The 56,123-nt window shown below is 63.4% G+C and carries 57 protein-coding genes (2 of these 57 running past the window's edge); 38 read left to right on the plus strand and 19 right to left on the minus strand.

Going from position 1 to position 56,123, the window contains the following annotated elements; genetic code table 11:
* From fliF to DEJ54_RS00855, 22 genes are all read left to right on the plus strand, one after another.
* On the plus strand, positions 1-1,338 hold the 3' portion of the coding sequence (fliF, locus tag DEJ54_RS00750) for a flagellar basal-body MS-ring/collar protein FliF (RefSeq protein WP_113152880.1). Its footprint begins 303 nt before the window's first position; only the last 1,338 of its 1,641 coding nucleotides appear in the window; its start codon lies off the left edge, out of view; it ends in the stop codon at positions 1,336-1,338.
* On the plus strand, positions 1,338-1,994 hold the full coding sequence (locus DEJ54_RS00755) for a hypothetical protein (protein ID WP_113152881.1): 657 nt from the start codon (positions 1,338-1,340) through the stop codon (positions 1,992-1,994). Before fliF ends, DEJ54_RS00755 begins: the two co-directional genes overlap by 1 nt.
* The gene (locus DEJ54_RS00760) at positions 1,991-3,325 is read left to right on the plus strand and encodes a MotB family protein (RefSeq protein ID WP_113152882.1); all 1,335 of its coding nucleotides are present in this window, start codon (positions 1,991-1,993) and stop codon (positions 3,323-3,325) included. Before DEJ54_RS00755 ends, DEJ54_RS00760 begins: the two co-directional genes overlap by 4 nt.
* Entirely contained in the window at positions 3,322-4,665 is a 1,344-nt protein-coding gene (locus DEJ54_RS00765) for a chemotaxis protein (protein ID WP_113152883.1), read from the plus strand. Before DEJ54_RS00760 ends, DEJ54_RS00765 begins: the two co-directional genes overlap by 4 nt.
* Entirely contained in the window at positions 4,662-5,957 is a 1,296-nt protein-coding gene (locus DEJ54_RS00770; protein ID WP_113152884.1) for a flagellar hook-length control protein FliK, read from the plus strand. The genes DEJ54_RS00765 and DEJ54_RS00770 overlap by 4 nt, the downstream gene beginning before the upstream one ends.
* Positions 5,929-6,483, plus strand: coding sequence for a transglycosylase SLT domain-containing protein (locus tag DEJ54_RS00775; protein ID WP_113152885.1), 555 nt, complete (start codon positions 5,929-5,931; stop codon positions 6,481-6,483). The genes DEJ54_RS00770 and DEJ54_RS00775 overlap by 29 nt, the downstream gene beginning before the upstream one ends.
* Before the next feature lie 139 nt (positions 6,484-6,622).
* Complete coding sequence (locus DEJ54_RS00780) at positions 6,623-7,297, plus strand: response regulator transcription factor (RefSeq protein WP_113152886.1); 675 nt, start codon at positions 6,623-6,625, stop codon at positions 7,295-7,297.
* A 99-nt stretch (positions 7,298-7,396) separates the two neighbouring features.
* A complete protein-coding gene (locus DEJ54_RS00785) occupies positions 7,397-8,653 on the plus strand; it encodes a flagellar hook protein FlgE (RefSeq protein ID WP_113152887.1) in 1,257 nt (418 codons plus the stop codon).
* Between the two features lie 37 nt (positions 8,654-8,690).
* The gene (flgK, locus tag DEJ54_RS00790; RefSeq protein WP_113152888.1) at positions 8,691-10,151 is read left to right on the plus strand and encodes a flagellar hook-associated protein FlgK; all 1,461 of its coding nucleotides are present in this window, start codon (positions 8,691-8,693) and stop codon (positions 10,149-10,151) included.
* Between the two features lie 11 nt (positions 10,152-10,162).
* On the plus strand, positions 10,163-11,212 hold the full coding sequence (locus DEJ54_RS00795) for a flagellar hook-associated family protein (protein ID WP_113152889.1): 1,050 nt from the start codon (positions 10,163-10,165) through the stop codon (positions 11,210-11,212).
* Between the two features lie 32 nt (positions 11,213-11,244).
* Positions 11,245-11,595 carry a flagellar biosynthesis regulator FlaF gene (gene flaF / locus DEJ54_RS00800; RefSeq protein WP_113152890.1) on the plus strand — a complete coding sequence of 117 codons (351 nt, stop codon included), beginning with the start codon at positions 11,245-11,247 and terminating at the stop codon, positions 11,593-11,595.
* On the plus strand, positions 11,592-12,029 hold the full coding sequence (gene flbT, locus DEJ54_RS00805; RefSeq protein WP_113152891.1) for a flagellar biosynthesis repressor FlbT: 438 nt from the start codon (positions 11,592-11,594) through the stop codon (positions 12,027-12,029). Before flaF ends, flbT begins: the two co-directional genes overlap by 4 nt.
* A gap of 3 nt (positions 12,030-12,032) precedes the next feature.
* Positions 12,033-12,437, plus strand: a complete 405-nt coding sequence (flgD, locus tag DEJ54_RS00810) for a flagellar hook assembly protein FlgD (protein ID WP_113152892.1) — start codon at positions 12,033-12,035, stop codon at positions 12,435-12,437.
* 3 nt (positions 12,438-12,440) lie between these two features.
* Positions 12,441-12,707 carry a flagellar biosynthesis protein FliQ gene (gene fliQ, locus DEJ54_RS00815; protein ID WP_007008607.1) on the plus strand — a complete coding sequence of 89 codons (267 nt, stop codon included), beginning with the start codon at positions 12,441-12,443 and terminating at the stop codon, positions 12,705-12,707.
* A 114-nt stretch (positions 12,708-12,821) separates the two neighbouring features.
* Positions 12,822-14,909, plus strand: coding sequence for a flagellar biosynthesis protein FlhA (gene flhA, locus DEJ54_RS00820; RefSeq protein WP_113152893.1), 2,088 nt, complete (start codon positions 12,822-12,824; stop codon positions 14,907-14,909).
* A gap of 72 nt (positions 14,910-14,981) precedes the next feature.
* Positions 14,982-15,728 (plus strand): flagellar biosynthetic protein FliR, encoded by a 747-nt coding sequence (fliR, locus tag DEJ54_RS00825; RefSeq protein ID WP_113152894.1) that lies wholly within the window; start codon positions 14,982-14,984, stop codon positions 15,726-15,728.
* A gap of 2 nt (positions 15,729-15,730) precedes the next feature.
* On the plus strand, positions 15,731-16,120 hold the full coding sequence (locus DEJ54_RS00830) for a hypothetical protein (protein WP_113152895.1): 390 nt from the start codon (positions 15,731-15,733) through the stop codon (positions 16,118-16,120).
* A gap of 60 nt (positions 16,121-16,180) precedes the next feature.
* Positions 16,181-16,726 carry a rod-binding protein gene (locus tag DEJ54_RS00835; RefSeq protein ID WP_222473995.1) on the plus strand — a complete coding sequence of 182 codons (546 nt, stop codon included), beginning with the start codon at positions 16,181-16,183 and terminating at the stop codon, positions 16,724-16,726.
* Between the two features lie 22 nt (positions 16,727-16,748).
* The gene (locus DEJ54_RS00840) at positions 16,749-17,162 is read left to right on the plus strand and encodes a hypothetical protein (protein WP_204360837.1); all 414 of its coding nucleotides are present in this window, start codon (positions 16,749-16,751) and stop codon (positions 17,160-17,162) included.
* Positions 17,159-17,677 (plus strand): hypothetical protein, encoded by a 519-nt coding sequence (locus tag DEJ54_RS00845; RefSeq protein WP_113152897.1) that lies wholly within the window; start codon positions 17,159-17,161, stop codon positions 17,675-17,677. Before DEJ54_RS00840 ends, DEJ54_RS00845 begins: the two co-directional genes overlap by 4 nt.
* A gap of 455 nt (positions 17,678-18,132) precedes the next feature.
* Entirely contained in the window at positions 18,133-18,666 is a 534-nt protein-coding gene (locus DEJ54_RS00850) for a MarR family winged helix-turn-helix transcriptional regulator (RefSeq protein ID WP_113152898.1), read from the plus strand.
* 125 nt (positions 18,667-18,791) lie between these two features.
* Positions 18,792-19,073 carry an SCP2 sterol-binding domain-containing protein gene (locus DEJ54_RS00855; protein WP_113152899.1) on the plus strand — a complete coding sequence of 94 codons (282 nt, stop codon included), beginning with the start codon at positions 18,792-18,794 and terminating at the stop codon, positions 19,071-19,073.
* Positions 19,074-19,189: 116 nt separating this feature from the next.
* Here DEJ54_RS00855 and DEJ54_RS00860 read toward each other — a convergent pair whose 3' ends face one another.
* Positions 19,190-19,771, minus strand: a complete 582-nt coding sequence (locus DEJ54_RS00860; RefSeq protein WP_113152900.1) for a GNAT family N-acetyltransferase — start codon at positions 19,769-19,771, stop codon at positions 19,190-19,192.
* Between the two features lie 128 nt (positions 19,772-19,899).
* A complete protein-coding gene (odc2, locus tag DEJ54_RS00865; RefSeq protein ID WP_113152901.1) occupies positions 19,900-21,033 on the minus strand; it encodes an ornithine/lysine decarboxylase in 1,134 nt (377 codons plus the stop codon).
* 543 nt (positions 21,034-21,576) lie between these two features.
* On the opposite strand from odc2, the gene DEJ54_RS00870 reads away from it, so the two are divergent.
* From DEJ54_RS00870 to DEJ54_RS00885, 4 genes are all read left to right on the plus strand, one after another.
* Entirely contained in the window at positions 21,577-22,764 is a 1,188-nt protein-coding gene (locus tag DEJ54_RS00870; RefSeq protein WP_113152902.1) for an amidase, read from the plus strand.
* Between the two features lie 11 nt (positions 22,765-22,775).
* Positions 22,776-23,678, plus strand: a complete 903-nt coding sequence (locus tag DEJ54_RS00875; protein ID WP_113152903.1) for a LysR family transcriptional regulator — start codon at positions 22,776-22,778, stop codon at positions 23,676-23,678.
* Between the two features lie 89 nt (positions 23,679-23,767).
* Complete coding sequence (locus DEJ54_RS00880) at positions 23,768-24,412, plus strand: DUF1007 family protein (protein ID WP_162742198.1); 645 nt, start codon at positions 23,768-23,770, stop codon at positions 24,410-24,412.
* A 3-nt stretch (positions 24,413-24,415) separates the two neighbouring features.
* Positions 24,416-25,570 (plus strand): nickel/cobalt transporter, encoded by a 1,155-nt coding sequence (locus tag DEJ54_RS00885; protein ID WP_113152905.1) that lies wholly within the window; start codon positions 24,416-24,418, stop codon positions 25,568-25,570.
* Positions 25,571-25,600: 30 nt separating this feature from the next.
* Here DEJ54_RS00885 and DEJ54_RS00890 read toward each other — a convergent pair whose 3' ends face one another.
* The 12 genes from DEJ54_RS00890 to DEJ54_RS00945 form a co-directional block, all read right to left on the minus strand.
* Positions 25,601-25,804 carry a hypothetical protein gene (locus DEJ54_RS00890; RefSeq protein ID WP_113155996.1) on the minus strand — a complete coding sequence of 68 codons (204 nt, stop codon included), beginning with the start codon at positions 25,802-25,804 and terminating at the stop codon, positions 25,601-25,603.
* A gap of 140 nt (positions 25,805-25,944) precedes the next feature.
* Positions 25,945-26,619, minus strand: a complete 675-nt coding sequence (locus DEJ54_RS00895) for a GNAT family N-acetyltransferase (protein ID WP_113155997.1) — start codon at positions 26,617-26,619, stop codon at positions 25,945-25,947.
* 260 nt (positions 26,620-26,879) lie between these two features.
* Complete coding sequence (locus DEJ54_RS00900) at positions 26,880-28,499, minus strand: TRAP transporter large permease (protein ID WP_113152906.1); 1,620 nt, start codon at positions 28,497-28,499, stop codon at positions 26,880-26,882.
* Positions 28,500-28,504: 5 nt separating this feature from the next.
* Positions 28,505-29,200, minus strand: a complete 696-nt coding sequence (locus tag DEJ54_RS00905) for a TRAP transporter small permease (protein ID WP_204360838.1) — start codon at positions 29,198-29,200, stop codon at positions 28,505-28,507.
* 101 nt (positions 29,201-29,301) lie between these two features.
* Positions 29,302-30,297: a DctP family TRAP transporter solute-binding subunit gene (locus DEJ54_RS00910; RefSeq protein WP_113152907.1), complete on the minus strand. Its 996-nt coding sequence runs from the start codon at positions 30,295-30,297 to the stop codon at positions 29,302-29,304.
* Positions 30,298-30,577: 280 nt separating this feature from the next.
* The gene (locus DEJ54_RS00915; protein ID WP_113152908.1) at positions 30,578-31,831 is read right to left on the minus strand and encodes a phenylacetate--CoA ligase family protein; all 1,254 of its coding nucleotides are present in this window, start codon (positions 31,829-31,831) and stop codon (positions 30,578-30,580) included.
* 28 nt (positions 31,832-31,859) lie between these two features.
* Positions 31,860-32,540 (minus strand): zinc metallopeptidase, encoded by a 681-nt coding sequence (locus DEJ54_RS00920; protein WP_113152909.1) that lies wholly within the window; start codon positions 32,538-32,540, stop codon positions 31,860-31,862.
* Positions 32,541-32,571: 31 nt separating this feature from the next.
* Positions 32,572-32,955, minus strand: a complete 384-nt coding sequence (locus DEJ54_RS00925) for a hypothetical protein (protein WP_113152910.1) — start codon at positions 32,953-32,955, stop codon at positions 32,572-32,574.
* A gap of 143 nt (positions 32,956-33,098) precedes the next feature.
* Positions 33,099-34,544: a homospermidine synthase gene (locus DEJ54_RS00930; protein WP_113152911.1), complete on the minus strand. Its 1,446-nt coding sequence runs from the start codon at positions 34,542-34,544 to the stop codon at positions 33,099-33,101.
* A 94-nt stretch (positions 34,545-34,638) separates the two neighbouring features.
* Positions 34,639-34,923, minus strand: coding sequence for a YciI family protein (locus tag DEJ54_RS00935; protein WP_113152912.1), 285 nt, complete (start codon positions 34,921-34,923; stop codon positions 34,639-34,641).
* 42 nt (positions 34,924-34,965) lie between these two features.
* Entirely contained in the window at positions 34,966-36,105 is a 1,140-nt protein-coding gene (locus DEJ54_RS00940) for an aminodeoxychorismate synthase component I (RefSeq protein ID WP_113152913.1), read from the minus strand.
* 19 nt (positions 36,106-36,124) lie between these two features.
* Positions 36,125-37,984 (minus strand): M3 family oligoendopeptidase, encoded by a 1,860-nt coding sequence (locus DEJ54_RS00945; protein ID WP_113152914.1) that lies wholly within the window; start codon positions 37,982-37,984, stop codon positions 36,125-36,127.
* A gap of 158 nt (positions 37,985-38,142) precedes the next feature.
* On the opposite strand from DEJ54_RS00945, the gene DEJ54_RS00950 reads away from it, so the two are divergent.
* Positions 38,143-39,657: a sigma-54 dependent transcriptional regulator gene (locus DEJ54_RS00950; RefSeq protein WP_113152915.1), complete on the plus strand. Its 1,515-nt coding sequence runs from the start codon at positions 38,143-38,145 to the stop codon at positions 39,655-39,657.
* 280 nt (positions 39,658-39,937) lie between these two features.
* The gene (locus DEJ54_RS00955; protein ID WP_113152916.1) at positions 39,938-41,659 is read left to right on the plus strand and encodes a DUF882 domain-containing protein; all 1,722 of its coding nucleotides are present in this window, start codon (positions 39,938-39,940) and stop codon (positions 41,657-41,659) included.
* Positions 41,660-41,734: 75 nt separating this feature from the next.
* Here the strand turns inward: DEJ54_RS00955 and DEJ54_RS00960 are convergent, their stop codons facing one another.
* Entirely contained in the window at positions 41,735-42,373 is a 639-nt protein-coding gene (locus DEJ54_RS00960) for a 2-dehydro-3-deoxy-phosphogluconate aldolase (protein WP_113155999.1), read from the minus strand.
* Positions 42,374-42,504: 131 nt separating this feature from the next.
* A complete protein-coding gene (locus tag DEJ54_RS00965; protein ID WP_113152917.1) occupies positions 42,505-43,392 on the minus strand; it encodes an N-acetylmuramidase domain-containing protein in 888 nt (295 codons plus the stop codon).
* A 163-nt stretch (positions 43,393-43,555) separates the two neighbouring features.
* Here DEJ54_RS00965 and DEJ54_RS00970 point away from each other — a divergent pair, with 163 nt between their 5' ends.
* Positions 43,556-44,506, plus strand: coding sequence for a rhodanese-related sulfurtransferase (locus DEJ54_RS00970; protein WP_113152918.1), 951 nt, complete (start codon positions 43,556-43,558; stop codon positions 44,504-44,506).
* A 97-nt stretch (positions 44,507-44,603) separates the two neighbouring features.
* Here DEJ54_RS00970 and DEJ54_RS00975 read toward each other — a convergent pair whose 3' ends face one another.
* Together DEJ54_RS00975 and DEJ54_RS00980 are read right to left on the minus strand one after the other, a co-directional pair.
* Complete coding sequence (locus tag DEJ54_RS00975; protein ID WP_245447654.1) at positions 44,604-44,777, minus strand: hypothetical protein; 174 nt, start codon at positions 44,775-44,777, stop codon at positions 44,604-44,606.
* A gap of 26 nt (positions 44,778-44,803) precedes the next feature.
* The gene (locus tag DEJ54_RS00980) at positions 44,804-45,388 is read right to left on the minus strand and encodes a TetR/AcrR family transcriptional regulator (RefSeq protein ID WP_113152919.1); all 585 of its coding nucleotides are present in this window, start codon (positions 45,386-45,388) and stop codon (positions 44,804-44,806) included.
* 107 nt (positions 45,389-45,495) lie between these two features.
* Here DEJ54_RS00980 and DEJ54_RS00985 point away from each other — a divergent pair, with 107 nt between their 5' ends.
* The 5 genes from DEJ54_RS00985 (at position 45,496) to modC (ending at position 50,645) form a co-directional block, all read left to right on the plus strand.
* Positions 45,496-46,233 carry an HD domain-containing protein gene (locus DEJ54_RS00985; RefSeq protein ID WP_113152920.1) on the plus strand — a complete coding sequence of 246 codons (738 nt, stop codon included), beginning with the start codon at positions 45,496-45,498 and terminating at the stop codon, positions 46,231-46,233.
* A 119-nt stretch (positions 46,234-46,352) separates the two neighbouring features.
* Positions 46,353-47,048, plus strand: coding sequence for a tellurite resistance TerB family protein (locus DEJ54_RS00990; RefSeq protein WP_113156000.1), 696 nt, complete (start codon positions 46,353-46,355; stop codon positions 47,046-47,048).
* A gap of 1,048 nt (positions 47,049-48,096) precedes the next feature.
* A complete protein-coding gene (gene modA, locus DEJ54_RS00995; protein ID WP_113156001.1) occupies positions 48,097-48,834 on the plus strand; it encodes a molybdate ABC transporter substrate-binding protein in 738 nt (245 codons plus the stop codon).
* Between the two features lie 9 nt (positions 48,835-48,843).
* Positions 48,844-49,527: a molybdate ABC transporter permease subunit gene (gene modB, locus DEJ54_RS01000; protein WP_113152921.1), complete on the plus strand. Its 684-nt coding sequence runs from the start codon at positions 48,844-48,846 to the stop codon at positions 49,525-49,527.
* Entirely contained in the window at positions 49,524-50,645 is a 1,122-nt protein-coding gene (gene modC, locus DEJ54_RS01005; RefSeq protein WP_113152922.1) for a molybdenum ABC transporter ATP-binding protein, read from the plus strand. Before modB ends, modC begins: the two co-directional genes overlap by 4 nt.
* Here modC and DEJ54_RS01010 read toward each other — a convergent pair.
* Positions 50,620-51,129 carry an OsmC family protein gene (locus DEJ54_RS01010; RefSeq protein WP_113156002.1) on the minus strand — a complete coding sequence of 170 codons (510 nt, stop codon included), beginning with the start codon at positions 51,127-51,129 and terminating at the stop codon, positions 50,620-50,622. The genes modC and DEJ54_RS01010 overlap by 26 nt on opposite strands.
* Before the next feature lie 205 nt (positions 51,130-51,334).
* On the opposite strand from DEJ54_RS01010, the gene DEJ54_RS01015 reads away from it, so the two are divergent.
* The 4 genes from DEJ54_RS01015 to DEJ54_RS01030 all read left to right on the plus strand — a co-directional run.
* Positions 51,335-53,596 carry a 5'-nucleotidase C-terminal domain-containing protein gene (locus DEJ54_RS01015; RefSeq protein WP_113152923.1) on the plus strand — a complete coding sequence of 754 codons (2,262 nt, stop codon included), beginning with the start codon at positions 51,335-51,337 and terminating at the stop codon, positions 53,594-53,596.
* Between the two features lie 127 nt (positions 53,597-53,723).
* The gene (hemH, locus tag DEJ54_RS01020; RefSeq protein WP_113152924.1) at positions 53,724-54,788 is read left to right on the plus strand and encodes a ferrochelatase; all 1,065 of its coding nucleotides are present in this window, start codon (positions 53,724-53,726) and stop codon (positions 54,786-54,788) included.
* A gap of 201 nt (positions 54,789-54,989) precedes the next feature.
* Positions 54,990-55,949: an SPFH domain-containing protein gene (locus DEJ54_RS01025; RefSeq protein WP_113152925.1), complete on the plus strand. Its 960-nt coding sequence runs from the start codon at positions 54,990-54,992 to the stop codon at positions 55,947-55,949.
* A gap of 4 nt (positions 55,950-55,953) precedes the next feature.
* Positions 55,954-56,123, plus strand: partial view of an NfeD family protein gene (locus DEJ54_RS01030; RefSeq protein WP_113152926.1) — the beginning only. 292 nt of this gene lie beyond the right edge of the window; 170 of the gene's 462 nt are visible here — the first part of the coding sequence; the start codon lies at positions 55,954-55,956; its stop codon lies off the right edge, out of view.

The following is a 56,123-nucleotide window of genomic DNA, read 5'->3' on the forward strand; positions in this document are numbered from 1 at the left end:
AGCAGCACCAATGCCGGTTACGAACTTTTTGACAATGTCGGCTCGCTTGGCCTGACCACCTTCATGCAGCAGGTCACGCGAGTGCGCGCGCTGGAGGGAGAAATCGCCCGCACCATCCAGTCACTGACCGGCATCAAGGCCGCCCGCGTCCACATCGTCATGCAGGAGCGCGGCACGTTCCGCACCGAAGAACGCCAGCCCTCCGCATCCGTCGTCATCCGCGCTTCCAGCCTCGACGCCACCAACGCGGCATCCTCGATCCGCTATCTGGTGGCCGCCGCCGTGCCGGGGCTCGACGCGGAAAAGGTAACCATTCTCGATTCCACCGGCACGCTGCTCGCTTCCGGCGACGATCTGTCAAACAGCACCGCACAGCGCTCCATCGGCGTTGAACGCACCGTGGAAAACCAGATCGAACAGAACATCCGCCGCGCGCTCTCCCCCTATCTCGGACCGGACAATTTCCGCGCCAGCGTGAAGGCCGACGTCAACACGGACGCGCGCCAGATCGAAGAAGTCATCTTCGATCCCGATTCCCGCGTCGAGCGCTCGGTTCAGGTGGTGCGCTCCAGCGACAGCGCCAACCGCGAAACAGCGATCCAGCCCACCTCCGTCGCCCAGAACCTGCCCGAAGACGAGGCCGCCGCAAGTGCCGGACCGAAATCGTCCGAGGAGAGCGAGCGCCGCGAGGAAACCACCAATTACGAGCTGAACACCAAGCGCATCGCCACCACCAGCAACGGCTACAGCGTCGACAAGATGTCCATCGCCGTCGTGGTCAATCAGGCGCGCATCATGGACATTCTCGGGCCGAACGCGACCCCTGACCAGATCAATGCGCGCATCGCCGACATCCAGAAAGTCGTCGCTTCGGCGACCGGCTTCAATGAAACGCGCGGCGACGTGATCAACGTTTCCTCCGTCGAGTTCATCGATGGTCTGGATGGCGTACCGGTCGCCGAACCCGGCATCATCGACGCCGTCGGCCAGCACACCGGCACACTCATCAATGCAGCCGCCTTCATTCTGGTCGCCTTCCTCGTCACCTGGTTCGGCCTGAAGCCGCTCGGCGCAAACCTGATGCGCCCGGCAATCGCACAGGGGCCTGCCGATGAAGAGATGCAGCGTTCGCTGCCCAACCCGGAAGAAGAGCAGGCCCGCCTCACCGATGGCGGCTACTCGGAGACCGAGTTCGAGGAAGACGACACATATGGCACGCATCGCCTGAAAATCCGTCCCGCACCGCAGGAGCGTCTGGCCCGCATGGTCGACCTCAATGAGGAGCGCACCGCGCACATTCTGCGCAAGTGGGCACGCGTTGAGGCGGAGGCGAGCTGATGCCCCCCGCCCTCTCGCTGTTCGACGTTCTGCCGGATTTCGGCGCGCCAACGCCGCCGCCTCCTCCCGGCGACCATGCAGCGGATCACGGTTTCAACCCGCTCTCCCAACCGGACGAGCAGCCGGCCGCAGCGACAGATCCCGTCCGCCCGCTCCAGACCCAGACGGACGAACTCATTGCGGCCGCACAGATTGCACTGGCGGAGCGTCTTTCGCGTGAACATGCCGAGGCCATGGAGCAGGAGCGCCAGCGCCATGCCGACGAGCTGGACGCACTGCGCGCCCAGCTTGGCGAGGCTGCCGGCCAGACCATCACCCAGCACTTCACCGTTCTGGAAAATCAGGTGGTCGAGCTCGCCACGCAGGCAACCGCGCGCATGCTTGGTTCGGTTCTCACCGAGGATCTGCAAAAACGCTCCATCGCCGAGCTGGAGCGCGTCGTGCGCAGCGCCATCGATGATCGTGAAGCGCTGCGCATTCGCGTCAGCGGCTCGCCGGCGCTCTGGGAGGCGCTGAAAGCCGGGCTCGGCGAAAAGGCCAGCCACGTGGATTTCGCCGAAGCGCCGGGCTTCGACATAAGCGTCACAATCGATGAAGAGCTGTTTGAAACGCGGCTCACCGAGTGGTCGGAAACACTGGCAGGATTGATCTCATGAGTTTGGCCGAGAACGAGGATCGGGCATCCGAGATCATCATCGTTCGCCGTGGCGGCGGCGGCGAGGACGAGGGCCATCATGGCGGTGCATGGAAGATCGCTTTTGCGGATTTCATGACCGCCATGATGTGCTTCTTCCTGGTCATGTGGCTCATCAACGCTACGGATGACGACACCAAGACCGCGCTTGCCAGCTATTTCAATCCCGTCAAGCTGATCGACCAGAGCACCAACAGCAAGGGTCTGGAAAGTCTGGACGGCGATCCGGCTGATCCCGCACCGGAGGATGTCGAGGTCGATGCGCCCGGCGCACCCTCGCAGGATCACGACCAGACCTCCGGCCCGATGAGCTTTGAAAGCGCCGTCGGCACCTCCGACACGCGCGAACTCTCCGACGAAAACCTTTTCTCCGATCCCTATGCCGTTCTGGCCGAGATCGCGTCGAACACCGACACCATGCAGAACGTGTCGACCAAGGGCGAAGGCGGCGCGCAGAATGCAGGCCCGTCATCGGGCGCGTCGGGTGGTGAATCCTACCGCGACCCGTTTGCGCCCGATTTCTGGTCGCAGCAGGTTGCCCGTCCCGGCATCGGCGTTCAGGGCGATCCCGACGATGTGCGCGAGAATGCGGCCGGCAGCGATGTCGATCTGCCCACGAATGGCAAGAATGCGCCTCCAACCGTCGCCCGCGAAGCGCCGAAGGAGGGCGACGGCAACGCCATCGCCCTGACGCCCGTTCCAGACGTCCAGCCCCTCAAGCCGGAAGAAATGGCAGAGGCCGAACCGGTCGAGGCCGTGCCGCCCGTCGCACCACAGGCAGACGCGACCGCCGAGGCTGAAACCGCTGCACCCGGAGAAACGCCGGGCGAGCGCGGCCAGAAGCTCGCCGACCAGATCCGCGAGCAGCTTGCACAGCAGTTTGCCGGCAGCCCTCTGGAAGGCTCTATCTCGGTCGTCGCCACCGATGAAGGCGTGCTTGTCTCCATCACCGACGATCTGGAAAACGGCATGTTCCCGGTCGGCTCCGCCGTGCCGCAGCGCGATCTTGTGCTCGCCATGGACAAGATCGGCCAGACCCTCTCCGATCAGTCGGGCAATGTCAGCGTGCGCGGCCATACGGATGGGCGTCCCTTCCGCAGCGAAACCTATGACAACTGGCGTCTTTCCAGCGCCCGCGCGCAGGCAGCCTATTACATGCTGGTTCGCGGCGGTCTCGACGAGCAGCGCATCGAACAGGTCGCCGGCTTTGCCGACCGCAAGCTGAAAGTGCCCGAAGACCCCTATGCGGCCGCCAATCGCCGCATCGAAATCCTGCTGGAAGTGCCGCAATGAGAGTGATTGCGAAACTGGCCGCTGTCCTGGTGGCGGGCATGTTTCTCGACAACAGCGCCCAGGCAGCGTCCATGCAGCCCTATCAGATGGTGCGCTCGCTCCAGCGCGTGCAGGACCGCATCGCCGATGGCGATCACGCTGCACTTCCCATGCAGCAGAAGCTTCTGGGCATCATCGACGGCCGCATGAGAAATGCCACGCCGGAGGATTTCGAAGACGAGCGAAACCTCCAGGCGCTGCTCATCTACGGCCTGAGCGGCGGCAATCCGAAAACGCTCGAACTGCTTTTCTCCAGGCTCACGCTTGAGGGCAAGAAGGCCGAACTCGGTCAGGCCATCGTGCATTACGCCCTTGGCGACTACGCATCGGCCCGCGCCACATTGCAGACGCTCGATCCGAAAACGCTGCCGCCGGAAGTCGGCCCCTCGGTCGCGCTTGTCAGCGCAACGGTCACGGCGCGGGACAATACCCTGTTCGCCGTGAAGATGCTCGATCAGGCGAGGCTGTTAAGCCCCGGCACGCTCATCGAGGAGGCAGCCCTGCGCCGCAGCATTCCGCTGGCCGCAGCACTTAACGATACCGAACGCCTCTCGCGCGCATCCGAGCAATATGTCCGGCGCTATCTGCGCTCGCCCTATGCGACCCAGTTCGTCGACACGTTCGTGGCCGCCGTGGTGGAGCTGCACGACACGGTGGACCCGACCATGGTCGATGAAGTCACCGCACAGATGTCCGACGAGCAGGCGCGCATCGTCTATCTGCGCCTCGCCCGCAAGAGCGCCATCGAGGGCTACGACCGGCTTCTCTCCTTCGCCGCCATGAAGGCCATGTCCTATAGCCAGACGACTGAAGGTGAGAGCGATCCGCGCGCCGTTCTCTATGCCAACATGGCGTCGGTCACCTCCGACAATGTCGACGAGGTGCTCGACGCTCTGAACGGTCTGGACGCAGAACGCCTCTCGGCCCCCGACCGTGAATTGCTGGACGCAGCCAAAACCATCGCCAAGGCGGTTCTCGATGAGCCCCGCCACACCTCGGCCGTGTCCGAAGAGCCGGCACCCACGCCAGCACCTGCCGCCGTGCCCGTCGTCACACCTGCCGCGGCGCCCGTCGCCGTACAACCGGAGCCGCAGAACGACCCGCTTCTGCCGGACATCATTCCCGACGCCGATCTCATCCCGGACCTCGTGGAGACGCAGCCGGAGAGCGCGCCGCAGGAGCCTGTGGAGGCCGCATTCCCGGGCGACCCGATCAACGAAGCCGCCGACGCCTACATGCTGGAAATGCGCAGCAAGCTCGATGACATCGACGCGCTGCTTGAGAAGGAAACCGGTCAATGAACGCTGCCATCAGTCGCGGACTGCCCGCTGCCGCACAGGCACTCGATTCAGCACCGAACAAGCGCGCCAACGGCGCTGCTGACGAAGCCGGGTTCGAAGAAGCCCTGCAGGAAAGCGCGGCCAAGAAAACCAAATCCGCGCCCGGTGAGGAAACGCCGGGCGAAGACAGCGCATGGCGTCCCATCCGCTGGACCCTGCCCCACCAGATGGACACGCAGGAAACCGAGACTGCAGAGGGCGACGCCAGTGCGGCCGACCCTGCCCTTACTGACCCTGCCCTTCCGGCCAATCCGGCTCAGGCGACCGAAACGCCTGCCGCGCCGCCGACAGCCGCCACACCAGCCAAAGCAGACCATGCCGCCATCCCGGCGAATGCCGATGCAGAAACCACCGGGGAGCAGGCGAACACCGCCGGCAAAAGCGGAACGACCCCGGCACAGCCCGAACTGCCCGCAAATGCCGCAGCAGCAGCACAGACGGCAGGCGCTTCGCAGGCAGCCGCCGCACAGCCCGCGCCACAGGCAGGCGACCGTGCGCGCGAACGCTCCGCTCCTGCATCCGCGTTAAACCAGCCCGCGCGCGCCCTGCCGGAAGCGGCCAGCGCAACCGCAAAGGCCCATGCAGCACTTGGCGAAAAGGCCGTTTCCCGGACGCCGGAAGAACAGCCGGTCCAGACCGGCAGAGGCGAAAACCAGACGCGCGGCGGCGGCGAGACGCTGTTGCGCGATGGCCCGCAGCAACAGCAGCAGCCCCAGCCCGAAATCCGCGTTGTCTCGATCCAGCGCGCGCCTGCACCGGCAGCGAGCAGCGAACAGGCTGCAGCCACCCAGCGCGCCGCAGCCGGTGAAGCCGCACATCTGCAAACCACGCAGCAGGGTGAAGCCGGCCGCATGGTCCAGACCCTGAAGATCCAGCTTCAGCCGGCAGAGCTTGGCCTTGTCACGGCGCGCCTGCGCATTGTCGCCGATCAGCTGACCGTCGACCTGCAGGTGGAGAACGCGGAAGCCCGCCATCGCCTCAGCACCGACAGCGAGAGCATCGTCAAGGCGCTGCGCTCGCTCGGCTATGACATCGACCGCGTGACCGTGCAGCAATCCGCACCCGGAGGCCAGAGCAACACCGCCACCGGCGGCAACGCGCGCGATGGCAGTTTCCAGTCCATGAACGGTCAGAACGATGGCGACCTTTCGCGCGGAGGCAATGGCGAACGCTCCTCACGCGAGCAATCGGGCCGTGACGGACGACAGACGCAGGATGGCGGCGATGCGGCGAATAACGGCCTTTATATTTAGCCTCGCAGCTCTCACCGCAGGCGCTCAGGCCGCGACCAATGCCTGCGAAAGCGAAATCCTGCGCGCCGCCGAACGCTACCATGTTCCGCCTGGCATTCTTTACGCCGTCGGCCTCACCGAGACCGGCGTGAAGGGCAGCCTCCAGCCCCACGCACTCAACATCGAAGGCAAGGCCGTGTTCGCCCGTAGCACCAGTGAGGCGATCCGCACCTTCGAGAAGGCGCGCAGGGAAGGCAGAAAGCTGATCGATCTGGGCTGCATGCAGATCAACCACCACTACCATGGCGATCAATTCAGGAATCTGAACGCCATGCTCGACCCTCGCCAGAATGTCGATTACGCAGCCCGTTTCCTTGTCCAGCTGAAGAAGCGTCACGGTTCCTGGTCAATGGCGGTGGCCCGCTATCATGCCGGGCCGAATAACGATCCGGCACAGAAACGCTATGTCTGCCGCGTCATCACAAACATGGTCGCGACCGGCTTCGGAGCGTGGACGCCAGAGGCACGCAGTTTCTGCAACCCATAATTGAATCTACTGGACAGCAATTCCGGAAGCCGGACCGCTCTCCGGACTCCCCATTATTGACTCCTGAGAATTCATAGTTGTGCGCGATTCGCCCGACCAGTTACCACTTGACACATTAGTTGATTCGGAGGGCGGGCCGGTGATTGTGGTGATAGACGAGCGTGAGCTGGTGACGGAAGGTTACCACTCACTTTTCAATCGAGAAGGGGTGGCGAGCGCGGGTTTCGCGCCGCAGGAATTCGGCGAATGGGTCGAAACCGTTGCAGATGATGAGTTGAAGGCCGTCAGCGCTTTTCTTCTCGGTCAGTGCGACGAAGGCGACATCCGCGCCCAGCGCATCCGCGAACGTTCGGCAGCACCGCTGATCGCGCTCAGCGAGCGCAATTCGCTTGATGACACGCTGCGCATGTTTGAATGGGGCGTCGATGATGTCGTGCGCAAGCCCGTTCACATCCGCGAAATCCTGGCGCGCATCACGGCCATTCGCCGCCGCGCCCAGCAGGATACGGCAACCTTCACCGAAATCGGCGCCATGCGCATCTATTTCGACGGGCGCGACCCGGAAGTGTCCGGCGAGCCCCTTCCCCTGCCGCGCCGTGAGCGCCGCATTCTGGAATATCTGGCCGGCAACCCGACACGCCGCGTGACCAAGACCCAGATCTTCAACGCCATCTACGGCATTTTCGACGAAGATGTCGAAGAGAACGTCGTGGAAAGCCACATCAGCAAGCTGCGCAAGAAACTGCGCCAGAAGCTCGGCTTCGATCCCATCGATTCCAAGCGGTACCTCGGTTACAGGCTGGCGGACGGATAATCCGCCAGTTTTCTTCCTCAAAACGCGCCACCACCAGTTTCACGCAAGTCACATCCCCTACCGTGATTGCAATCGGCGTAGACTACGAGGAGACTTCCGATGGGCCTTTACGGCATGATGCGTACCGGCGTTTCCGGCATGGCGGCACAATCCAACCGGTTGTCCACCGTTGCCGACAACATCGCCAATTCCAGCACCAATGGGTACAAGCGCGCGAAGGCTGAATTCTCCTCGCTCGTCCTGCCATCGTCCGGCGGGTCCTACAATTCGGGCGGCGTCACCACGTCGATCCGCTATGAGATTTCCAAGTCCGGTCCGCTTCAGTACACGACGTCGGGCACCGACCTCGCCATTGAGGGCGGCGGCTTCTTCGTCGTTCAGGGCACCAACGGACAGCCCTTCCTGACCCGCGCCGGCTCCTTCGTTCCAAATGCCCAGGGCGAACTGGTCAACGCCGCCGGTTACAAGCTGATGGGCTACAGCTACGCCAACGGCACGCCCGCAGTCACCGCAAACGGCTATGCCGGCCTTGAAGCAGTCACCATCGCCCAGTCGGAACTCGTCGCAACGCCCTCGCGCAACGGCAAGCTCGCAGCCAACCTGCCGGCAAGCTCGACTGCGGTTGCAGCAGCCGATCTCCCCTCCGCCAACGCCGCGACGGCGCAGTACACCCACAAGAGCTCGCTGGTCGCCTATGACAATCTCGGCGGCAAGCAGCTGCTCGACGTCTACATGACCAAGACCGGCCCCGACACCTGGGAGATGACGGTCTACGACCGGGCGGATGCAGCACCCAACACGTCGTTCCCCTATGCCAATCCGCCGCTTGCAACGACAACGCTCACCTTCGATCCGACAAACGGCAAGCTGGCCGGCGGCAGCCCGACAGACATTTCGCTGACGGTGCCCGGCGGCGATGCGCTGACCATCGACCTGTCCGACATGACCCAGCTCGACACCGGTTTCTCGGTGACCGGCGAAGTCGACGGCAGCGCGCCCTACGCCATCGACAGCGTGGAGATCGCCGAGGACGGCACCATCTTCGCCCAGTATGCGGACGGCTCCATGCGCGCCCTCTACCGCATCCCGCTCGCCAATGTGCAGAGCCCCGACCAGCTCAACGTGATCACCGGCAACGTGTTCTCCGAAAGCGCGGATTCGGGCGGCGTACAGCTCGGCTTCTCCGGCTCGGGCAATCTCGGCAAGGTTGTCTCCGGCGCGGTCGAAAGCTCCAATGTCGACATCGCCCAGGAGCTTACCGACATGATCGAGGCGCAGCGCAACTACACCGCCAACTCCAAGTCGTTCCAGACCGGCTCGGAGCTGATGGAACTGCTGGTCAACCTGAAGCGATAAGCGTCGATTTCTGGAACGGGGAAGTGGAAGAATATAAATGTCACTGACATCCGCACTTAGCATCGCACAGACCGCGCTCTTCAACACCTCGCGCCGGACTTCCGTCGTCTCACGCAACGTTTCAGAAGCCAGCAACCCCGATTACGCACATCGCAGCGCGCTGTTGACCAGCATGGTCCCCGGCGCGCGCATCGCCCAGATCCGGCGGGCAGCCGACGAGGTCCTGTTCCGGCAGAACCTCTTTGCCATCTCCGCATGGCAGGGGCAGAAAGCCATGTCCGGCGGGCTCGACACGATGCGCCTGACAGTCAATGGCGTGGACGACGCCAATGCGCCGGCCACCGCCATCAGCAAATTGCAGGAGGCGATGCAGCTCTACGCGGCAACGCCTTCCAACGCCACGCTCGCCGAAAGCGCGGTACAGGCCGCGCATCAGGTCGTGCGCTCGCTGAATGACGGCGCCAATAGCGTCCAGACATTCCGCGCCGACGCCGACCGCGACATCGTCACCGCGGTCGACGACCTCAATTACCTTCTGGGCGAGTTCGAAACGGTCAACACCGAGATCGTCAACGGCACCCGCGCTGGCCGCGACATCTCCGACGCGCTGGACCGCCGCGACGCGCTCCTGAAGAAAATCTCCGAATATGTGGCAATTTCCACCACGACGCGTGCGGCCAACGACATGGTCATCGTCACCGCAGACGGCGCGACGATGTTCGAGACGGTCCCGCGTCCCGTCACCTTCACGCCGAACACGGCCTATGGCCCCGGCACGACCGGCAATGCGGTCTATGTGGACGGTGTTCCGCTGGTGCCGGGCAGCGGCGGCAACACCGACGCCAAGGGCTCCATCGCGGCAGCCCTGCAGCTGCGCGACCAGACCGCCCTTCAGATGCAGCGCCAGCTCGACGAAGTCGCGCGCGGCCTCATCACCGCCTTCGCCGAAACCGATCCGAGCGGCATACAGCCGGACATGGCCGGTCTCTTCAACTGGGCAGGCGGCCCCGGCATTCCGCCGGCTGGCACACTGATCGACGGTCTGGCGGGCGCAATCCGCGTCAATGCCGCCTTCGACAAGAATGCCGGCGGCGACCCGTCGCTCTTGCGCGACGGCGGCGCAAATGGCGCGGTCTATCTGCACAACACCACGGGTGCTGCATCCTATTCGGATCTGCTCCTCAGCTATTCCCAGCGGCTTGACGAGCCGATGACCTTCGACCCGCTGGCCGGGCTCGATACGACCCGCAGCGTCACGGCCTTCTCGTTCGATTCCGTGAGCTGGCTGGAAGCCACCCGCAAGCAGGCGGCGAGCGGAGCTGAAGGCAAACAGGCGCTCGCCGTGCGCTCGGCGACGGCCTTATCCAATGCAACCGGCGTCAATGTCGACAATGAGATGGCGCTGCTGCTGGACCTGGAAAACGCCTATGAAGCGTCCGCGCGTCTCATCTCGGTGATCGACGAAATGCTCAAAACCCTGATGCAGGCCACCCGGTAGAGAGAGAGCACATGAAAACCTCCTTCATCTCATCGCTCGCCATGTCGCAGACGCTGCGCTATCAGACGATGCGCATGCAGTCGGAGCTGGCCGAGAGCCTGAAGGAGTCGCAGACCGGCCGTCACTCCGATGTGGGCATCGCCCTTGGCGCGCATGCCGGCCGCAATCTCTCCATGGACCGCAACATCGACCGGCTGAAAGGCCTGATCGACGCAAACGCGCTCGCCGCCAACCGGCTTTCGGCAACGCAGAACGCCATGTCGCAGATCGGCGACATGGGCCAGAGCCTGCTCGCCTCGCTGACCGCAGCAAAATCCGACATCGATCAGGTCGCCGTTTCGCAGGCCGAGGCGGAGCGTGTTCTTAAAACGCTGACCGGCGTGCTCAACACCAATCTGAACGGCGAATATCTGTTCGCGGGCATCAACACCGATGTGAAGCCGCTGACCGATTTCCACGATGCAGGCTCGCCGGCAAAGACCGCCTTCGACGCCGCCTTCATGGCCAAGTTCGGCTTCACCCGCGACGATCCGGCAGCCGCCACCATCAGCGCGGCCGACATGGACGACTTCATCACCAATTATGTGGAGCCGCAGTTCACCGGCGCGGGCTGGGAAACCAACTGGTCCAGCGCATCGAACCAGAAGATCACAAGCCACATCGCGATGAACGAGATGGCCGAGACCTCGCTGACGGCCAATGAGAACGGCATCCGCAAGCTCGCCATGGCAGCCGCCACCATCTCCGACCTCCTCAACGGACCGCTTGGCGAAGAAGCCCGCAACGTTCTCTACGAAAGATCGCTCACCATGGTCGGCGAGGCCATTGCCGACATCGCCAATGCGCAGGCGCATGCCGGCGTCGTGGAGAACCGCGTGTCAGACGCCAGCGCGCGGGTTTCCGCGCAGGTGGATCTCTTCAAGACACTCATCAAGGACAGCGAGGGCATCGACCCTTATGAAGCCGCGACACGGGTCAACGACCTGCGCGCACAGCTTGACGCATCCTATGCACTGACCGCCCGCCTGCAGCAGCTCAGCCTGCTCAACTATCTGCGTTAACCGACAGCCGGAACCAAACGAACGGGAAGCACATGTACCAGTTTTCCTACAGCGAAGTTCAGACAGACTCGCTTGCCGACGCCCGGGACAGGGAGGAGCAGGTTCTGAGCCGATCGATCGAGCTTCTTCAGAGGGCGCGCGAGAAGGGCCTGAACTCGCAGGAGGCTGTCGAGGCCATTCACTTCATGATGCGCGTCTGGACCGCCTTCATCGACGATCTCGGCAGCCCGGACAACGAACTGCCCAATGAGTTGAGAGCCAATCTCATCTCCATCGGCTTATGGCTTCTACGCGAAGGTGAAGAAGTCCGTCAGGGGCGTTCCCAGAACCTGGACGGCCTCATAGAGGTGTCGCAGATCATTCGCGACGGCATCCAGCAATGAGCACACTGAAAATATCCCTGAAGGCGAATGAGAAGATCTACGTCAACGGCGCGGTCATCAAGACCGACCGCAAGGTGACGCTCGAGTTCCTGAACAATGTCCAGTTCCTGCTCGAGAACCACGTTCTGCAGGCAGAGGATGCGCGCACGCCGCTGCGCCAGGTCTATTTCACGGTACAGATCATGCTGATCACGCCGGAAAACGCCGATGATGCGCGCCGGCTCTTCAATCAGCTTCTGCCGCGCCTGCTCGACAGCTTCACCAATGAACGCATTCGCGCCGGCCTCAAGCATGTCGAGGAACTCGTTTCCAACGGGCAGGTCTATGACGCCCTGAAGGAAATCCGCGCGCTCTATCCAATCGAAGACGAGATCATCGCACAGCCTGCCGCGCCCACCGGGGACAACAGGCTGGCTGCAATGGCAGGGGAGTAAGTCATGAACATCGAAGCGACTTCGGGCGCACAGCAGGCCCAGAAGGCCGGCGCCGCCCGGCAGGCCAACGCGCCGCAAACCGTCGACTACCAGTCGTTTCTGCGCCTTCTCGTGGCCGAGATGAAAAACCAGGATCCCACGAGCCCGATGGAATCCACCGACTACGTGGCCCAGCTCGCCAGCTTCTCGCAGGTGGAGCAGTCGGTGCAGGCCAATGCCAAGCTCGACCAGATCCTTCAGGCCTCGGCGCTGGCGCAGGCCGGCAGCCTGGTCGGCCGCGAAGTCACGTCCGCCGATGGCGAGATCACCGGAACGGTTGCCGAAGTGCGCCTCTACAGCGATGGCGTGATGGCCGTGCTGGAAAGCGGCGACAAGATCCCCGTCGGCCCCGGCGTTGTGATACGCTAGGCCATGAACGAAGCCGACGCCCTCGATATCGTCCAGTATGCGATCTGGACCGTTCTGGTGGCATCCAGCCCCGCGGTCATCGTCGCCATGGTGGTCGGCGTCGGCATTGCGCTTGTGCAGGCCCTGACACAGGTGCAGGAAATCACCCTCACCTTCGTGCCCAAGATCGTTGCGATCCTCGTTGCGGTGGCGTTTTCCGCACCTTTCGTCGCCTCGCAGATCTCCGGCTTCAGCAACGTCATCTTCCAGCGCATCGAGGGCGGGTTCTAGACCCGGCCTTAATTACAGCCGGCAATCCTCCCACGCTCCTCTTTCGCGCAAGCTTGAGACGCTAGCTTCGGCGCAGAGGCGTGCGAACGCCTTCCATCGAGTGGGAAGACCGGCATGGCGTTAAGCGAAGCAATCACAGGCGCAGAAACCCGAAAGCACGGCCGCGACATCGGCTTCGCAATCGGCGTCGTCATCATTCTGGCGGTGCTCTTCCTGCCCATCCCGCCATTCCTGATCGACGTCGGCCTGGCGTTTTCCATCGCTCTTTCGGTTCTCATCCTCATGGTGGCGCTGTGGATCCAGCGGCCGCTGGACTTCTCGTCCTTCCCCACGATCCTGCTCATCGCAACCATGCTGCGCCTGTCGCTCAACATCGCGACAACCCGCGTTATCCTGTCGGAAGGCCACGAGGGCGCAAACGCCGCCGGCTATGTCATCGGCGGCTTCTCGCGCATGGTGATGAGCGGCGACTTCGTGATCGGCCTCATCGTCTTCATGATCCTTGTCGTGGTGAACTTCGTCGTCATCACCAAGGGCTCGACCCGTATCGCAGAGGTGGGCGCACGCTTCACGCTGGACGCCATTCCCGGCAAGCAGATGTCCATCGACGCCGACCTCTCCGCCGGCACCATCGACGACAAGGAAGCCCAGCGCCGACGCGCAGAACTCGAAGAGGAAAGCTCCTTCTTCGGCGCCATGGACGGTGCATCCAAATTCGTGCGCGGCGACGCCATTGCCGGCCTCATCATTACCGCCATCAACATCGTCGGCGGCATCGCCATCGGCTATGCGCGCCACGACATGAGCATCGGCGAGGCAGCCGATGTCTTCACCAAGCTTTCGGTGGGTGACGGTCTCGTCTCGCAGATCCCGGCGCTGATCGTTTCGCTCGCCGCCGGCCTGCTCGTTTCCAAGGGCGGTACGCGCGGCTCTGCCGATCAGGCCGTGTTCGGCCAGCTCAGCGCCTATCCCCGCGCGCTGTTCGTCGCCGCCATGCTGCTCACCGTTCTCGGTCTGGTGCCCGGCCTGCCGTTCCTTCCCTTCATCACGCTTGCCGTCATCATGGCCGCCATCGGCTACACGCTGCCGCGCCGCGCGCGTCAGCGTCAGGAAAGCGCCGACGAGGCCCAGCGTCAGGAGCAGCTCTCGCAGGAAGAAGAAGAGCGCAACTCCGTCAAATCCTCGCTCAAGACCGCGGAGATCGAACTTCTCATCGGCAAGCAGCTCTCCACGCGGCTTCTCGCCTCGCATCAGGAGCTCGCCTACCGCATGGGCAAGATGCGCAAGAAATTCGCTGCGCAATACGGCTTCGTGGTTCCCGAGGTGCGCCTGACGGATGATTATACGATCCCGCCAAAGAGCTACCGCATCAAGATCCACGGCACCGTGGTGACCGAATATCAGATGCGTGTGGGCGAGTTGCTCGTGCTGGTCGGCAACAACCGGATGCCGGACATGCCCGGCGAAGAGGTCAAGGAACCCGCCTTCGGCATGCGCGCCTTCTCCGTGCCGGAGATGTTCGCCGACGATCTGAAGCGCGAGCGCTATGCGTTCGCCGACAACATGTCGGTGTTACTCACCCATCTGAGCGAAGTGATCCGCAACAACCTGCCGCAGCTCCTGTCCTACAAGGACATGAAGGCGCTGATCGAGCGGCTTGATCCGGAATACCGGAAGCTTGCCGACGAGATCTGCTCCTCGCACATCACCTATCCGGGTCTGCAGGCAGTGCTGAAACTGCTCCTTGCCGAGCGCGTCTCGATCCGCAACCTGCACCTCATCATCGAGGCCATTGCCGAAATCGCCCCCCATATCCGCCGCACCGAGCAGATCGTCGAGCATGTGCGCATCCGCATGGCGCAGCAGATCTGCGGCGATCTGACGGAAGGCAACACGCTCAAGGTGCTGCGGCTCGGCGGCCGCTGGGATCTGGCCTTCCACCAGGCGCTCAAGCGCGACGCCAAGGGCGAGATCCGCGAATTCGACATCGACCCGCGCCAGCTCGAAGAGTTCGGCCAGGATGCGAGCAAGGCAATCCGCAAGCATCTGGACGCCGGCGAGCGCTTCGTTCTCGTCACCGCGCCGGAAGCCCGTCCCTATGTGCGCATGATCACCGAGCGCCTGTTCCCCACCCTGCCGGTGCTCAGCCATGTGGAAATGGCCAAGGGCGTCGAGCTCAGCGTTCTGGGCTCCATCTCCTGATGCGGCGTCCGCCCCTTCCTTCATGCAGACCCGGCATCCACCGCCGGGTCATTCCTGCCACGGGCTGACGCGATGCTTGAAACGCCGCTCCTTGCAGCCTTTCTGGCGTTCTGCCGCATCGGCGGCTGTTTCCTGTTCATGCCGGGCCTTTCCAGCGTGCGCGTTCCCATGCAGGTGCGGCTGTTCGTGGCCGTTGCCGCCACACTTGCCATGCTCGCGCATCTGTGGGACCTCATCACGCCGCATGTGTCGAGTGAGCCCGGACCACTTTTCCTGCTCATCGCTTCGGAACTCGCCATCGGCGCGCTGATCGGGCTCATCGCCCGGCTTTATGTCCTGTCGCTACAGTTCATCGGCACATCCATGGCCATGTTCGCCGGTTTCGGCATGGCTGCCGGCGGCACCGCAATCGAAGAAGCCGAACCGCAGCCGCCGCTCACCGCGCTCATCTCGCTGTCGGCGCTGATGCTGCTTTTCGTTCTGGACTTCCACCACGAGATCATCCGCGCGCTCGTCGTGTCCTATCAGCTCGCGCCGATCGAAAGCCTGTTCGATCCGCAATCGGCGCTGACCGACATCACCGACACGCTCTCCGACGCCTTCTACGTGATGATCCGGCTTGGCAGCCCGTTTCTCGCCTACGCCATTCTGGTCAATCTGGGCATCGGCTTCATCAACAAGCTCACGCCGCAGATCCCGATCTACTTCATCTCCCTGCCCTTCGTGATCGCGGGCGGCCTGATCCTGCTTTATTTCGCCATTCCCTCGCTGCTCGGCCTGTTTGCCGAGGGCTTCTTCCCGATTTTCGAGGGGCGCTAGCCATGGCGACGCCACGACAAAAACGCCTCCAGAAACTGGTTCTCGTGATGCAGCGCCTGAAGGACTACCATCAGGCCCAGCACGCGACCCATCTGGCGCAAGCGATTGCCGCCGAGGAAGAGGCAAAGGCCATCACCGACACGCTCGACACCGGCACGGACATGACCAACCTCTTCCCGGAACTCTATCACCGCCGGGTGGCCAGTGCGATGGAGCGCAGGCAGGCCAGCGCCGCACGCGCCCGACAAGAGGTCGGCAACATCATGCAGGCGGATGCGCGCGGCAACGCGCTGGCGCGCGCCTATCGCGAAGCTACCGACCTCGAAGAGCGCAGCGCCGCCGACAAGGAACGTCTCGAATTCATCGAGCGCCGCAGGTCAAACGAGGCTTAAGCCTCCCACAAGCTTGATCTGGGAATATGCCGGTTACAGACACGAGCGATGGAGGACGCCTTGGCGATATCGCCTCCCGGCGACATTGTTTTGAATGTGGCGCGCGCCGCAGATCCGGCCAAAGCCGCCGCCGCGAAGGAGCGGTTGCAGGCAAAGTCGGGCGCGACGGCCAGCTTCCAGGCAGTGTTCGACGCAAGACCCGTCGGCGCAACCAGAACCGACGCCAGCGCACCTTCCGATGTGGAGAAGAAGTTCGAGGCCATGGTGCTTCAGAACTTCATGCAGTCGCTCCTGCCGGAAGAGACCTCCTCCGTTTACGGCGAGGGGTTGGCCGGCGAAATGTGGCGCTCCATGCTCGCGCAACAGCTTAGCGAGTCCCTCGCCGAGCAGGGCGGGCTGGGCATCGCGCGCAATGTGCTGCGCGACTACACGGTCGAAAACGAAGAACGGGTTCCAGTGGGCGCAGTCTCGCAGACACCCGAGCAGGAAGAGGCAGGCAGGCGGGCTCTCATGTCCACCGCCATGGTCGAGGAAATCGAACGGCATGCAGCCAGGACACTCGGGGTAAACCCAGCCGCTGCCGCACGTGACGAAAAAGAGAGCTGAAGCTCAGAAACGGAACGAACCCATGTATGATATGACCTCCGCAGCCAATTCCGAGAAAGCCGCCCTGGCCATGAACCAGCATGGAGGCGCGAGCGCCTTGGCAATCATGCGCCGCATCGAGGAAACCATCGACGCCGAGACGGACGCGATCCGCAACAATCCCGGCTTCGACATCAAGGCCTCCAATGCGCGCAAGAGCCGTCATCTCTACGAACTCACCCGCGCCCTGAAAGGCGCAAATGAAGCAGGCCTCGCCAACGCACACCGCGATGCGCTGGAGCGCCTGCGCGACAAGCTCGCCGTCAATGAAGAGACCATTCGCGCCCATATGAGCGCCGTCAACGATGTGGCCGACCTCCTGCAGGAAGCCATCGAACGCGCCCAGACCGACGGCACCTATTCCGAACGCGAATTCGGGCAGGCCTCACCCGCATGATCAAGTTCGCCCTTGCAGCCCTGTGGATCTGCGCCGTCACGGTGGGAACGATGCTTTATTCGTTCCAGTTCTCACAGGCCAAGAACAGCGCCGAGCCGCCGCCCGCCTTCTTCGGCGGCCTCGACTATGTGAGCACCGACGTGATCTCGGTGCCGGTCGTGAAGAACGGCGCGGTGGATGGCTATTTCCTCGCGCGCCTGTCCTATTCGGTGGATTCCAAGAAGATCAAGGCGCTCAGCATTCCCATGGACGCCATGCTGGTGGACGAGATCTACTCCCATCTCTACGCCAACCCCACCATCGATTACGCAAGCGAAGACGGTTTTAACGTAAACGCCTTTCGCGACGGGCTGATCGAGAGCATCAATGCCCGGGTCGGCCACGAACTCGTCCATGAAGTGTTTATCGAGCAGGCCGACTATCTGTCGAAAGCGGAAATCCGCAATCAGGGAGCACGGAGCCGGCTCGGTCCGGATTCCGAGAGCAGCGCTCCGGCATCAAAAACCGATCACTAGGGACACGACTGACACTGTCGTCCTGCTCCTGAAACACCTTCTGCGAGCCAAAGATCCCAGGCCCTGAAAATCGCCATGGTTTTCAGGGCTTTTGCTTGTTTGAAATCAGGCAAAGCCGATGGATCGCCCCCAAAAGCTTCAAGCCTCAGCACGCCGTGAATAGAGATTATAATTTTAAAACTTGAAATATTATAAAGAATAAAAGCTATCGCAGGACGGCCATTTTTTGCGAAATTAGCCTAATTCGTGAACTTTTGTTTCCGAACACCTCATTCCTGTCCAAAATCGATTTGTTTAATGCAGATATAAGGCGTTGCCTTATACAGCGAACCTATGCAAACAGTCTTTTGCTACTGCGATTATCCCGGTCATTTTTCGTCCGGGGTGCAGAGCGCTGTTTCGTTGCCGCCCTTCGCGCGGGCCGAAAGAGTATATTTTGGAGATTTATAGTGACGATGACGCACACCACGGTCGATATTTCGCCGCCGACCACGGATAAGGAATATATCGAAGCTTTTGACACCGACACCAACGGTACGTGTTTACCGCCCCTGGCAACGGCCATCGGATACAAGCTGCGTCGTGCGCAGCTTGCAGTCTTCCAGGATTTTCAGAAGTCGTTCGCTTCGGTGAAGTTGCGTCCAACCGAGTTTGCAGTGCTTTCCCTGATCGCCGCAAACCCCGGCCAGAAGCAGACCGAAGTTGCAGAACAGCTCGGCATCAAGCGCGCCAATTTCGTCGCATTGATGGACTGTCTGGAAAACCGTGGCCTTGCCGAACGCCGGAAGGGCGACATAGACCGCCGCTCCCACTCTCTGCACCTCACCGAGAAGGGCGCGGATTTCATCACCGAAATCTCGAAGCTCTGGGCACAGCATGAGAAGCGGATCATCGACAAACTGGGCGGAGAGGACAACCGCAACGCCCTCATAGCACTGCTCGACCGCCTGCTGGCCCCCAAGAAAAGAACCCCGCTACCGCGCCGGTGAACGCCAGAAAAACGTTGACGTAAACGTCAACAAATGACTAGTGTCGCCATGTCAGGCCGCACGCTCTCAGAGCGGGTGAAGCCATCGAAACAAGAAAGCGCATCCGGGTTACAGGGAGAATACGCATGGGGATGGACGCAATTGCCGAGAAGGTGAAAGCACGTGTCGCAGATTCGGGCTTTGGCAGCTCGGTGAAATTCGATTGCGGCGATGACGGTGTCATCGTCATCGACGGAAACAGCGTCTCCACCGAGAACGGTGATGCCGATTGTGTCATCAGCCTCGCCAAGGAAGACCTCGAGGCCATGATCGCGGGCGATCTCGACCCGACAGCCGCTTTCATGCAGGGAAAACTCAAGGTGGCCGGAGACATGTCCGTCGCCATGCAGCTCAGCCAGGTGCTCTAAACGACAGCTGAACAGCAGGTCTCCTGCACCATTGCAGGAACCATAACCCATCAGGGCGGATCGCTTTTGTCAGGAAAGCGCTCCGCCCTTTTTCATTTCGGAATGACACGCAGGTCTTATCCCTGGGCAACCCGCCCATGCGCCCCGGCGCGCGCGGCGATCAGGCGGCCACTCGCCTCAAGCGTCCCGGAAGCACCGGCAAGCACGCCGGGCCTGAACTCGAGCGCCTGAAAGCGTTCCGCCTCATAGGGTCCGGGCATGGCAAGCGCACCCGTCAAACTGGCCGAAAACCCGAAGCGCTCATAATAGGCGGCGTCTCCCACCAGCAGAACGGCTGCGTGCTCCAGCCGCCTGGCCTCGGCCAGCGCATGGCGCATCAGGGCCGCGCCCACCCCGCGCCCGGCAAGCGCCGTTTCGACAGCAAGCGGCCCGAGCAGCAGTGCGGCAGGACCGCCCTCGCCGAGACGCACGTCCCACAGACGCACCGACCCGATCATGAAACCATCCGCATCGCGCGCAACAAACGCCAGCCCCTCGGCCGGCACCCGGTCACGGCGCAGCGCCTCGGACGATTTCAGCCTGCGTTTCGGTCCCATGACGCGGTCGAGCAGCGCCTCGCGCTCGATCTCGTCATGCGCTGTTTCGCAAAGAATGGAAAAGGCAGGCGCAAGCGCCCCACCGACAACAGCCTGTGTCATGGCCCTGTCCTCGATGTTCTGTCGATCGCACAGATCGTCCCTGCGTATCCGAATGGGCGCAGGGCGATCTGGAGGCAGTGTGGATTGAGAAGCCCGCGCGTTCCTGCGCGGGCCGGATGTCCGATGCGTCAGATGACGTAGGATCGGAGCGGCTCGAACCCGTTGAAGGCCACCGAAGCATAGGTCGTGGTGTAGGCGCCCGTGCCTTCGATCAGCACTTCATCGCCAATGGTCAGCGACAGCGGCAGCGGATAGGGCGTCTTCTCATACATCACGTCTGCGGAATCGCAGGTCGGGCCGGCCAGAACGCAGGGTGCGGTCTCACCGCCGTCATGCGGCGTCACCAGCGGGTAGCGGATGGCCTCGTCCATCGTCTCGGCCAGACCGCCGAACTTGCCGATATCCAGATAGACCCAGCGCACATTGTCGTTGTCGGCCTTCTTGGAGATCAGCACGACTTCCGACTTGATGACGCCGGCATTACCGACCATGCCGCGGCCCGGCTCGATGATGGTCTCGGGAATGCGGTTGCCAAAATGCTTGCGCAGCGCCGAGAAGATCGCCTGGCCATAGGCCTGTGCGGCCGGAACGTCGCGCAGGTAACGGGTCGGGAAGCCACCACCCATATTGACCATGCGCAGCACGATGCCTTCGTCAGCCAGCGCGCCGAATACGCCACGGGCGTCTTCCAGCGCGCGGTCCCATGCATCGAGATCGGTCTGCTGCGAGCCGACATGGAAGGAAACGCCATAGGGGTCGAGGCCAAGCGTGCGGGCATGGCGCAGAACGTCCACGGCCATGGCCGGCACGCAGCCGAACTTGCGCGACAGCGGCCATTCAGCGCCAGCGCCGTCCGTCAGCACGCGGCAGAACACGCGCGAACCCGGTGCGACGCGCGCAATCTTGTCCACCTCTTCCTCGCAGTCCACCGCGAACAGGCGAATGCCAAGCTCATAGGCGCGCGCAATGTCGCGCTCCTTCTTGATCGTGTTGCCGTAGGAGATGCGGTCGGGCGTCGCGCCAGCGTTCAGCGCCATCTCGATTTCGGCCACCGAAGCGGTGTCGAAGCTCGAGCCCAGCTGGGCGAGCAGGCGCAGGATCTCCGGGGCCGGATTGGCCTTCACGGCGTAATAGATCCTGGAATCGGGCAGCGCCTTTTCAAAGGCGCAGTAATTGTCATGCACGACGTCGAGGTCGACGACCAGGCAGGGACCATCGGGACGGCGGGTGGCGAGGAAGTCAAGAATGCGCTGAGTGGCCATCAGTCTCTCCAATTGCGGCCCTGCTGGCCGCATTACCGAAGCTTCGAAACTGCAAATGCCGTCAGGCATCCGCGGTGGACAAAGGACGCGGCGTGCACACACTGGGGCCGGCAGGTGGAGAGCACCGGAACCAGGTCATGCGTAACGCGTATCTATGCATTCCCGCCTTGCGGCGAATATGCGCTTTGTCTGCCTCAGCTTTGGATGGGAGACCCCAACCGCACTGCCGGCAATGAAGGTGTGCCTCTTCAGTAACCCCGGCTTTTGGACAGCCGGCAGACACCAGAAAGGCCCGCACCGTCGTTGCTTCAAGATGTCCTCGATCTATCGGTTGGCCGTAAGATCGACTGGAGCGGTTAGGTCCAGGTACCGTACCGGTTTCCTCGCCATTTTCGAGGTCCGGCGGACACCCACAGGCACGTGCGACTTTGGGCAGCGCGGATATAGGGGCAACGCCTGTCACAATCAACGAAAATTTTTGTGTGCTTGAAAAAAAGATCCTGAATGCCAACCTGTTGCCGCAGGACCCAGCGAGGAAAAACAATGACAACGACCCGCGACACGCTGAATGCTTTCCTCGACTACCCGAACATCCCCCTTCCAGCCTCCGGCGAAGGCCCGCTCAACGGGCTGACACTCGGCGTCAAGGACATCTTCGACGTGGAAGGCTACCCGACCGGCGGCGGCAATCCGGATCGCGCCAAAGCCTTTCCCGAAGCGACGGGCACCGCGCCCGCCATCCAGCGCCTGCTCGACGCCGGCGCGCAGTTCATCGGCAAAACCCAGACCGACGAGCTCACCTTCTCCATGATCGGGCTCAACGCCCACTTCCCGGCTCCGGTCAATCGCGCCGCCCCGCAGCGCTTTACCGGCGGCTCCTCTTCCGGCTCGGCTGCGGCCGTGGCCGGCGGGCTTGCCGACATCGCCGCCGGTTCAGACACCAATGGCTCCATCCGCGCACCTGCTTCCTATTGCGGCCTGATCGGCCTGCGCACCACCCATGGGCGCATTTCGCTTGAGGGTTCGATGCCGCTTGCCCCCTCCTTCGATACGTTCGGCTGGTTTGCGCGCGACGCCTCGCTCTATGCCCGTGTGGGCGATGTCCTCCTCGGTGAGGACACGCACCGGACACGCCTCACCAAGCCGGTTCGGATCGCGGAACTCGAAGCGCTTCTGTTCGGCGAGCAGGAGCGCGCCGCCTACACAAGCATGCTCCACGCAACAGGTCGTCATTTCGAGCGCGAAGCGGCGTTTCTCGCCCTTCCCGGAACGGTCGATGCGCTCTTCTCCTGCTTCCGCACCATTCAGGCTTACGAGGCCTGGCAGTCCCATGGGGATTTCATCCGCAGGGAAAAACCGCAGCTTGGCCCCGGCGTGAAGGACCGGTTTGAATTCGGCAGCCGGATCAGCGCCGAAACCGTTGCCGGGGCCCGCGCCGAACGCCACCGCTTCCAGCAGGATTTCGCAGCGCTCTTCGAAGACGACATGGTGCTGGTCATGCCCACCCAGCCAACGGTCGCCCCGCTCAAAGGTGCGACCGAGGAGGAGCTGGACCGTTTCCGCGGCCTCGCGCTCAGCCTCACCTCCATTGCCGGCCTGCTTGGCTGGCCCCAGATCACCCTCCCCCTCGGTCACGTGCATGATGCCCCCTTCGGCATCTCGCTTCTCGGGCCAGCCGGCAGCGACCGGCAGCTCATTCGCATGGCCGCAGACATTCTCTCCGGAACCTGAAGGATACGCCCTTGGACACCCTCAGCCGCATGCGCGCCTTTGTCGACGTGGTCGAAGCGGAAGGCTTCTCCGCAGCCGCCCGCAAGGTCGGCAAGTCGAAGGCCCTGCTCTCGAAATATGTGCGTGAGCTCGAAGACGAACTGGGCGCGCTGCTTCTGAACCGCACCACGAGGCAATTGTCGCTGACGGAAGCCGGCCACACCTATTACGCGCGCGCCGTGGAGCTGCTGCGCGATGTGGAAGACCTCGCCGAATCCGTGCGCGATTCCTCCGGTGACGTGCGCGGCCGCGTCCGCCTTTCCGCCCCGCGCACCTTCGCCGACGCGCCTGTCGGCCAGTCGCTGATCGATTTCGCCAAGGCGCATCCCGACATCACGCTGGAGATCAATCTGGATGACCGGTTCGTCGATCTCGTGGAAGAAGGTTTCGACCTTGCGATCCGGATCACGAAGCTCTCCGATTCCTCGCTCATCGCAAAGCGCCTTGCCCCTTTCCGCGTCGTGCTCTGCGCTTCCCCGGAGCTGATCGCCACCCATGGCGAGCCCAAGAGCCCGCAGGATCTGACCCACCTGCCCTGCATCGTCGACACCAACAGCCGCTATCGCCAGAACTGGCCCTTCCGCGACGAGGATGGCGAAATCGTCAACATCCCCGTCACCGGGCGCATCGAGGTCAACAGCCCGATGACCGCGCGCGCTGCCGCGATCTCCGGGCTGGGTTTCGCCGTCCTGCCGGACTTCATCGCCGATCCCGAGGTCGAGGCCGGCCGTCTCGTGCCCCTGCTTCAGGACAATGCCGCCAATGGCGCGGGCATCTACGCCATCTACCCGCATCGCCGATACCTTCCGGCAAAGGTGCGCGCTTTCGTCGATTATCTGGCGCGCTGGCTGAAGGAAAATTATCCCACGCGCTAACAATTGGTCTAATTTCCGCCGGGTTCGTGTAAAACACAGCACAAACGAGACGGGAGCAGACATTTCAAATGCCGACTTGCAAAAAAACCATGCTGAGAACCGGCATCGCGCTTTTGGCCGTCGCCTGCGCGACTCCCGCATTCGCGCATCCGCACGTCTTTGCCGAAGCGCGCCTCGACGTGAATGTCGACGATCAGGGCAACATTGCATCGCTGCACCATGTGTGGCGTTTCGATGATCTGTTTTCCAGCACCGTGCTGGTCGAGTTCGACAAGAACCAGGACCTCGCGCTCAGCCAGGAAGAGCTGGACGAGGTGGCAGGCGTCGTTCACGCCTCGCTTGCCGACTTCAACTATTTCCAGCTCGTCACCAGGGACGGCAAGGATGTCGCGATGGAAGCGCCGGACCGGCTTATTGCCGATTTCGTCGACAACCAGCTCATCATCCTGTTTGAATCGAAGCCCGGAGCGCCGCTCGCCCTCGACGGCAAGATTTCGCTCGGCGTCTACGATCCCACCTTCTACACAGCCATCGACTTCATCGAAGACAGCTACATGACCGTCAACAATCTGCCGGCCGGTTGCACGCAGAGCGTCGTCCGTCCCGATCCCGATGAAGCGCTCGCCCAGAACCAGCAGACGCTGACCGAGGCCTTCTTCGAAGATCCGACGGGCAACGACATGAGCAAGATCTTTGCGACCCGGCTTGAGATCGCCTGCAACAAGGACAGCTGACCCATGCTTCCATCCCGCCGTGTTGTCATCGCAGCCGCCGCGCTGACCGTTCTGGCCACGGGCGCGGCCCTCGCGCAAAGCTCGCTCGGCATCGGCGCGGCAGAGCCGGCAATCACGCCGACAGGCCCCTTCGCCGGCACGCTGCAATGGATCAACACCCAGCAGCAGGCGTTCTACCGCACGCTCACCGGCGCGCTGAAATCGATGCGGGACGATGGCAGCAATCTCTGGATACTGATCGGCCTGTCATTTGCCTATGGCGTCTTTCACGCCGCCGGCCCCGGCCACGGCAAAGCCGTCATCTCGTCCTACATGCTGGCCAATGAAGTGGCGCTTCGGCGCGGCGTGGTTCTCTCCTTCGCCTCCGCGCTCCTGCAGGGGCTCACCGCCATTGTCCTCATGAGCATCGTCTTCCTCGCGCTGCGCGGCACCTCCATCTCCATGACGGACGCCGCCCGCTTTCTGGAAACCGTCAGCTTCGGCCTCATCGCCGTGTTCGGCGCATGGCTCCTGTGGCGCAAGCTCTCGGGCATGATGCGCAGAAGCCCGGCGCCAGAGCCCGCGCCGCAGGCCATGCACAGCCTGTCTGCCGCCCATGCCGGCAACCACGCGCATGAGGATGGGCATGCGCATGAGCACCACGATCATTCCACCTGCGGCCACGCACATCATCACGATCACGCACATGATCATGACCACGGGCATGACGGGCACAGCCACGACCATGCGCACGCGCATGACCATAAACATGATCACGGCCACGCTCATGGTCCGGGCGAAGTCTGCCCCTCCTGCGGCCATTCGCACGCACCCGATCCCGCCCTGCTTTCAGGCGAGCGGTTCGACTGGAAAACCGCAAGCACGGCCATTGCCGCAGTCGGCATTCGTCCCTGCTCGGGCGCGCTCATCGTGCTCACCTTCGCATTCCTGAACAGCCTGTGGCTCGGCGGCATGCTCTCGGTCATCGCCATGTCCATCGGCACGGCCATCACCGTTTCGATCCTCGCGACACTCGCGGTCACGGCCAAGAACTGGGCAATCGCGCTGTCGGGCAGCGACCGCGCAAGCAATCGCGTTCACAATGTGATCGAGATCGGCGGCGCAGCCATGGTCATGCTCCTGGGGCTCACGCTTCTGGCAGCGAGCCTCACCGCCTGAGATTTCCTGTCTGACGAAAAGGGAGCGGGGTCAGTCCCGCTTCTTCTTCTGGGCGCGCGCGCGAAGCCAGAACACTCCGAAAAACGCGAGTACGAACAGCGCCGCGAAAGTGCCCGCCGCCCAGGGCGAATACTCGCCAATGGCCAGCATGATGCGTGGCATCAGATACGCCACGACGCCAAAACCGATGAGGATGAGCGCGGCCGCGATCGCCGCCTTGCGATTTTCCGACAAGTGATCCCGTCCGTCTTCCAGATCGTCCCGCGTCCATTCCGACGCACAAAGGACCATCGCAATCATTGATGCAGCCCCGGGCATTCCCGCCCGCCTGCACGTTGCCACAACAAAAGCGCCTGCAATCCATCCGCCCCGGATCAGTCCCGGAACGCTTCCAGCCGCTTCTTCTGTCGGCCTTCCTTATCGAAATTGGCCGGATCAAGCCATCCGTCAAATGCACTTTTTAGGGCCGGCCACTCGCTGTCGAGCATGGAGAACCACGCCGTGTCACGGTTCTCACCCTTGACCACCATATGCTGCCGAAACAGCCCCTCATGGGTGAAGCCAAAGCGCTCAGCCGCCCGCCGCGAGGGTTCGTTGGCGTTGTTGCACTTCCACTCGAAGCGCCGGTAGCCCAGATCCTCAAACACATGGCGCGCCACCAGATAGAGCGCTTCGGTCGCCCGCACCGTTCGTGAAATCCCCGGGCCCCAATAGATGTTGCCCACCTCGATCACGCCATTGGCCGGATCGATGCGCATCAGCGCCTGCCGCCCGCCAACCGCGCCCGTCTCCTGATCGATCACCACATGGAAAAACGGATCGGCGCTGGCAGCCGCCTGTTCCAGCCATTCCTGAAACACCTCACGGCTCAGCGGCGGATAATCGCCCAGCCAGCGAAACCGCTCACCGGCGTCGGGGACGGTCGAAACCGCGTAGAGTCCGTCGCCATGGCGCGCCGGATCGAGCGCCTCCAGCCGCACGGTGCGTCCCTCCAGAGCGGCGCGCCCGGGACGCGGCCTTGCTGTCCAGCCGGAAAGATCGGTCTGCATGTCGGTTTCCTCCAAAAGCGCCTTTTCTCCTGAAAAGCACGCCCGCCCTGCACAGAACAGACCCAGCTCCAGACGCAGGCTGCGCCAGAAACACCAAGAGCACCTTGGAAGGGAAATATCAGGGTGGAAAACGGGCGGAGCGGCCACTGGTCGGCCGCCCCGCTTCGAACCGTGCTTGGGAGGAGGAAAGCCGATCCGACATCCAGAATCCTAAGCGCGAAATCGTTAACGTTTACTTAACGCAATCCCTCAAATCCCGATTATCGCGTCACGATCTCAGGCCCCATAAGGCTATAGGGCAACCATGTTGACATAAACGGTACATAGGTCACGAGGATCAGGAAGACGAACAGCACCAGCACGAAGGGCGCTGCCGCCCGCACCACCTGGATCAGACTCATGCCGGTGATGCCGCTCGTCACGAACAGATTAAGCCCGATCGGCGGCGTGATCATGCCGATCTCCATGTTCACCACCATGATGATGCCGAGATGCACAGGATCGACCCCAAGCTCCATGGCGATGGGAAACACCACCGGCGCAACGATCAGAAGAAGACCCGACGGCTCCATGAACTGGCCACCCAGGAGCAGTAGCAGGTTCACGGCAATCAGGAAGGTGAACCAGGTGAAGCCCGCATCGACCATGAGGGCGGTGATCGCCTGCGGAATGCGCTCGGCGGTCAGCACATGGGCGAACAGCAGCGCGTTGACGATGATGAACATCAGCATCACCGTCGTGCGCGCGGCGTCCACCGTCACCTTGCGCGTTTCCTCGTTGAAGAAGGCGCGCAGGAAATTGCGCCCCATCAGCCCCAGATTGCGCCGCCAGATCGGCAGACTGGCCACCAGAAGCCCCGCAAGGCCGCGAGAACCGGCCTGTTTGCCGCGCCACAGCGCATAGGCGACCATCGCCACCAGCGACAGCACGACGCCCGTCAGCGTACGCCCCTGAAGCGTGACGCCCTCCCATTCCGCCGTCAGGAAGAAGGTCAGGATCATCCAGACGAAGAAGAAGGCCAGCGCATAGACGGTCGCGGAGAACCCGATGCGCGCATTGACGCCATCCTCCTCGCGCACCCATTGCTCGCCCTTCATCGGCCCCATGTCACGGTAGACGAAGACCGCCACAAGGAAGGAATAGACAGCGGCAACGGCCGCCGCCTCGGTCGGCGTGAAGACGCCGCCATAAATGCCGCCCAGAATGATGATGATCAGGAACAGGCCCCAGCCGGCTTCCTTGCCGCCCGCGATGATCTCGCCAAAGCCCTTCCAGTCCTCCGCCGGCAGGTTGCGCACCCGCGCCATCACATAGATGGCGATCATCAGCATCAGGCCCGCCACCAGCCCCGGCACCACACCGGCCAGGAACATGCGGCCAACCGAAACATCCGTCGCCGCCGAATAGACGACCATCACGATGGACGGCGGAATGAGAATGCCGAGCGTGCCCGCATTGGCGATGATGCCGGCCGCAAACTCCTTGGTGTATCCGACCTGCCGCATGCCCGCGATGGCGATGGTGCCAATGGCCACCACCGTTGCCGGCGACGAGCCGGAAAGGGCCGCAAACATCATGCAGGCCAGAACCGACGCCATGGCCAGACCGCCACGGAAATGCCCGACCGAGGCGATGGCGAAGCGGATGATGCGCCGCGCCACACCGCCCGTCGACATGAAGGCCGACGCCAGAATGAAGAACGGAATGGCAAGCAGCGTGTAGTTCTGCGACGCGGTGAACAGCTGCAGCGCCACCGACGATATGGAATCGCTGGAAAAGAACGCGATGATGATCAGTGACGAAAGGCCGAGCGCCACCGCCACGGGAACGCCCATGAACAGAAGGAACAGGACGAGGATGAACAGAATGGCTGGTTCCATCGCCGCTACTCCTTCAACGCGTCTTTGTTTTCGGCGACCAGATCCTCGGCCTCATGGCCGGCAATGATCAGGTCGCGCTCGCCACGGGCAATGCTCACCACGCCCTGCAGCGCGCGAAAAGCCAGCAGCGCAAGCCCGACCGGCAGCATCAGATAGGCCACCCAGCGCTGCACACGGTCCTGCAGCCCAAAGGCCTCCTGCATCCACAGGGGATAGCGCAGATCATCGAGGCCGGTGCCCCGGTCGAACATGAATTTCCAGTAGCCGATGGCCCCGGTCTGCCGCCAGTTGGTGGAGACATCCGCGCCGACCAGCGTCATCCAGCCCGCATAGAGCAGGATGAAGGCATAGAGGAACACACACACTGCCCCGAAAATCGCCGCCACCTTGAAAAGCCGCGATGGCATCATGCGGATAAAGGCGTCGACCCCCAGATGGATGCCGCTCTTCACGCCATAGCTCATGCCGAAAAGGATCATCCAGGCAAACAGGATGCGCGTGAATTCCAGCGCACCGCCCCAGCCGCTGTTGAAGCCGTAACGCGCGATCACCTGCGTGAACGAAACGAATGTGATGGCTGCCAGAAGAATGGCGAGAATGTTTTCCTCAAACCGCCCCACCGCATCGGGATAACGCCGTTCCAGAACGAACAGCACAATCACGAGGGCAACGAGTCCGAGCGCCGGCCACAAGAGCGCCATGTTTTCCTCCCGAAAACACCTGCCACAAGACCGCCCGCTGAAAGCGGACGGCCCTGCAAGGCGCGGCGAGGGGAAACGCCGCGCCGGGATTGGTTATGGGATCAGGAGCCACTGGAAGCAGCAGACTCGATCAGCTCCGCGCCGATGTCGCCTTCGAACTGCGTCCATACCGGCTTCATGGTCTCAACCCATACGGCGCGCTGCTCGGGCGTGAGCTCGCGGATCGTGCCGCCTGCATCCAGAATGTTCTGGCGGCAGGTCGCTTCCTGCTCGGCAACATTGTTGTTCGCCGTCGTGGTCACCTCTTCCACGATGGCCACGAACTGATCGCGCACCGCCGGATCGAGACTCTCAAGCCATTCGGTCGAGGTCACGAGAAGATAGGCAAGGAGCTGGTGGTTGGTCTGGGAGATGCCGTCCTGCACCTCGAAGAATTTTTGGGTGTAGATGTTGCACCAGCTGTTTTCCTGGCCGTCCACAACGCCCGTCTGCAACGCGCCATAGACTTCCTTGAAGGCGAGCTTCTGCGCCGATGCGCCCATGGCCTCGATCATGGCGACGGCCACGTCAGAGGTCTGCACACGGAACTTCAGCCCCGCCGCGTCCTGCGGCTCGATCAGCGGCTTGCCAGCCGAAAACTGCTTGAGGCCCGAAGACCAGAAGCCAAGACCCTCATAGCCCTCGTCTTCCATAACCTTCAAAAGCCCGTGCCCTTCCTCGGAGCCGATGAAGGTGTTCACCGCATCCAGCGTGGGGAACAGGAACGGAAGGTCAAACAGGCGGTATTTCAGCGTGTAGGCCTCAAATTTCGCAAGCGAGGGGGCCGCGAGCTGCACATCGCCCAGAAGCAGGGCTTCCATCACCTTGTCATCGTCGTAAAGCGTCGAGTTCGGGAACACTTCCATACAGGCGGTTCCGTTCATCTCCTCATTCACGCGCTCGGCAAGAAGCGTCGCTGCATCGCCCTTGGGGTGGCCCTTGTCGGCAACCACGTGGCTGAACTTGATGACCATTTCGCCATCGTCGCACTGGGCCTGGGCCTGCGTGGCTAAAGCGGTCAGGGCAAGCGCCGACACGGCGCCAATCAGAAATCGCATGAGTGTCTCCTCCACTGTGCACGCCCCGTCATGCGCGTCATACGCGACGGGTCATCCAATGCGGCCTTTGTGAGCCGCTTCATTCTTGTTCGTGGGCGCTACCTTATTCTTGGGCGCTACCTTGTTCTTGGGCGTTACCCTGTTCTTGGGCGTTACCCTGTTCTTGGGCATTGCACGAAAGGCACACGCCATCCGAGCACCGCTATAACTGTATCCTGTGATACGGGTGCCCCGAAATCAAGCGAGAGGAGGAGCCCTCAATGGGTTTCGCCCTTATGCTTTAGTCTGAGTAGTCGCGTTCGTCGGCGATCACCTTGCCGTCGCGCGGCAGGCTTCCGGGCTCCGCCAGATGCACCTGTCCGCCAACCTTGGTCACCTCGCGCAGCGTCGCCTCAATGGCGGCGGCGTCCGGTTCGGCACCCGCATGCGCCTCCACATGCAGGGCCATCGCATCGCTCGCGCCATCACGGGTCACCACCAGCCGCGCCCGCTCCACCGCGCCATGCCGGCGGATCAGCTCCGCGATCTGCTTCGGGTCGATGAACATGCCCTTGACCTTGGTGCGCTGGTCGGCGCGCCCCATCCAGCCCCTGATGCGCATGTTTGTGCGCCCGCAGGGGCTTTCCCCCGGCATGATTGCCGAGAGGTCGCCGGTGCCGAGCCGCACAAGCGGATAGGCCGGATTGAGCGATGTGACCACCACCTCCCCGACCTCGCCTTCGGCCACCGGATCGTCAGTGCCCGGCCGCACGATCTCCACGATCAGATTCTCGTTCACGACCATGCCCGGCAGCGGCCCACCGTCCTGACCGGAGGTTTCATAGGCGATCACACCGAACTCCGCCGTCGCATAGCATTGCAGCACCGAGATGCCGCGCGCGCGATAGGCTTCCCGCATGGAGGGAAACAGCGCGCCACCGGAAACAAGGCCGATGCGGATGGATGAGAGGTCCCTGCCATCCCTGTCCGCGCGCTCCAGCATGATCTGCAGAAAGTCGGGCGTTCCCGCATAGACGTCGGGCCGAAACGCCTCTGCCGCCTCCACCTGCATGTCGGTGTTGCCGGTGCCTGCGGGAAACACCGCACAGCCCAGCGCCCGCGCGCCCGTGTCGAGCACGAAGCCGCCCGGCGTCATGTGATAGGCAAAGGCGTTGTGCACGCGCGCACCCGGCCGCACACCGGCGGCAAAGAAGGCGCGGGCCGCCTGCCAGGGATCGGCCCCGGCTCCCTGAATTTCCCAGATCGGCCCCGGCGACATGAACACCCGCGCGCCCTCCAGCGCATCCGGGTCGACAAACCCGCCAAACGGCGGGTTCTGCTTCTGTCGTTCCAGAAGCTCCGGCTTGCGCAGCACAGGCAGGCTGGCAAGAGCCTGCCGATCCACGATTTTTGAGAGATCATGGCCGGAGAGCCAGTCCGCAAGGCCTTCAGCTTTGCCAATGGCGTCGCTCAGAAAGCGCGGCAGGCGTAAAAACAAATCATGCTCGCGCTCCGCCGGATCGCGGATTTCCAGCGCATCGAAATGCGGTGACATGGCTCCTCCCCCATGGGTTCAGGCCATGTTATCGCAACAATCGCACCCAGCGGGCAAGATCGACCAAGGTAATGAGTGCCGCCGCCAGATAGGTCAGCGCCGCCGCCTTCAGCACCGAGCGCACGGCCGGCATATCCGTCTCCGAGACATAGGCGCCCTTCTCCAGAACCGGCAGCGCCTTGCCGAAACTGGCGTCCAGCTCTACCGGCAGCGTGGCGAGCGTTACCAGAACGCGCACCGAAAGGAGCCCCACCCCCACCGCGAGAAGCGCCACCAGCGCCATGGGCGTGCGGGCCAGAATGGCGAGAAAAGGCGCAGCGATGAAGAAGATGCCCGCCGCCTTGTCCGTCACCATGGCAAAGCGCGCCAGCCCCTGCCACGCCCTGAAGGAGCGTTCGCCATTTGCGTGCTGAACCGCGTGCGAAACCTCATGAGCGGCAACGGCCACCGCCGTCAGCGAACGCCCGGAATATACATTTTCGGAAAGACGGACCGCCCGCGCCTGCGGGTCGTAATGGTCGCCCCGGTCACTGGTTTCGACGGGCACATCCGGCAGCGAGAAGCGGTCGAGCAGATGGCGGGCAAGCTCCCCGCCGGTTCCGGGAATGTCCGGTCGGTCATCCCCGTGTTTTGCCAGCGTGTGCCGCACCCAGAATTGCGGCAACACGATCACGGCAAGCAGAAGAAGGGCGAGGACGGCAAACAGCATGTGTCGCGGCTCGTCCCCGCCCCTTCAAGGTTCAGGAAACGCCGGAGGCGCGGTTGAGAACGAAGTTCGTTCCGTTGGCCAGCGTGCAGTTCATCCGGTCGCTAGAGGCCAGAAGGCATGTAGCTGCCGTCTGCTGCTGGCTCTTCAGCGAATAGAAGGAAAGCTCGATGGTCTGCCCGCCACGGTGCGAGTAAGACCCCTCGGTCAGCACTTCACCGGTCTGGATCGAGCGGGAGCTGAAGCGTCCGCCCTGCAGGGTCGAAACGGCCACACCGTCCGTGCCCATCCACTGCCCTTCGACGCCGGTCTGCCGCGCCATGCGCGGGCCACCGCCGCTGCCCATATCGGTCTGACAACCAGCCACCGCCAGTGCAGCCGCCACCGCTCCAAGCGTCAGAATATTACGTGTTCTCATAGCCTTGGCCTCCTGTCGCCAACCGGTCCCTGCCGGTCGCGCACCGTCTTTTCATCAGGCCCGGCCCCCGGCGGGGACCGAACTATACCCGTTTCAATTGCCCGATTTTGCCGGCATTGCAAGCGCAGCGCGCCGCCTGACGCTCAGCGCACGAGAATGTTGCGGAACTGCCACGGGTCGGATTCGTCCAGATCTTCAGGGAAGAGGCCCGGCCTCCCCTCAAGCGGCGTCCAGTCGGTGTAATAGCCCTTCACCGGCCCGAGATAAGGCAGCTGCACTTCGAGGCAGCGGCGGTAATCCACCTCGTCCGCCTCGACTATGCCAGCTTCCGGGTTCTCCAGCGCCCACACCATGCCTGCGAGCACGGCGGAGGTTACCTGCAGTCCCGTCGCGTTCTGGTAGGGCGCGAGCTTGCGGGCCTCTTCCAGCGTCAGCTGCGAGCCGAACCAATAGGCATTCCTGTCATGGCCGTAGAGCAGCACGCCCAGCTCATCCATCCCGTCGACCAGCTCGTTCTCATCCAGCACATGCTGCTCGGGCTGCGCCTTGCCTTCCGCACCGAACATCTCGTGTAACGAAAGCACGGCGTCGTTGCAGGGGTGATAGGCGTAATTGCAGGTCGGGCGGTAGACCAGCTTGCCCTTCTTGTCGCGCACGGTGAAGAAATCCGCGATGGAGATCGATTCATTGTGCGTGACGAGAAAACCGTATTGCGGGCCGGGCGTCGGGCACCAGCTGCGCACCCGCGTGTTCGCGCCCGGCTGCTCCAGAAAGATGGCCGCCTTGTTGCCCTTCTTCTGCTTGCGCGCGTTTTTCGGCGTCCACTTCTCATGCGTGCCCCAACCCAGTTCCGCCGGCTGCAGCCCCTCGGCCACGAAACCTTCCACCGACCAGGTGTTCCAGAACACCTTCATGGGCTTCGGGTTCTTCGCGCGCTGGGTGTCGCGCTCGGCGATGTGGATGCCCTTCACACCGCATTTCTTCATGAGCTTCGCCCAGCCCTCGCGGTCATCGAACGCGGGCTCCTCGAATTTTAGCCCAAGATCGCCGGCAAGGTTCACCAGCCCCTGCTTGACGAACCACGAAACCATGCCCGGATTGGCCCCGCAGGTGGAAACCGCCGTGGTTCCGCCCGGGTTCTTGGCCTTTTCCCGCCGCACCGTCTCACGCAGCGCATAATTGGTGCGCGAGGCGTTGTCGGCCTTGTCGTCGAAATAGAAGCCAAGCCACGGCTCGACCACCGTATCGACATAGAGCACGCCGAGCTTGCGGCAGAGCTTCATAAGGTCGAGCGAGGACGTGTCCACCGAGAGATTGACGCAAAAACCCTGCCCTTCGCCCTCGGTCAGAAGCGGCTTGAGCAGCTCCTTGTAATTGTCTTTGGTGACATGCGCCTGCACGTAGCGGATGCCGCGGTCGTCCAGCAGCTTGCGGTCGGTATCGACCGGGTCGATCACCACCATGCGCGTCTTGTCGAATTTGAAATGGCGCTCGATCAGCGGCAGCGTGCCGCGCCCGATAGAACCGAACCCGATCATCACGATCGGTCCGGTGATTTCACCATGGATGGGCCAGTCGTTAGCAGCCATTGCGCGCCTCTCCGAAACAGAATGTCTGAATTTCCAAAACATATAAGCCTGTCATAATAAAGAGCAAAAACGGTTCTGGTTCAGACAGGCTTTGTTATTCCTTAAGAGCATCCAGCCTGTCGACCGTGCGCGAGATGGCGCATTCGATGATCTCGAATTCGGCAACCCCGTGCACCGCGAAGGGATCTTCCGCAAGACACGCTTCCAGCGCCGCACGCTGGCCCCGCGCCAGGATCACCCCGCCGGTGCGCGGCACCTTGCGCCCGGAGGCAATGAAAATGCCGTCGGCATAGCAGTGGTCCAGCCACGCCATATGACCGGCCATATGCGGCTCGACCTCTTCGACCGGAACCACATAGCGCAGCGAAACAATGAACATGCCCTGATCTCCAATAACAATTCCAGGAAAAGCGGAACCGCTCTAATTCTCGATTTTCGCGAAGCGCGCCTTCACGAGCGCTTCCTCATATTCACCCCGGGCAGTGGAATCGAACACGACCCCGCCGCCCACATTGTAGGTCGCAGACCCGTCTTCAAAGAGCGAAACCGTGCGGATCGCCACGTTGAACCGCATCGTGCCATCGGGCGCGACCCAGCCGACCGAGCCGCAATAGGCCCCGCGCGGCCCCGCCTCCAGCGCATGCAGGATTTCCATGGCGCGTATCTTGGGTGCGCCCGTCACCGAGCCGCAGGGAAAAAGTGCGGAAAAGATTTCGCGCAGTCCCGTCCCCGGCGTCAGCCGCGCCCGAACCCGGCTCACCATCTGGTGCACCGTCTGATAGGTCTCCACATGGAACAGCTCCGGCACGTCCAGCGTGCCCACCTCGCTGATGCGAGAAATGTCGTTGCGCAGCAGGTCGACGATCATCCGGTTTTCGGCCTGGTTCTTCGGATCGTTGCGCAGAAAATCCTTCAGCGCCGCATCCTCTTCCGGCGTCTCGCCACGCGGCGCGGTTCCCTTCATCGGCATGGTCTCGATCCAGCCATCGCGCGACACCTGAAAAAACAGTTCCGGTGAGCGCGAAACGATGACCGGCCAGCCAAGATCCAAAAGCGCCGCATAACGCACGGGCTGGCGCGCGCCGAGCGCATCGAACAGCGCCGCCGGTTCCCCCTCCCAGCGCGCATGGACCGGAAAGGTCAGGTTCGCCTGATAGCAGTCGCCCGCGCGCAGATGCGCATGCAGTCGCTCAAAACGCGGAGCGTAATCCCCGAAGGTCCAGAGCGGCTGTGCATCCCCAAGCGCCGCATCGCGCACATCAAGCACCGGCCGCACCGCGCGTTCTTCCGGCGCATCAAACACGCCGAAACACAAAAGCGGCCCCCGCCGCCCTTCCGGCAGGAGCGGTTTCAGCTTCGGCTCCAGCAGATAACCGGCCTCGTAGGCCATGTATCCGGCAAGCCAGAACCCATCGCGCCGCGCTTTCTCGGCGCGGGCGAGCATGTCGTCAAATGACCGGGCGTCCCACGCGATCAGAACATCGCGCGGGCGGGAGAAGAAAAGCTCCCGCCCGGCCATGTCGTCTCGAAAAAGAGCCTGCCCCCGAAGGTCCGTCAACATCGGGTCGAACGCGCCCGGATCAGCCGTCGAGCGTCTCGAGCTCGTCGATCAGCCCCTCGATGACCGACAGTCCCTTGCTCCAGAAGTCCGGATCGCTCGCATCAAGCCCGAACGGCGCGAGAAGCTCGGAATGATGCTTCGTGCCGCCTGCCTCGAGCATGGCGAAATACTTCTCCTGAAAGCCCTCCGGCGCCTGCTGGTAGACCGCAAAGAGCGAGTTCACCAGGCAATCGCCGAACGCATAGGCATAGACGTAGAAAGGCGAATGGATGAAGTGCGGGACATAGGCCCAGAAGGTCTCGTATCCCTCGCGCAGCTTCACCGAAGAGCCAAGGCACTCGTTCTGTGCCTCAAGCCACAGCTCGCCGATCTGCTCGGAGGTCAGCTCGCCATCGCTGCGCCGCCTGGAGTGCACCTTGCGCTCGAACTCGTAGAAGGCGATCTGGCGGACAACCGTGTTCAGCATGTCCTCCACCTTCTGCGCCAGCATCGCCTTGCGCTCGCGCTTTTCGGTGGTCCGGTCAAGCAGCGAACGGAAGGTCAGCATCTCGCCGAACACGGAGGCCGTCTCGGCCAGCGTCAGCGGCGTCGGCGCCATCAGCGCGCCCTGCTTTGCCGCCAGCACCTGATGGATGCCATGGCCCATCTCATGCGCCAGCGTCATCACATCGCGCGGCTTGCCCAGATAGTTCAGGAGCAGATAGGGGTGCGCGGAAGGTACGGTCGGATGGGCAAACGCTCCCGGCGACTTGCCCGGACGCACCGGCGCGTCGATCCAGTTGCGGTCGAAGAAGCGCCCGGCGATCTCCGCCATGCGCGGATCGAACGCCGCATAGGCGTCGAGCACGGTCTTCTGCGCTTCCTCCCAGCCGATCACCGCCTGCGGCGTTTCCGGCAGCGGCGCATTGCGGTCCCAGTGGTTCAGAACCTCCATGCCCAGCCATTTCGCCTTCATGGCGTAATAGCGATGCGACAGTTTCGGATAGGCCGTGCGCACGGCTTCGGCCAGCGCGTCGACAACCGGGCGTTCAACGCGGTTCGCCAAGTGGCGGGAGTCGGCAATGTCCTCGAAACCGCGCCAGCGGTCGGAGATTTCCTTGTCCTTGGCGAGCGTGTTGGTGATCAGCGTGAAGGTGCGCAGGTTTTTGCCAAACGTCTCCGCCAGCGCTTCGGCGGCCCTGCGGCGTTTCTCGCCATCGGCGTCCTGCAACAGGTTGAGCGTCTGCTCCAGCGCCAGCTCCTCGCCATCGACCGTGAAGCGAAGCCCCGTCAGCGTCTCGTCAAAGAGGCGGTTCCACGCACCGCGCCCGGTGACCGACTTTTCATGGAAAAGCTGCTCGATCCGGTCTTCCAGCTCATAGGGCTTGTCGCGGCGAATATCGAGCACCCAGGGCCGGTAATGAGCCAGCCGGGCATCCGCCTCAAGCGCTGCCTCAATGGCCGCATCGTCAATCTTGTTGAGCTCCAGCGTGAAGAAGATCAGATGCGCGCTCGCATCGGTCAGCTTCTCCTGCACGTCGCCATAAAGCTTGGCGCGCTTCGGGTCAGAGGTGTCGCCGGCATAGAGAAGCCCCGCATAGGACACGATGCGCCCCATGAGTTCCTCAAGCCCCTCATAGGCCTCCACGGCCTCGCCCAGCCGGCTCTCCGCGCCCTTGGCCACCTCGTCGGCGAGCTTGCCCTTCCAGGCCCTCTCAAAACCGGCAGCCTCTGCCGCTGCGCGGTCCAGATCGCGCTTCAGCTCAGGCGACTCGATTGCGGGATAAAGATCCGTCAGATCCCATTCTGGCAGCTTGCCGAATTCCGAAGCGGCCCTGTCAGCCACAATTGCCGCATCCGTTGCCGCAGGGCGCGCGACCCTGCCAGTGTACTTGGCCATGTAATCCTCGTTCTGCCGAATTCGGTCATTTCTCCGCGACGACGAAAGGTTTCGTTCACCGGGATTCTTGAACCCTTGTTTAGAAGCCTATGCCATTTTGATCCAGCCCGTGCGCGGAAAGCGCGCTCGATACTCTAACGCCATTGCATAAATGCGACATGTCGGAAGCCGTTCTCATAGTCGATGATGACCCGGTCCAGCGCCGCCTCCTTCAGGCTGCGGTGGAGAAACTCGGGCACACGGCGCTGCTTGCCGAGAACGGACGCGAAGCGCTTGGCGTTCTGGAGCGCACCGAACAGACGCCGCGCACCATCGTTCTCGATCTCATGATGCCGGAGATGGGCGGGCTTGAAATGCTCGAACACCTCAATGGCGACGGAACAGACATTCCCGTCATCGTCCAGACATCGCGCGGCAGCATCGACACGGCTGTCGAAGCCATGCGCGCCGGCGCGTTCGATTTCATCGTCAAGCCCGTTGCCCCTGCCCGCCTAGGCGCGGCCATCGGCAATGCGCTCAAGGTCCGCGCGATGGAGACGCGCCAGCGCAGGAGCCAGAAGCCCGCCGAAACCGCCTCCTTCGAAGCCCTCGCCACCAACAGCCCCTCCATGGCGCGCGTCATGAAGCTGGGCGAAAAGGCCGCCGCGAGCGACATCCCGGTTCTCATCGAAGGTGAATCCGGCGTCGGCAAGGAGCTGATCGCCCGCGCCATTCAGGCAGCAAGCGCCCGCCGCCCCAAACCTTTCGTCACCGTCAATTGTGGCGCGATCCCCGACACGCTGGTGGAGAGCATCCTGTTCGGTCACGACAAGGGCGCGTTCACCGGCGCAACCGAAAAGCGCGCCGGCAAATTTGCCGAGGCCGACACCGGCACCCTGTTTCTCGATGAGATCGGCGATCTGCCGCTCGACGTTCAGGTCAAGCTTCTGCGCGCGGTGCAGGAAGGCGAGATCGATCCGGTCGGCGGGCGCGGCACGCGCAAGGTGGACATCCGCCTCGTCTCGGCCACCAATCAGAACCTTATTGAGCGGGTGAAGGAGGGCCGCTTCCGCGAAGACCTCTTCTACCGCCTCAACGTCTTCCCGATCATGGTTCCGCCGCTGCGCGACCGCAAGGAAGACATACCGCTTCTCGTGCAGGCCTTCATCGCCCGCTTTGCAGACAGTGCGGCAAGCCGCGTCACCGGCATTGCGCGCCCGGCCCTTGCGCTTTTGGAACGCTATGACTGGCCCGGCAATATCCGCCAGCTCGAAAACGCGGTCTTCCGCGCCGTGGTGCTTTGCGAGACGGGCGTCCTCGATGTCGCCGACTTCCCGCAGATCCGCGCGCAGGTGGAAGGGATCGACCCCTATGAGGCCCAGTTCGAGGCTGTCACCGCCTCACCCGCACAGGAAGCGCTGGCCCCCGAGCACCGCCAAGAGACAACGGGCGGGACAGCAGCAACGCCGGCAGAGCGGGTTCAGAAGGGTTTCATCAAGGCGCTGGACGGTCACAATGAGATCCGTCCGCTTGAAGAGATCGAGAACGACATGATCCGGCTCGCCATCGAACATTATGGCGGCCAGATGAGCGAAGTAGCGCGCCGTCTCGGCATTGGTCGCTCGACATTATACCGCAAGCTCAAGGATCTCGGGATCGATCCGACCGGGCGCACACGCCCGAATGAAGACTGAGGCCAATAGAGCACAGTCCACGCATTAACCTGGCGTTTACCCTGCGGCGCGTCGTCACGCTTCGCCACGATATCGCCATCGTCTTTGCGCATTCCTACTTTAATAAGATGGAATTAACCATTAAATCGAATACTCGTAAGGTGGGAAGACAGAGTTCCGGGCCAAAGGCTCGGGGGACAAACACCAGCCTGTAAGGCCACGGACCTTGAGACAGAACGACGTTCACGCACCTGTATGGCGCTTGGCTTCACTCGCACGCGTGAGGTTCCTCGCCGGATTGATGCTCGCAGCCAGCGCGCTTTTGGCAGCAGCGCCTGCCGCGCACGCTGAAACGCGCACGCTGAAGCTCTACTTCATCCATACCAAGGAGCGCGCGGAAATCACCTACAAGCGCAACGGACGCTACATCCAGAGCGGCCTGAAGCAGGTGAACCGTTTCCTGCGCGACTGGCGTCGCAACGAACCAACCAACATGGATCCGCAGGTTCTCGACCTGCTTTGGGAGACCTACCGCGCCGCCGGTGCCCGCGATTACATCCATGTCGTGTCCGCCTATCGTTCGCCGCAGACCAACGCCATGCTCCGCAGCCGCTCCAGCGGCGTCGCGAAAAAGAGCCAGCACATGCTCGGCAAGGCGATCGACTTCTACATTCCCGGCGTGAAGCTCTCCACCCTGCGCAATTCCGCCCTGAAGTTTCAGGCCGGCGGCGTCGGCTATTACCCGCGTTCCGGCTCGCCCTTCATCCATATCGATGTCGGCGGCGTGCGCCACTGGCCGCGCATGAGCCGCAAGGAGCTTCTCGCCGTGTTCCCGAGCGGCAACACGATCCACGTGCCGACCGACGGCAAACCGCTCCCCGGCTACAAGCAGGCGCTCGCCTCCTATGAAGCGCGCAAGCGCAAGGGCAGCACCATTCAGGTCGCCCGCGACACCGGCAGCAAGAGCAATAGCGGCGGTGGACGCGGTCTTCTCGCCACGCTGTTCGGCGGCGGCGCCGACGAGGAAGAGGATAACGCAGAAACCACAACGGTTGCTGCGCGTCAGCCGGCAGCCCGCCGCGCGCCTGCCCCGGCAGCCGCACCTGAGCCGCAGCCCGAGACGCCGGGCACGATCCTTGCCGCCCTGCCGCAGCGCAGCGTTCCCACGCCGCGCGCCGCACCGCGCCCTGCCGCCGAAGTTGGCCAGCAACCCCTGCCCTTCGAGGTAAAGCCGGTTGAGGAAGCGCCGACCATTGAGGAGGCAACGCCGCAGGATGCAGGTACTGCCGTTCTGGTCGCAGCGAACATTCCGACGCCCACGCAGCGTCCGGAATACGCGCCTGAAACCTCAACGCAGGAAGCGCTTGCACAGATCGCCGCTGCAGAACCCCAGGCCTCCGACGCCATTGCCGGCGTGCTGGCCGATGCCACGCAGGAAGAAGAGCCGATCACCACGGCCGCCTACATGCCGCTGCCGTCCAGCCGTCCGGCTCAGGCTCTTGCGCCGTCCGACGAGTTTACCCTCGCTGCACAGCCCCAGCCGCGTCCGCAGCCCGCAGCAGTCACCGCGCCTGAGAGCGACTTTGCGCTCAAGGTAGATGAGCAGGCTGCCGTCACGGTTGCCGCGGCTCCGGCACAGCCTGAACGTGGCCAGCCCGTCTCCGCATCGCCGCGTCAGGCGCTTCTGGCCCGTGCGGACCAGCAGGCTGCCCCGCGCCCGGAAATCCGTTCGCGCAGCACGCGCAAATCGGCCAAGCCCGGCCCCAACGACATCGCACCGGGCGCACAGCCCGTCGTCGTTGCGGCAACCGGCGAAGCGCCGATCCGCGCACTCAGCCGCAACTCCATGCTGAACGAAGCCGTAAAGCCGACACAGCCGCCGGCATTCGACAGCGAGTTCGTCCGGTCGCCTGAAACCGTCTACACGACCGGGTTCCAGCAGGACGTGACCGTCGCCGACGCCACGCGCTTCACCGGCAAGGCCGTGAACTTCATTTCCATGGCCCGGTTCCGCACCAACTGACGAGCCGAAAACAGACATGAAAAAAGCGGGGCCAGGCCCCGCTTTTTTTGTGCGTTGGTTTTCGCGAAAAGGCGATCAGCCCCTAAGGCCACTTGCCTCACGCGCCAGCGCTTCGATGGCGTCCCAGTCGCCTGCGTCAATCGCCTTGTCAGGCGCAACCCAGGAGCCGCCAACGCAGATCACGTTGGGCAGCGAAAGATAGTCACCCACATTCTTCGGCGACACGCCGCCCGTCGGGCAGAAGCGGATGGAAGCCAGCGGGGACGAAAGCGCCTTCAGGAAGGGCGCACCGCCTGCCTGTTCGGCCGGGAAGAACTTCAACAGGCTGTAGCCTTCCTCACGCGCGGCCATCACCTCGCTCGGCGTCGCCGCGCCCGGCAGGAAAGGCACCTCGGACATGGAGGCCGCATCAAGCAGCTCCTGCGTGATGCCGGGGCTCACGATGAACCGCGCGCCCGCCGCCACTGCATAGGAGAAATCCTTCGAGGTCAGGATCGTGCCCGCACCGACAATCGCCTCCGGCACTTCCTCGCAGACGAGACGGATCGCATCGATGGCGTCCGGCGTGCGCAGCGTGATCTCGATGGCGGGAAGCCCGCCCTTCACCAGCGCGCGGGCCAGCGGCACGGCATCTGCCAGACGGTCGATCTTCAGAACCGGAATGACCGGCTGTCCTTCAAGGATCGCCAGCAATACGTCGTTCTTCTTCTGCATGGCAGCGTTCATGTGCACACCTCTCCTCAAGGCCTGTCTGTTTTGTGCGAAACCGCACTTTTAAAACGGTTCAATACATCGATTTCGCCGCCCATGAACACTTTTCTTCCGAAACTGGCAAGCCGCAACGCTCAAAACGCCCGTGGCAAATCGCGCCAGAGGCGCAGAACAAACGCTTTTGCGCGCGCGAAAAGCCCTGTGAACGGCAGGCTCCGCCGAAGCGCCGCACGGGTCACCGGCCCCACAACACCGTCCACCGTGACACCCGCTTCCGCCTGAAACCGTTTCAGCGCCTCTTCGGTCCGCCGCCCGAAAACGCCATCCGCCACCACCGGATAGCCCTGCGCCGAAAGCATGGTCTGCACGCTTTCCACCGCCTCTCCCCGCGCACCCATTTTCAGCAGACCATCGGCAGCCGGCCTTCCTTCGACACGCTTCCCGGCATATGCGCGATAAGCCTGCGCCAGCTTCCGGTCATAGCGGTTTCGCCGGTAGCCCGGCCCGTTATAGCCACGCGCGAACCGCGCCCAGTCATGCGCGGCAAGCGGCTCCTTCAGCCCGGCCTTTTCGATGTAGCGCAGCATCAGGCGCATTTGCCCGGCAAGCCCCTCGCGCGCCTCCGCTACCAGCGCCTCCACATCGGCAAAGCCGAGCCAACTCCAGTGCGCGCCCATCACCTGCCCCACGCCCCACGACACCGACTCATAGGCCGCCTTGCGGTCGATGCGCGCCGCCTCCTTCAAAAGCGCCCAGCGCGCCGCCTGGCTGCGTGGATTGGCAATCGCACCCGCCTCGGGCGAAGCCAGTCCCGCCGCCCGCGCCGCCGCCTGCTTCGCGCCGGAAAGCCGGCGGTCGAAATAATGCCCCTCATACCGGATCGGCGGCTCCGCCCTGCCGCGCACCATCGCCGACACCTGCCCGCCGCTTTCCACCTGCGCCACCGCCAGAAGCAGCGCCGGCTCCAGCCCCGCCGCCAGCGCCGCATCCCTGATTTCACCGATCTCCGCGTCCGAAAACATCGCGCTCGTCCCTCTCCGTTTTCAGGAATTATCGACCCGCCCCCGCAGCCGGGGAGAAAACGCGCTTCAGGAAAACCCGCGCAAACCCGCATCCGCCCCCTCAAACCGAGGAAAACGCGGCTTTTTCTTGCAAGCTGAAAAGGAGAAGCGTAGGAGACCGCGCATGATTTCATCCTCGCCAGACCAGACGTTCCGCGTCGCCGCTCTTTATCGTTTCGCCGCCCTGCCGGATTATGAGGCGCTACGTCCGCAGCTTGCCGCCTTCTGCGAGAAGAACGGCATTCGCGGCACGCTTCTGCTGGCCGCCGAGGGCATCAACGGCACCGTTGCCGGCGCGCCCGAAGCCATCGACGCGCTGATCACCCATCTGGAAACGATCCCCGCCCTCAAGGGCATCGAGGTCAAATACAGCACGGCCTCCGAAATGCCCTTCCACCGCATGAAGGTGCGGCTGAAGAAGGAGATCGTCACCATGGGCGTGCCCGAGGTCGATCCCGTCAATCAGGTCGGCGCCTATGTGGAGCCTGCCGACTGGAACGCGCTGATCGCCGATCCCGACACGCTGGTCGTCGACACCCGCAACGCCTACGAAACCGCCATCGGCACCTTCTCGCGCGCCGAGGATCCGGAAACGGAAACCTTCCGTGACTTCCCCGCCTGGGCCGAGCGCAACCTCAATCGGCTCAAGGGCCGCAAGGTCGCGATGTTCTGCACCGGCGGCATTCGCTGCGAAAAGGCCACCGCCTATATGAAGCTGATCGGCGTCGATGACGTCTATCACCTCAAGGGCGGCATCCTGAAATATCTGGAAGAGGTTCCGGCCGAAGAAAGCCTGTGGGAAGGCGAGTGCTTCGTGTTCGACGAACGCGTCTCGGTGCGCCACGGTCTCGAAGAGGGCGACGCCACGCTTTGCCGCGCCTGCCGGCATCCGCTGACTCCGGAGGAGCGCGCATCCCCGCTGTTTCAGGAAGGCATTTCCTGCCCGCATTGCGCCGAAACCCGCAGCGAAGCAGACCGCGCCCGCTATGCCGAGCGCCAGCGCCAGGTGGAACTGGCCGAAAAGCGCGGCGAGAGCTTCCCCATCGGCGCGCCGTCAGAGAAGCACAAAGCCTAAAGCAATTCCAGGAAAAGCGGGAACCGGTTTTCCGTCCGGAATTGCGCAAAACCAATGATTTAGAGCGTTTTCGCGATTCCTGGAAAAGCGGATTGCTCTAGACCGCTGCGGCCAGACCCTCGAGTATCGCGTCCGCATGGCTCCACAGAATGGCGCTGCCCTCGCCTTCAAGCCGGTGCAGCGTGCTGTTGGCGAAACGGCCATCCAGCGTCGCACCGAAGTCCGGCGAATGCACCGGGCTCGTATCGGCAAGGCCGAACCACAGCGCCACCCGATGCGCGAAATGTCAAAGCCCGATCACAGAGCCTGACGCAATGCCGCAGCCACGCCGGCGCGCGCAAAGCGCTTCAGCGCCGCCTCGTCCGCGCCCGCACGGGCCTGAACGGCAATGCATATCAGCACCGACACCATCAACTGCGCCAGCCCCGCCACTTCACCGTCAGCCGCTTCCCGCGCAATCCGCGCCGTAAGCTGCGCCTCGATCCCGCTGATCGTGTCCGCCAGCGCGGCTGCGATCTCTTCATCGGCCGGGGCTTCCGCCGTCGCCGTGCACAGAACCAGACAGCCCGGCGCAGCCCCCTCGCCATAGAAGCCGATCGCCGCGTCGAAGAACCCCGTCAGCGCATCGCCCAGAGGCCCCTCGCGCTCCAGCGCCGGCGAGACCGCCCGTTCCATCCGCCGCCGGTAATCTTCAAGGGCGGCCAGATACATGGCCTTCTTGTTGCCGAACGCGGCGAAAAGGCTGGGCCGGTTCATCCCCGCCGCCCGCGCGATCTCGTCCAGCGAGGCAGCGGCATAGCCGCGCAGGCGAAACGCTTCCGCAATGGCCATCAGCGCCGCTTCGCGGTCATAGGCAGGCGGACGTCCTCGGCGTGCAATCATTTTGTACCATCTTGCATAAAATTCATCTCCGTGCATTTTTATGCGAAACAGTACAAATATCAAGGCACATCACAATGACCCAATCCAAACATCCTGGAAATGCAGCCATGGGCACACTCGCCTGGGGCCACGGAACGGATGGAACACTGAGCGGCGGCGAAAAAATCCGCCTCATCGGCAATCTCGCCTTTGTGCAGGTGCAGCAGGCACTCGACACGGTTCGCCACCGCCTCGGCCTTCTCACCCCGGCTCCGGTCTCGCTCGACGCGCTGATGCCGCCGCAGACCGCACTGGTCGAAGATGCGCTTCAGCTCGCCACGGAGACCCATCGCGATGCGCTGCTTTTCCATAGCTGGCGCACCTATCTGTTCGGCGCGCTGATCGCGGCCCATGAGCGCATCGACCACGATCCCGCCCTGTTCTTCGCCGCCGCAATCCTGCACGATATCGGCCTGACCGAGCGCCACGAGCCGTCACTCTGCACGCGCTGTTTTGCGCTCAGCGGCGGCGAGCGGGTGCGCGATCATCTCTGCGCGAAAGGACATGGCGGCGAGACCGGCCGAAAGGTCGGCGACGCCATCGCGCTCCATCTCAACGGATGGGTGTCCGGCCGCGCCCATGGCGCGGAGGCGCATCTGGTGTCGCGCGGCGCGGTCTGCGATCTTTTCGGCGCTGGCCGCCACCGCATCGCACCTGCCTCGCTCGCAAAGGTCCTGGAGCGTTTCCCGCGCGACGGCGTGATCGAAGCCCTCCGGTTCGAAACCGCCGAACACAGAAAGGGCACCCGCCCCGCCATCATGACCGGGCTGTCAGGCGGCAAGGCTCCTGCCGAGCCGTTCGGATGACATTGGACTTTCGTCGTCCCATGCCGGTTGCAGCGCCCTGCAACATTGCAATGCCGCAAATGCCTTCCTACCTTTTCGCCAATGCTACGGCGCGACAGGCGCGAAAAGAGGAGATGCGGATGTTTGATCCAAAGAAGCTGCTGAACGACCTTCTGGGCTCACAGGTGCCCGGAACGCAGGGAACCGTGCGCGACAAGGCGGGCCAGGCGGTTCAGCTCGCCAAGGACAATCCGCTTGCAACCGGCGCCATCGCGGCCGTCCTTTTGGGCACCAGCACGGGGCGTTCCGTCACCGGCAGCGCGCTCAAGCTCGGCGGCATCGCCGCCGTGGCCGGCATCGCCTACAAGGCCTATCAGAACTATCAGTCCGGCAAGGAGCCAACCGAGGCCGCGAAAGAAGGCGAGCTTCTGCCGCCCCCGGAAGACACCAGCTTCAACCCGGCCCAGGCCCCGCAGGGCGAGGGCGAATTCGCGCTGGCGCTGGTGCGCGCCATGATCGCCGCCGCCCGCGCCGACGGCCATATCGATGAAGGCGAGCGCGCCAAGATCGCCGACAAGCTCAAGCTTTCCGGCATCGACAGCGAAGAGGAAGCCTTCCTCATGCGCGAGCTGGAGCGCCCGGTGGATCTCGATGCGCTGGTCGAGGCCGCACAGACCGACGCCCAGAAGATCGAACTCTACACGGCATCGCGCCTCACCATAGAGCCGAAGACCCGCGCCGAGCGCGGCTATCTCGACATGCTCGCCGGCCGCCTGCGCCTGCCCGACCCGCTTGTCGACCACATCGAGGCAACCGTCTCCGAAGCAACGGCCTGACCGTTTCTCAACCGTCCGGTCATGATCTTCCAGTCATGGCCACCACGACGAAAAGCCGACCTCAACGTCGAGGCCCCCTTCTCCCCGCATGCGGGGAGAAGGTGAGGATGAGGGGCGGGCACCGGCATCGCCGCAGCCCCCACGGCCCAGTCAGCACAAAACCACAAACACTGCCGCACGCCCCTCATCCCCCTGCCGGGACCTTCTCCCCGCAAACGGGGAGAAGGAAGCTGCGCAACCGCCCCGCCTAAAGACCAAAGGCCGCACGCCGTCAAACGACCCGGCCCCACCGTCAACGCCCCCTTCTCCCCGCATGCGGGGAGAAGGTGAGGATGAGGGGCGGGCACCGGCATCGCCGCAGCCCCCACGGCCAAGCCAACGCAACACCACAAACATTGCCGCCCGCCCCTCATCCCCCTGCCGGGACCTTCTCCCCGCAAACGGGGAGAAGGAAGCTGCACAACCGCCCCGCCAAAAGACCAAAGGCCGCACGCCGTCAAACGACCCGGCCCCACCGTCAACGCCCCCTTCTCCCCGCATGCGGGGAGAAGGTGAGGATGAGGGGCGGGCACCGGCATCGCCGCAGCCCCCACGGCCAAACCAACGCAAATCCACAAACATTGCCGCCCGCCCCTCATCCCCCTGCCGGGACCTTCTCCCCGCAAACGGGGAGAAGGAAGCTGCGCAACCGCCCCGCCTAAAGACCGAAGGCCGCACGCCGTCAAACAACCCGGCCCCACAATCAACGCCCCCTTCTCCCCGCCTGCGGGGAGAAGGTGAGGATGAGGGGCGGGCACCGGCATTCGCGAAACACACACCCCGTCACCAAGCGCGCCACCACACCACCCCCATCCCCAGAGCTTTGCCCCATCCTCCCTTGACCCCGCCGTCACCGCCCTCCTAATATCCAAACCGGGCAGCGCGTGATGGCTGCCTCTGTCCCAAGGTTCGGGCGGCATTCGGGGCGCGAATGTCCAGACCTGACCACCATGCATTCCCGTTGACCGGCGCGCGGCACCCGTCCGCGCCAATGACCTATGGTGGTTCCATGTTCAAACGTGCTCTTGTGAGCCTCGCCCTCCTCGCTTCTCTTTCCACGGCGGCTACCGCCGAAAAACTCACCGTCTTCGCCGCTGCCAGCATGAAGGACGCCATTGAGCGCGCCGCAGGCGAATATCAGGCAGCCGGTGGCGACGAAGTGGTCGTCTCCTTTGCCTCCAGCTCCGTTCTCGCCCGCCAGATCGAGGCCGGTGCGCCGGCGGATGTCTACATCTCCGCAAACACCGACTGGATGGCGTATCTGGTCGAGCGCGATCTGGTCCGGGCCGACAGCGAGACCATCATCGCCGGCAACAATCTCGTCATCGCAGCCGCAGAGGGCACAGAGCCGGCCGACAGCCCCGACGCCCTGCTTGACGAGCGCTTCGCCATGGGCGATCCGAGCCATGTGCCCGCCGGCAAATATGCCCGCACGGCGCTCGAAAACCTCGATCTCTGGAAAGACGTCGAGAAGAACGCCGTGTTCGGTGAAAACGTCCGCGTGGCGCTGGAGCTCGCCAGCCGTGGCGAGGTCAAAGCGGCCATCGTCTACGGATCGGACCAGAAAGCCGCCGGCGATCTGGTGCGGGCCTATGTCTTCCCGGCAGACAGCCATGCGCCGATCCTCTACCCCGCCGCCGCCACGAAGGATGGAGCCGAAAGCGCCGAAGCCTTTCTCGCCTTCCTGAAAAGCGAGGCCGGCCGCGCGATCTTTACCGATCTCGGTTTTTCCGAAGCTACGGAATAGACTGCCGACATGGGCGAGACCGAACTTTCGATCATACTCCTGTCCGCGAGGGTGGCGTTTACCGCCATCCTCTGCGCGCTCGTTCCTGCCTTTGCGGTCGCCTGGCTTCTGGCCCGCAAACAGTTCCCCGGAAAGGGCGTCGTTCAGGCGCTGGTCACCCTGCCGCTCGTGCTGCCGCCGGTCGTCACCGGCTACGGCCTGTTGATCCTGTTCGGCTCCAAAGGGCCGCTTGGCCAGCTCTTTGAAAACCTGTTCGGCATCAGCTTCGCCTTCCGCTGGACGGGCGCGGCGCTCGCCGCCGGCGTCATGGCGTTTCCGCTCCTCGTGCGGCCCATCCGCCTGTCGCTGGAAGCCATGGATCAGGGCTTTGGCGAGGCCGCGCGCACGCTCGGCGCATCGCGTCTCACCGTGTTCTTCACCGTCACCCTGCCGCTCGCCCTTCCGGGCGTCATAGCAGGCGCCGTTCTCGGCTTCGCCAAGGCGCTTGGCGAGTTCGGGGCGACGATCACCTTCGTCTCAAACATTCCCGGTGAAACACAGACCCTGTCGCTCGCCATCTATGCGCTGCTGCAATCGCCATCGGGCGATGCCGCCGCCCTTCGCCTGATCGCAATCGCCATCGCCCTGGCGCTCGCCGCCATCGTCGCGTCCGAATATCTGGCCCGCAGGCTCACCGCCGGAGGACGCGCATGAGCACTCTACACGTAGACATCAGGGGCCGCGCCGGCAGCTTCGAGATCGAAACGGCCTTCCAGGCCGGCGCAGGCGTCACCGCGCTGTTCGGGCCATCCGGCGCGGGCAAATCGACCCTGCTCAAGATGATCGCCGGCACGGCACGGCCGCAGTCGGGACGCATCGTGGCTGGCGGGCGCACGCTGTTCAATTCGGCCACGGGAACGAACCTCCCGCCGGAAAAACGCGGCATCGGCTTCGTCTTTCAGGATGCGCGCCTCTTCCCGCATCTCTCGGTGCGCAGGAACCTCACCTATGCCCGCTGGGCCGGTCGCCGTCCGGCATCCCGCGCCTTCGATGAAGTGGTGGCCCTGCTTGGCCTTGAAGACCGGCTCGACGCTGCACCCGCCACGCTTTCAGGCGGCGAGCGCCAGCGCGTCGCCATTGGCCGGGCGCTGCTTGCCGACCCCGCGCTGCTTCTCATGGATGAGCCGCTCTCCTCGCTCGACAAGGCGCGGCGAAACGAGATCCTGCCCTATCTGGAAGCGATCCGCACCGAGGCCGGCATTCCCATCCTCTATGTGAGCCACGAAACCTCGGAGGTCGCGCGTCTGGCCGACACGGTCGTGCTGATCGAAAACGGACGCGTGGCCGACAGCGGTCCCGCCGCCGCCATCCTCGCACGCCTCGGCCTTGCCGCCGGCGGCGATCCCGACGAGGCCGGCGTCATCCTTGAAGGCCGCATCACGGATGTTGACCCCGCTTACCACACCGCCGTCATCGCGCTTGATGACGACCGCATCGAGCTGACCGGAAACGGGTTTGCACCCGGCATGACGGTGCGGCTGCGCGTGCGGGCGGGCGATGTCGCCATCGCCAATGCGCCGCATGACGGGCTGTCGATCCGCAACCAGCTTCCCGCAATTGTCGAGGAGATTCGCCGTGACGGCGCGTTCGCCACCGTTGCGCTCGGCTTTGGCGGGCAGCAGCTTCTGGCCCGCATCACGGCGAAGTCGGCGGATGCACTCGGCCTTCAGCCGGGCAGCCGGGTCCACGCCCTGCTCAAGGCCGTTTCCGTCGAGATGGCGCGCATCGAAAGCCCGCGCGGCGGGCTCACATCCGCGTCATCGCCACGCTGAGCGAAGGGCCATTCGCAATCGTCTGGTAGACCACGCAGTAGCGCTCGGTGAGCTTCAACAGCTGATCGAGCTGCTCCTGCGATGCATCCGTATCGAGATCGAAGGACAGCCGGATTTCCGCAAAACCCACCGGCGTATCCTTCACCACGCCCAGCGTGCCGCGAAAGTCGAGATCGCCCTCGGCTGAAACCACGCCCGCCCGGAGCGGTATCTCCAGCGCCGTGGCCACGGCCTTCAGCGTCACGCCCGCGCAGGCGACCAGCGCCTCCAGAAGCATGTCGCCGGAGCACAGCTCCAGCCCCGTTCCGCCCGTCGCCGGATGCAGTCCGGCAATGGCGATCGCGCGGCCGGTCTCCACCTTGCAGGCAATGTTCTGATCGTCGAGCGCGCCCCTGGCGTGAAGCGTGATGAGGGCTGCGCCCGGCTCACCGCGATAGCGGTCCTTGATCGGCGCCTGAATGGCGCGCAGTTCTGCAGCGTCCATGGCATACACCTCCTTCGAGCCCACCGGGCTCGCCATCAAACCCCAGAATAGCACCATAAGCACGTGCCCGCGAACTTACGGTTTGCCACCCAAGTTTCACTTGCATCACCTTCAAGCCGGTGGAAACATGCCGCCGGGTCCGTCTTCAACGGGACGTCACAATGCGGCGCTAGAGACCGCGAATTGCCATTCGGGAGAAGTCACTATGCGAACTACCATATCCAAGCGTCTTGCCATTGCCTCGCTGACCGCATCGGCACTGGCCCTGAGCGCAGGCGCGGCGTTTGCCGATTACACGCTCAACATTCTCCATATGAACGACTGGCACAGCCGCATCGAGCCAATCAACAAATACGATTCCACCTGCTCGGCTGAAGACGATGCCGAGGGCAAGTGCTTCGGCGGCGCTGCCCGCCTCGTCACCGCCGTGGCCGAAGCGCGTCAGGCGCTGGACGGTGAAAACGTCCTGCTACTCAACGCCGGCGACAATTTCCAGGGATCGCTCTTCTACACCACCTACAAGGGCGCGGCCGAAGCCGAGTTCCTGAACCTCATGAAGACCGACGCCATGGTCGTCGGCAACCATGAGTTCGACGACGGCGAAGACGGTCTGGCGACCTTCCTCGACAAGGTCGAGTTCCCCGTGCTCGGCTCCAACGTCAAGGCCAGGGAAGCTTCCGCACTGGGCGACCGGGTGAAAGAATATCTCCTGCTCGATGTGGGCGGCGAGACAATCGCCATCGTCGGCGCGGTCGCCAATGACACGGCCGAGCTTTCCTCGCCCGGCGAGAACGTCTCCATCATCGAGGATGTGGCCGGCATCACCGCAGCCGTTGAAGCCGCCACCGCCGAGGGCGCAAACAAGGTCATCGCACTCACCCATGTGGGCTACCCGCGCGACCTCGAAGCCATCGCGAAGATCCCCGACGTCGACGTGGTTGTCGGCGGCCATTCCAACACGCTGCTTTCCAACGCCATCGAAGGCGCCGAAGGCCCCTACCCGACCATGGTCGACAATCCCGACGGCCATCAGGTGCCCGTCGTGCAGGCCGGCTCCTATTCCAAATATCTCGGCGAACTCAAGCTCACCTTCAACGATGACGGCGTGGTCACCGCCGCCACCGGCGACGTCAAGCTGATCGATGCTTCCGTCGACAAGGACGAGGCGGTCGTCGCCCGCGTGCTGGAGCTGGGCGGCCCCATCGAGGAGCTGAAGAACAAGATCGTCGCCGAAACCGCAGCCCCGGTGGATGGCAGCCGCGAGACCTGCCGCGCCGGTGAGTGCGAGATGGGCAATCTCGTGACCGACGCCATGGTCGCGCGCACCGCCGATCAGGGTGTCCAGTTCGCCATCACCAATGGCGGCGGGCTGCGCGCCTCCATCGATGGCGGCGAAGTCACCATGGGCGAGGTGCTGGGCGTGCTGCCGTTCCAGAACACGCTCGCCACCTTCCAGATCAAGGGCGAAGATGTCGTTGCCTCGCTTGAAAGCGGCGTGAGCCAGATCGAGGACGGCGCCGGGCGTTTCCCGCAGGTCTCCGGCCTGCGCTTCAGCTTCAACCCGTCCGTCGCACCCGGCGAAGGCCGCATCCAGTCCGTCGAAGTGAAGGATGGCGACGGCTGGACCGCAATCGACCCGGACGCCACCTACACGGTCGCCTCCAACAACTTCACGCGCAATGGCGGTGACGGCTACAAGCTCTTCGCCTTGAACGCCCAGAACGCCTATGACTACGGTCCGGGCCTCGAGCAGGTTCTCGCCGATTATCTGGCCGCCAACAGCCCCTACAAACCGTCTCTGGATGGCCGCATCACCAGGGTTGCCGCATCGACGATGGACAAGGCCGGCGAGACGATGGAAAAGGCCGCCGACGACGCCAAGACCATGGCTGAGGGCGTTGCCGAGAAGGCAAAGGAAGCCGTCGAAGGCGCTGTCGCAGGCGCAAAGGAGATGGCGGAGAAGGCCGCCGGTGAAGCCGACGCTGCCATGAAGAAGATGACCGAGGGCACAGAAAAGGCCACGGAAGACGCAGGCAACGCCGTCGAAAAAGCGGCCGATGATGCAGCCTCCATGGCCAAAACTGCAGCCGACAAGGCCGCAGAAGCCGCCAAGGGCGCAGCCGAAGGCGCGAAGAAGATGGCGGACGACGCCGGCGAAGCCATGGAGAAGACCGCCGATGATGCGGCCTCTGCAACCGAAGGCGCAGCCGACAAGGTCGAAGAGGTTGCCGAAAACGCAGCCGAAGCCACCGGGGAGATGGCCAGCAAGACTGCGGAAGACGCGGAAAAGATGATGGATGGTGACAAGAACACCTACACCATCGCCCGCGGCGACACGCTGTGGGAGATCGCCCGCGCGCAGTATGGCGACGCCACCAAATGGCGCGACATTGCCGATGCAAACCCGCAGATGGATCCCGGCCGGCTCAAAGTGGGCATGGTCATCACCCTGCCTGCGGCCAACTGACCCCATAAAACCCCTGAAAGCCCCGCCAAACGGCGGGGCTTTTTCATTTTTTCGCCCCTGCGGCCACGCGCTGCATTGAAAACCCGCCCGGCTTCGCTAGCTTCCCCTGCATGATCGGAGCCAAAGCATGAATCTCCCCACCACTATCGACCGTTCCGCCGCAAAGGCGGTCGGCCCCCTGCCAGCAGACCACCCGCCGGTGCGCATCGGCAAGGTTGGCGTTCTGCTCGTCAATCTCGGCACGCCTGACGGCACGGATTACGCCCCCATGCGGCGCTATCTGAAGGAATTCCTGTCGGATCGCCGCGTCATCGAATGGCCAAGAGCCATCTGGTATCCGATCCTTCACGGCATCGTGCTCAACACGCGGCCCAAGAAGTCCGGTGCGGCCTACGCGGAAATCTGGAACCACGAGCGTAACGAATCGCCCCTGCGCACCTTCACCCGCGCCCAGGGCGAAAAGCTCGCCGGGGCCCTGTCGGAGCATGAGCATGTCGTCGTCGACTGGGCCATGCGCTACGGCCAGCCCTCAATCGAGACGGTCACGAAGAGCATGATGGAACGCGGCTGCGACCGCATCGTCATGTTCCCGCTCTACCCGCAATACTCCGCCACCACCACGGCGACGGTGAACGACAAGTTCTTCGAAGCGCTCATGAAGATGCGCTTTCAGCCGGCCATCCGCACCGTGCCCTCCTATCAGGACGAGCCAGTCTATATCGAAGCGCTGGCCCGCTCCATCGAAACGCATCTGGCAAGCCTCGACTTCGAACCGGAAGTCGTCATCGCCTCCTATCACGGCATCCCGCAGAGCTATTTCCAGCGCGGCGATCCCTATCACTGCCATTGCCAGAAAACCTCGCGCCTTCTGCGCGAGCGCCTCGGCTGGGACGAGAAGAAGCTGATGACCTGCTTTCAGTCCCGCTTCGGCCCCGAAGAATGGCTCCAGCCCTACACCGACAAGACGGTCGAGAAGCTCGCGAAGGAAGGCGTAAAATCCATCGCCGTCTTCAATCCCGGCTTCGTGTCCGACTGTCTGGAGACGCTGGAAGAAATCGCCGGCGAGGCCGGAGAAATCTTCCACGAGGCCGGCGGCACGAACTTCACGCATATCCCCTGCCTCAACGACACCGAAGAAGGCATGGCTGTCATTGAAACGCTGGTGCGGCGCGAGCTGGCAGGCTGGGTATAAACCCGGCCTCGCCATCCACGCGTCACATTTGGCGCAACATATGCGCGGCGTATTCCGCCCGCAGAGCATGCATGCCCGACAATTTGAGCCGTTGGGTTATGGTTTTGCCTGCGGTTAAGGTCTTCACAAAGCGGGTTACAACCTTACAGTGCGCCACGCGATTCAATACAAGCCCCTCCGGGGCGGTTTCAGGAGCCGATAATGCCCTTCTCCGGTTTTGACATACTCATCCCCGTCCTGGTGGTCCTCGTTGTCCTGCTGCTTTTTGCAGGCATCAAGACGGTGCCGCAGGGCTTCAACTTCACGGTGGAGCGGTTTGGTCGCTACACGAAAACCCTCACCCCCGGCCTCAACATCATTGTCCCGTTCATCGACCGCGTCGGCGCGAAGATGAACATGATGGAGCAGGTGCTCGACGTCCCCACCCAGGAAGTCATCACCCGCGACAACGCCATCGTCGCCGTCGATGGCGTCGCCTTCTATCAGGTACTCACCGCCGCCGAAGCCGCCTATCAGGTTTCCGGTCTGGAAAACGCCATCCTCAACCTGACCATGACGAACATCCGCTCCGTCATGGGCTCGATGGATCTCGATGAGCTCCTGTCCAACCGCGACGCGATCAACGAAAAACTTCTGCGCATTGTCGATGACGCCGCAAGCCCGTGGGGCATCAAGATGACCCGCGTCGAGATCAAGGACATCAACCCGCCGGCCAATCTGGTTGAATCCATGGCCCGACAGATGATGGCCGAGCGCAACAAGCGCGCGCAGATCCTCGAGGCAGAAGGTCTGAAGCAGGCCGAAATCCTCGAAGCCGAAGGCCGCAAGGAAGCAGCCTTCCGCGATGCCGAGGCCCGCGAGCGCGCCGCCGAGGCAGAAGCCCGTGCAACGCAGGTCGTGTCCGACGCCATCGCCGCCGGCGACGTGCATGCGGTGAACTACTTCGTGGCCCAGAAATACACCGACGCACTGGCGACCATCGGTTCGTCCAACAACAACAAGGTCGTTCTGATGCCGCTCGAAGCCTCCTCGCTGATCGGCTCTCTCGGCGGCATCGGCGCCATCGCCCGCGAAGTCTTCAGCGATGGAAACACGGCCCCCGCCCCGAAGAACCGGGCCTCCTCAGCCCGCCCGCCGCGTACGGGTCCCGCACAGGAATAGCCCCATGATCGAGCATGTCGTCGCTGAACTCGGCCCCTGGAACTGGATGCTGCTTGGCTTTGTGCTGCTGGCGGCGGAAATCCTGGCGCCCGGCGTTTTCCTTCTGTGGATCGGCATCGCCGCAATCCTGACCGGAACGCTGTCGCTCCAGTTATGGGATGCGGCGATGTGGAC

The organism is Nitratireductor sp. OM-1 (genome assembly GCF_003296175.1).
GTDB lineage: Bacteria > Pseudomonadota > Alphaproteobacteria > Rhizobiales > Rhizobiaceae > Nitratireductor > Nitratireductor aquimarinus.

What these genes read in the sequence shown, in the direction of transcription:
- DEJ54_RS00755 (WP_113152881.1), top strand. Translation starts at nt 1,338, where the DNA reads ATGCCCCCCGCCCTCTCGCTGTTCGACGTTCTGCCGGATTTCGGCGCG.
- DEJ54_RS00760 (WP_113152882.1), top strand. Translation starts at nt 1,991, where the DNA reads ATGAGTTTGGCCGAGAACGAGGATCGGGCATCCGAGATCATCATCGTT.
- DEJ54_RS00765 (WP_113152883.1), top strand. Translation starts at nt 3,322, where the DNA reads ATGAGAGTGATTGCGAAACTGGCCGCTGTCCTGGTGGCGGGCATGTTT.
- DEJ54_RS00770 (WP_113152884.1), top strand. Translation starts at nt 4,662, where the DNA reads ATGAACGCTGCCATCAGTCGCGGACTGCCCGCTGCCGCACAGGCACTC.
- DEJ54_RS00775 (WP_113152885.1), top strand. Translation starts at nt 5,929, where the DNA reads ATGCGGCGAATAACGGCCTTTATATTTAGCCTCGCAGCTCTCACCGCA.
- DEJ54_RS00785 (WP_113152887.1), top strand. Translation starts at nt 7,397, where the DNA reads ATGGGCCTTTACGGCATGATGCGTACCGGCGTTTCCGGCATGGCGGCA.
- flgK (WP_113152888.1), top strand. Translation starts at nt 8,691, where the DNA reads ATGTCACTGACATCCGCACTTAGCATCGCACAGACCGCGCTCTTCAAC.
- DEJ54_RS00795 (WP_113152889.1), top strand. Translation starts at nt 10,163, where the DNA reads ATGAAAACCTCCTTCATCTCATCGCTCGCCATGTCGCAGACGCTGCGC.
- flaF (WP_113152890.1), top strand. Translation starts at nt 11,245, where the DNA reads ATGTACCAGTTTTCCTACAGCGAAGTTCAGACAGACTCGCTTGCCGAC.
- flbT (WP_113152891.1), top strand. Translation starts at nt 11,592, where the DNA reads ATGAGCACACTGAAAATATCCCTGAAGGCGAATGAGAAGATCTACGTC.
- flgD (WP_113152892.1), top strand. Translation starts at nt 12,033, where the DNA reads ATGAACATCGAAGCGACTTCGGGCGCACAGCAGGCCCAGAAGGCCGGC.
- fliQ (WP_007008607.1), top strand. Translation starts at nt 12,441, where the DNA reads ATGAACGAAGCCGACGCCCTCGATATCGTCCAGTATGCGATCTGGACC.
- flhA (WP_113152893.1), top strand. Translation starts at nt 12,822, where the DNA reads ATGGCGTTAAGCGAAGCAATCACAGGCGCAGAAACCCGAAAGCACGGC.
- fliR (WP_113152894.1), top strand. Translation starts at nt 14,982, where the DNA reads ATGCTTGAAACGCCGCTCCTTGCAGCCTTTCTGGCGTTCTGCCGCATC.
- DEJ54_RS00830 (WP_113152895.1), top strand. Translation starts at nt 15,731, where the DNA reads ATGGCGACGCCACGACAAAAACGCCTCCAGAAACTGGTTCTCGTGATG.
- DEJ54_RS00840 (WP_204360837.1), top strand. Translation starts at nt 16,749, where the DNA reads ATGTATGATATGACCTCCGCAGCCAATTCCGAGAAAGCCGCCCTGGCC.
- DEJ54_RS00845 (WP_113152897.1), top strand. Translation starts at nt 17,159, where the DNA reads ATGATCAAGTTCGCCCTTGCAGCCCTGTGGATCTGCGCCGTCACGGTG.
- DEJ54_RS00850 (WP_113152898.1), top strand. Translation starts at nt 18,133, where the DNA reads ATGACGCACACCACGGTCGATATTTCGCCGCCGACCACGGATAAGGAA.
- DEJ54_RS00855 (WP_113152899.1), top strand. Translation starts at nt 18,792, where the DNA reads ATGGGGATGGACGCAATTGCCGAGAAGGTGAAAGCACGTGTCGCAGAT.
- DEJ54_RS00860 (WP_113152900.1), bottom strand. Translation starts at nt 19,771, where the DNA reads ATGACACAGGCTGTTGTCGGTGGGGCGCTTGCGCCTGCCTTTTCCATT.
- odc2 (WP_113152901.1), bottom strand. Translation starts at nt 21,033, where the DNA reads ATGGCCACTCAGCGCATTCTTGACTTCCTCGCCACCCGCCGTCCCGAT.
- DEJ54_RS00870 (WP_113152902.1), top strand. Translation starts at nt 21,577, where the DNA reads ATGACAACGACCCGCGACACGCTGAATGCTTTCCTCGACTACCCGAAC.
- DEJ54_RS00880 (WP_162742198.1), top strand. Translation starts at nt 23,768, where the DNA reads ATGCTGAGAACCGGCATCGCGCTTTTGGCCGTCGCCTGCGCGACTCCC.
- DEJ54_RS00885 (WP_113152905.1), top strand. Translation starts at nt 24,416, where the DNA reads ATGCTTCCATCCCGCCGTGTTGTCATCGCAGCCGCCGCGCTGACCGTT.
- DEJ54_RS00895 (WP_113155997.1), bottom strand. Translation starts at nt 26,619, where the DNA reads ATGCAGACCGATCTTTCCGGCTGGACAGCAAGGCCGCGTCCCGGGCGC.
- DEJ54_RS00900 (WP_113152906.1), bottom strand. Translation starts at nt 28,499, where the DNA reads ATGGAACCAGCCATTCTGTTCATCCTCGTCCTGTTCCTTCTGTTCATG.
- DEJ54_RS00905 (WP_204360838.1), bottom strand. Translation starts at nt 29,200, where the DNA reads ATGGCGCTCTTGTGGCCGGCGCTCGGACTCGTTGCCCTCGTGATTGTG.
- DEJ54_RS00910 (WP_113152907.1), bottom strand. Translation starts at nt 30,297, where the DNA reads ATGCGATTTCTGATTGGCGCCGTGTCGGCGCTTGCCCTGACCGCTTTA.
- DEJ54_RS00915 (WP_113152908.1), bottom strand. Translation starts at nt 31,831, where the DNA reads ATGTCACCGCATTTCGATGCGCTGGAAATCCGCGATCCGGCGGAGCGC.
- DEJ54_RS00920 (WP_113152909.1), bottom strand. Translation starts at nt 32,540, where the DNA reads ATGCTGTTTGCCGTCCTCGCCCTTCTTCTGCTTGCCGTGATCGTGTTG.
- DEJ54_RS00925 (WP_113152910.1), bottom strand. Translation starts at nt 32,955, where the DNA reads ATGAGAACACGTAATATTCTGACGCTTGGAGCGGTGGCGGCTGCACTG.
- DEJ54_RS00930 (WP_113152911.1), bottom strand. Translation starts at nt 34,544, where the DNA reads ATGGCTGCTAACGACTGGCCCATCCATGGTGAAATCACCGGACCGATC.
- DEJ54_RS00935 (WP_113152912.1), bottom strand. Translation starts at nt 34,923, where the DNA reads ATGTTCATTGTTTCGCTGCGCTATGTGGTTCCGGTCGAAGAGGTCGAG.
- DEJ54_RS00940 (WP_113152913.1), bottom strand. Translation starts at nt 36,105, where the DNA reads ATGTTGACGGACCTTCGGGGGCAGGCTCTTTTTCGAGACGACATGGCC.
- DEJ54_RS00945 (WP_113152914.1), bottom strand. Translation starts at nt 37,984, where the DNA reads ATGGCCAAGTACACTGGCAGGGTCGCGCGCCCTGCGGCAACGGATGCG.
- DEJ54_RS00950 (WP_113152915.1), top strand. Translation starts at nt 38,143, where the DNA reads ATGTCGGAAGCCGTTCTCATAGTCGATGATGACCCGGTCCAGCGCCGC.
- DEJ54_RS00955 (WP_113152916.1), top strand. Translation starts at nt 39,938, where the DNA reads ATGCTCGCAGCCAGCGCGCTTTTGGCAGCAGCGCCTGCCGCGCACGCT.
- DEJ54_RS00960 (WP_113155999.1), bottom strand. Translation starts at nt 42,373, where the DNA reads ATGCAGAAGAAGAACGACGTATTGCTGGCGATCCTTGAAGGACAGCCG.
- DEJ54_RS00965 (WP_113152917.1), bottom strand. Translation starts at nt 43,392, where the DNA reads ATGTTTTCGGACGCGGAGATCGGTGAAATCAGGGATGCGGCGCTGGCG.
- DEJ54_RS00970 (WP_113152918.1), top strand. Translation starts at nt 43,556, where the DNA reads ATGATTTCATCCTCGCCAGACCAGACGTTCCGCGTCGCCGCTCTTTAT.
- DEJ54_RS00980 (WP_113152919.1), bottom strand. Translation starts at nt 45,388, where the DNA reads ATGATTGCACGCCGAGGACGTCCGCCTGCCTATGACCGCGAAGCGGCG.
- DEJ54_RS00985 (WP_113152920.1), top strand. Translation starts at nt 45,496, where the DNA reads ATGGGCACACTCGCCTGGGGCCACGGAACGGATGGAACACTGAGCGGC.
- DEJ54_RS00990 (WP_113156000.1), top strand. Translation starts at nt 46,353, where the DNA reads ATGTTTGATCCAAAGAAGCTGCTGAACGACCTTCTGGGCTCACAGGTG.
- modA (WP_113156001.1), top strand. Translation starts at nt 48,097, where the DNA reads ATGTTCAAACGTGCTCTTGTGAGCCTCGCCCTCCTCGCTTCTCTTTCC.
- modB (WP_113152921.1), top strand. Translation starts at nt 48,844, where the DNA reads ATGGGCGAGACCGAACTTTCGATCATACTCCTGTCCGCGAGGGTGGCG.
- modC (WP_113152922.1), top strand. Translation starts at nt 49,524, where the DNA reads ATGAGCACTCTACACGTAGACATCAGGGGCCGCGCCGGCAGCTTCGAG.
- DEJ54_RS01010 (WP_113156002.1), bottom strand. Translation starts at nt 51,129, where the DNA reads ATGGACGCTGCAGAACTGCGCGCCATTCAGGCGCCGATCAAGGACCGC.
- DEJ54_RS01015 (WP_113152923.1), top strand. Translation starts at nt 51,335, where the DNA reads ATGCGAACTACCATATCCAAGCGTCTTGCCATTGCCTCGCTGACCGCA.
- hemH (WP_113152924.1), top strand. Translation starts at nt 53,724, where the DNA reads ATGAATCTCCCCACCACTATCGACCGTTCCGCCGCAAAGGCGGTCGGC.
- DEJ54_RS01025 (WP_113152925.1), top strand. Translation starts at nt 54,990, where the DNA reads ATGCCCTTCTCCGGTTTTGACATACTCATCCCCGTCCTGGTGGTCCTC.